This is a genomic window from Streptomyces sp. NPDC046308 (assembly GCF_055588065.1).
Genome location: NZ_JBVJFB010000006.1, coordinates 115,344 through 173,014 on the forward strand (window position 1 = coordinate 115,344; position 57,671 = coordinate 173,014).

The 57,671-nt window shown below is 72.3% G+C and carries 45 protein-coding genes, 1 tRNA gene and 1 pseudogene (1 of these 47 only partly in view); 15 read left to right on the forward strand and 32 right to left on the reverse strand.

What is annotated here, in order from left to right:
* The 10 genes from ACZ6JT_RS23995 to rsmI form a co-directional block, all read right to left on the reverse strand.
* A protein-coding gene (locus tag ACZ6JT_RS23995) for an outer membrane protein assembly factor BamB family protein (protein WP_469212711.1) crosses the window boundary here: on the reverse strand, positions 1 to 1,520 show its 5' portion. The gene continues 271 nt to the left of window position 1, outside the view; only the first 1,520 of its 1,791 coding nucleotides appear in the window; it begins with the start codon at positions 1,518 to 1,520; its stop codon lies off the left edge, out of view.
* Between the two features lie 43 nt (positions 1,521 to 1,563).
* On the reverse strand, positions 1,564 to 3,204 hold the full coding sequence (locus ACZ6JT_RS24000; RefSeq protein WP_469212713.1) for an outer membrane protein assembly factor BamB family protein: 1,641 nt from the start codon (positions 3,202 to 3,204) through the stop codon (positions 1,564 to 1,566).
* Positions 3,205 to 3,358: 154 nt separating this feature from the next.
* Positions 3,359 to 5,167, reverse strand: coding sequence for an ABC-F family ATP-binding cassette domain-containing protein (locus ACZ6JT_RS24005; RefSeq protein ID WP_469212715.1), 1,809 nt, complete (start codon positions 5,165 to 5,167; stop codon positions 3,359 to 3,361).
* A 53-nt stretch (positions 5,168 to 5,220) separates the two neighbouring features.
* Entirely contained in the window at positions 5,221 to 6,603 is a 1,383-nt protein-coding gene (locus ACZ6JT_RS24010) for an acyltransferase family protein (protein WP_469212717.1), read from the reverse strand.
* Between the two features lie 182 nt (positions 6,604 to 6,785).
* Positions 6,786 to 7,697: a 4-(cytidine 5'-diphospho)-2-C-methyl-D-erythritol kinase gene (locus tag ACZ6JT_RS24015; protein WP_469212719.1), complete on the reverse strand. Its 912-nt coding sequence runs from the start codon at positions 7,695 to 7,697 to the stop codon at positions 6,786 to 6,788.
* On the reverse strand, positions 7,694 to 8,614 hold the full coding sequence (rsmA, locus tag ACZ6JT_RS24020; RefSeq protein WP_365472537.1) for a 16S rRNA (adenine(1518)-N(6)/adenine(1519)-N(6))-dimethyltransferase RsmA: 921 nt from the start codon (positions 8,612 to 8,614) through the stop codon (positions 7,694 to 7,696). Before rsmA ends, ACZ6JT_RS24015 begins: the two co-directional genes overlap by 4 nt.
* On the reverse strand, positions 8,611 to 9,849 hold the full coding sequence (locus tag ACZ6JT_RS24025) for a ubiquitin-like domain-containing protein (protein ID WP_469213265.1): 1,239 nt from the start codon (positions 9,847 to 9,849) through the stop codon (positions 8,611 to 8,613). The genes rsmA and ACZ6JT_RS24025 overlap by 4 nt, the downstream gene beginning before the upstream one ends.
* A 562-nt stretch (positions 9,850 to 10,411) precedes the next feature.
* Positions 10,412 to 11,299, reverse strand: coding sequence for a TatD family hydrolase (locus ACZ6JT_RS24030; RefSeq protein WP_469212720.1), 888 nt, complete (start codon positions 11,297 to 11,299; stop codon positions 10,412 to 10,414).
* 10 nt (positions 11,300 to 11,309) lie between these two features.
* Positions 11,310 to 11,810 (reverse strand): hypothetical protein, encoded by a 501-nt coding sequence (locus tag ACZ6JT_RS24035; RefSeq protein ID WP_469212722.1) that lies wholly within the window; start codon positions 11,808 to 11,810, stop codon positions 11,310 to 11,312.
* A gap of 161 nt (positions 11,811 to 11,971) precedes the next feature.
* Entirely contained in the window at positions 11,972 to 12,889 is a 918-nt protein-coding gene (rsmI, locus tag ACZ6JT_RS24040; protein WP_469212724.1) for a 16S rRNA (cytidine(1402)-2'-O)-methyltransferase, read from the reverse strand.
* Between the two features lie 89 nt (positions 12,890 to 12,978).
* On the opposite strand from rsmI, the gene ACZ6JT_RS24045 reads away from it, so the two are divergent.
* From ACZ6JT_RS24045 to ACZ6JT_RS24055, 3 genes and pseudogenes are all read left to right on the forward strand, one after another.
* A complete protein-coding gene (locus tag ACZ6JT_RS24045; RefSeq protein WP_469212726.1) occupies positions 12,979 to 14,748 on the forward strand; it encodes a dolichyl-phosphate-mannose--protein mannosyltransferase in 1,770 nt (589 codons plus the stop codon).
* A gap of 627 nt (positions 14,749 to 15,375) precedes the next feature.
* Positions 15,376 to 16,377, forward strand: a complete 1,002-nt coding sequence (locus ACZ6JT_RS24050) for a pentapeptide repeat-containing protein (protein ID WP_469212727.1) — start codon at positions 15,376 to 15,378, stop codon at positions 16,375 to 16,377.
* A 146-nt stretch (positions 16,378 to 16,523) separates the two neighbouring features.
* Positions 16,524 to 16,693, forward strand: a pseudogene (locus ACZ6JT_RS24055) (site-specific integrase); the annotation flags it as partial.
* Between the two features lie 963 nt (positions 16,694 to 17,656).
* Here ACZ6JT_RS24055 and ACZ6JT_RS24060 read toward each other — a convergent pair.
* Positions 17,657 to 18,310 carry a histone deacetylase gene (locus ACZ6JT_RS24060; RefSeq protein ID WP_469212729.1) on the reverse strand — a complete coding sequence of 218 codons (654 nt, stop codon included), beginning with the start codon at positions 18,308 to 18,310 and terminating at the stop codon, positions 17,657 to 17,659.
* 158 nt (positions 18,311 to 18,468) lie between these two features.
* Here ACZ6JT_RS24060 and ACZ6JT_RS24065 point away from each other — a divergent pair, with 158 nt between their 5' ends.
* The gene (locus ACZ6JT_RS24065; RefSeq protein ID WP_469212731.1) at positions 18,469 to 20,094 is read left to right on the forward strand and encodes a penicillin-binding transpeptidase domain-containing protein; all 1,626 of its coding nucleotides are present in this window, start codon (positions 18,469 to 18,471) and stop codon (positions 20,092 to 20,094) included.
* Positions 20,095 to 20,332: 238 nt separating this feature from the next.
* Positions 20,333 to 20,827 carry a YbaK/EbsC family protein gene (locus ACZ6JT_RS24070; RefSeq protein WP_469212733.1) on the forward strand — a complete coding sequence of 165 codons (495 nt, stop codon included), beginning with the start codon at positions 20,333 to 20,335 and terminating at the stop codon, positions 20,825 to 20,827.
* On the opposite strand, the gene ACZ6JT_RS24075 is transcribed toward ACZ6JT_RS24070, so the two are convergent.
* From ACZ6JT_RS24075 to ACZ6JT_RS24090, 4 genes are read right to left on the reverse strand one after another with little or no spacing between them, the layout of a single operon-like run.
* A complete protein-coding gene (locus ACZ6JT_RS24075; RefSeq protein ID WP_469213267.1) occupies positions 20,816 to 21,973 on the reverse strand; it encodes a serine hydrolase domain-containing protein in 1,158 nt (385 codons plus the stop codon). The two genes, ACZ6JT_RS24070 and ACZ6JT_RS24075, sit on opposite strands and share 12 nt — an antisense overlap.
* 28 nt (positions 21,974 to 22,001) lie before the next feature.
* A complete protein-coding gene (locus ACZ6JT_RS24080; RefSeq protein WP_469212735.1) occupies positions 22,002 to 22,763 on the reverse strand; it encodes an energy-coupling factor ABC transporter ATP-binding protein in 762 nt (253 codons plus the stop codon).
* Positions 22,751 to 23,512 (reverse strand): cobalt ECF transporter T component CbiQ, encoded by a 762-nt coding sequence (gene cbiQ / locus ACZ6JT_RS24085; protein WP_469212736.1) that lies wholly within the window; start codon positions 23,510 to 23,512, stop codon positions 22,751 to 22,753. The genes ACZ6JT_RS24080 and cbiQ overlap by 13 nt, the downstream gene beginning before the upstream one ends.
* 1 nt (position 23,513) lies before the next feature.
* Positions 23,514 to 24,560 (reverse strand): energy-coupling factor ABC transporter permease, encoded by a 1,047-nt coding sequence (locus tag ACZ6JT_RS24090; RefSeq protein ID WP_469212738.1) that lies wholly within the window; start codon positions 24,558 to 24,560, stop codon positions 23,514 to 23,516.
* A gap of 177 nt (positions 24,561 to 24,737) precedes the next feature.
* Between ACZ6JT_RS24090 and ACZ6JT_RS24095 the strand changes: the two genes are divergently transcribed.
* On the forward strand, positions 24,738 to 25,187 hold the full coding sequence (locus ACZ6JT_RS24095) for an SsgA family sporulation/cell division regulator (protein ID WP_469212740.1): 450 nt from the start codon (positions 24,738 to 24,740) through the stop codon (positions 25,185 to 25,187).
* Positions 25,188 to 25,275: 88 nt separating this feature from the next.
* Here the strand turns inward: ACZ6JT_RS24095 and ACZ6JT_RS24100 are convergent, their stop codons facing one another.
* Positions 25,276 to 27,477: an MMPL family transporter gene (locus tag ACZ6JT_RS24100; protein ID WP_469212741.1), complete on the reverse strand. Its 2,202-nt coding sequence runs from the start codon at positions 27,475 to 27,477 to the stop codon at positions 25,276 to 25,278.
* A gap of 128 nt (positions 27,478 to 27,605) precedes the next feature.
* The gene (locus ACZ6JT_RS24105; RefSeq protein WP_376616443.1) at positions 27,606 to 28,196 is read right to left on the reverse strand and encodes a TetR/AcrR family transcriptional regulator; all 591 of its coding nucleotides are present in this window, start codon (positions 28,194 to 28,196) and stop codon (positions 27,606 to 27,608) included.
* 150 nt (positions 28,197 to 28,346) lie between these two features.
* Between ACZ6JT_RS24105 and ACZ6JT_RS24110 the strand changes: the two genes are divergently transcribed.
* A complete protein-coding gene (locus ACZ6JT_RS24110; RefSeq protein WP_469212743.1) occupies positions 28,347 to 31,610 on the forward strand; it encodes a S41 family peptidase in 3,264 nt (1,087 codons plus the stop codon).
* A gap of 112 nt (positions 31,611 to 31,722) precedes the next feature.
* Here the strand turns inward: ACZ6JT_RS24110 and ACZ6JT_RS24115 are convergent, their stop codons facing one another.
* From ACZ6JT_RS24115 to ACZ6JT_RS24130, 4 genes are all read right to left on the reverse strand, one after another.
* On the reverse strand, positions 31,723 to 31,899 hold the full coding sequence (locus tag ACZ6JT_RS24115; protein WP_469212744.1) for a hypothetical protein: 177 nt from the start codon (positions 31,897 to 31,899) through the stop codon (positions 31,723 to 31,725).
* 75 nt (positions 31,900 to 31,974) lie between these two features.
* Positions 31,975 to 32,859 (reverse strand): SDR family oxidoreductase, encoded by an 885-nt coding sequence (locus ACZ6JT_RS24120; protein ID WP_388476001.1) that lies wholly within the window; start codon positions 32,857 to 32,859, stop codon positions 31,975 to 31,977.
* A complete protein-coding gene (locus ACZ6JT_RS24125) occupies positions 32,856 to 33,782 on the reverse strand; it encodes an alpha/beta fold hydrolase (RefSeq protein WP_469212746.1) in 927 nt (308 codons plus the stop codon). The genes ACZ6JT_RS24120 and ACZ6JT_RS24125 overlap by 4 nt, the downstream gene beginning before the upstream one ends.
* Positions 33,779 to 35,341 (reverse strand): flavin-containing monooxygenase, encoded by a 1,563-nt coding sequence (locus ACZ6JT_RS24130; protein WP_469213268.1) that lies wholly within the window; start codon positions 35,339 to 35,341, stop codon positions 33,779 to 33,781. The genes ACZ6JT_RS24125 and ACZ6JT_RS24130 overlap by 4 nt, the downstream gene beginning before the upstream one ends.
* 144 nt (positions 35,342 to 35,485) lie before the next feature.
* On the opposite strand from ACZ6JT_RS24130, the gene ACZ6JT_RS24135 reads away from it, so the two are divergent.
* A complete protein-coding gene (locus ACZ6JT_RS24135) occupies positions 35,486 to 36,193 on the forward strand; it encodes a MerR family transcriptional regulator (RefSeq protein WP_469212748.1) in 708 nt (235 codons plus the stop codon).
* Here the strand turns inward: ACZ6JT_RS24135 and ACZ6JT_RS24140 are convergent.
* Positions 36,175 to 36,978 carry an exodeoxyribonuclease III gene (locus tag ACZ6JT_RS24140; RefSeq protein WP_469212750.1) on the reverse strand — a complete coding sequence of 268 codons (804 nt, stop codon included), beginning with the start codon at positions 36,976 to 36,978 and terminating at the stop codon, positions 36,175 to 36,177. The genes ACZ6JT_RS24135 and ACZ6JT_RS24140 overlap by 19 nt on opposite strands.
* 99 nt (positions 36,979 to 37,077) lie before the next feature.
* On the opposite strand from ACZ6JT_RS24140, the gene ACZ6JT_RS24145 reads away from it, so the two are divergent.
* Entirely contained in the window at positions 37,078 to 37,569 is a 492-nt protein-coding gene (locus tag ACZ6JT_RS24145; RefSeq protein WP_469212752.1) for a GNAT family N-acetyltransferase, read from the forward strand.
* Positions 37,570 to 37,646: 77 nt separating this feature from the next.
* Here ACZ6JT_RS24145 and ACZ6JT_RS24150 read toward each other — a convergent pair whose 3' ends face one another.
* The 9 genes from ACZ6JT_RS24150 to galU all read right to left on the reverse strand — a co-directional run bounded on the left by ACZ6JT_RS24150 (position 37,647) and on the right by galU (position 48,698).
* A complete protein-coding gene (locus tag ACZ6JT_RS24150; protein ID WP_469212754.1) occupies positions 37,647 to 38,987 on the reverse strand; it encodes a CoA transferase in 1,341 nt (446 codons plus the stop codon).
* A 131-nt stretch (positions 38,988 to 39,118) separates the two neighbouring features.
* On the reverse strand, positions 39,119 to 43,111 hold the full coding sequence (locus tag ACZ6JT_RS24155) for a hypothetical protein (RefSeq protein WP_469212756.1): 3,993 nt from the start codon (positions 43,109 to 43,111) through the stop codon (positions 39,119 to 39,121).
* A gap of 195 nt (positions 43,112 to 43,306) precedes the next feature.
* Positions 43,307 to 43,380: transfer RNA gene (locus ACZ6JT_RS24160), tRNA-Ala, on the reverse strand.
* Between the two features lie 78 nt (positions 43,381 to 43,458).
* Complete coding sequence (gene sepX, locus ACZ6JT_RS24165; RefSeq protein ID WP_469212758.1) at positions 43,459 to 44,493, reverse strand: divisome protein SepX/GlpR; 1,035 nt, start codon at positions 44,491 to 44,493, stop codon at positions 43,459 to 43,461.
* Between the two features lie 169 nt (positions 44,494 to 44,662).
* On the reverse strand, positions 44,663 to 45,289 hold the full coding sequence (locus tag ACZ6JT_RS24170; protein WP_385814015.1) for a GNAT family N-acetyltransferase: 627 nt from the start codon (positions 45,287 to 45,289) through the stop codon (positions 44,663 to 44,665).
* The gene (locus ACZ6JT_RS24175) at positions 45,286 to 45,882 is read right to left on the reverse strand and encodes a MogA/MoaB family molybdenum cofactor biosynthesis protein (protein WP_469212760.1); all 597 of its coding nucleotides are present in this window, start codon (positions 45,880 to 45,882) and stop codon (positions 45,286 to 45,288) included. Before ACZ6JT_RS24175 ends, ACZ6JT_RS24170 begins: the two co-directional genes overlap by 4 nt.
* Positions 45,879 to 46,358 (reverse strand): cyclic pyranopterin monophosphate synthase MoaC, encoded by a 480-nt coding sequence (gene moaC / locus ACZ6JT_RS24180; protein WP_030706954.1) that lies wholly within the window; start codon positions 46,356 to 46,358, stop codon positions 45,879 to 45,881. The genes ACZ6JT_RS24175 and moaC overlap by 4 nt, the downstream gene beginning before the upstream one ends.
* Before the next feature lie 74 nt (positions 46,359 to 46,432).
* Complete coding sequence (gene glp / locus ACZ6JT_RS24185; RefSeq protein ID WP_469212761.1) at positions 46,433 to 47,791, reverse strand: molybdotransferase-like divisome protein Glp; 1,359 nt, start codon at positions 47,789 to 47,791, stop codon at positions 46,433 to 46,435.
* A gap of 4 nt (positions 47,792 to 47,795) precedes the next feature.
* On the reverse strand, positions 47,796 to 48,698 hold the full coding sequence (galU, locus tag ACZ6JT_RS24190; protein ID WP_361759933.1) for a UTP--glucose-1-phosphate uridylyltransferase GalU: 903 nt from the start codon (positions 48,696 to 48,698) through the stop codon (positions 47,796 to 47,798).
* 94 nt (positions 48,699 to 48,792) lie between these two features.
* On the opposite strand from galU, the gene ACZ6JT_RS24195 reads away from it, so the two are divergent.
* Entirely contained in the window at positions 48,793 to 49,407 is a 615-nt protein-coding gene (locus ACZ6JT_RS24195) for a 5-formyltetrahydrofolate cyclo-ligase (RefSeq protein WP_469212764.1), read from the forward strand.
* Here ACZ6JT_RS24195 and ACZ6JT_RS24200 read toward each other — a convergent pair.
* The gene (locus ACZ6JT_RS24200; protein ID WP_469212767.1) at positions 49,402 to 52,263 is read right to left on the reverse strand and encodes a penicillin acylase family protein; all 2,862 of its coding nucleotides are present in this window, start codon (positions 52,261 to 52,263) and stop codon (positions 49,402 to 49,404) included. The two genes, ACZ6JT_RS24195 and ACZ6JT_RS24200, sit on opposite strands and share 6 nt — an antisense overlap.
* A 215-nt stretch (positions 52,264 to 52,478) precedes the next feature.
* Here ACZ6JT_RS24200 and ACZ6JT_RS24205 point away from each other — a divergent pair, with 215 nt between their 5' ends.
* From ACZ6JT_RS24205 to ACZ6JT_RS24225, 5 genes are all read left to right on the forward strand, one after another.
* Positions 52,479 to 54,005, forward strand: a complete 1,527-nt coding sequence (locus tag ACZ6JT_RS24205) for a potassium/proton antiporter (RefSeq protein ID WP_469213270.1) — start codon at positions 52,479 to 52,481, stop codon at positions 54,003 to 54,005.
* Positions 54,006 to 54,371: 366 nt separating this feature from the next.
* Positions 54,372 to 55,772, forward strand: coding sequence for an MFS transporter (locus ACZ6JT_RS24210; protein ID WP_469212769.1), 1,401 nt, complete (start codon positions 54,372 to 54,374; stop codon positions 55,770 to 55,772).
* Positions 55,773 to 55,839: 67 nt separating this feature from the next.
* Entirely contained in the window at positions 55,840 to 56,148 is a 309-nt protein-coding gene (locus tag ACZ6JT_RS24215; RefSeq protein WP_469212771.1) for an FmdB family zinc ribbon protein, read from the forward strand.
* An 86-nt stretch (positions 56,149 to 56,234) separates the two neighbouring features.
* Positions 56,235 to 57,068, forward strand: a complete 834-nt coding sequence (locus ACZ6JT_RS24220; RefSeq protein ID WP_030706946.1) for an S-methyl-5'-thioadenosine phosphorylase — start codon at positions 56,235 to 56,237, stop codon at positions 57,066 to 57,068.
* A gap of 93 nt (positions 57,069 to 57,161) precedes the next feature.
* Positions 57,162 to 57,653 carry a hypothetical protein gene (locus ACZ6JT_RS24225; protein WP_469212774.1) on the forward strand — a complete coding sequence of 164 codons (492 nt, stop codon included), beginning with the start codon at positions 57,162 to 57,164 and terminating at the stop codon, positions 57,651 to 57,653.
* Positions 57,654 to 57,671 lie beyond the last annotated feature (18 nt).

A 57,671-nucleotide genomic window follows, 5' to 3' on the forward strand; every position in this document is an offset into this window, starting at 1 on the left:
ATGCGCAGCGGGTACAGCTTGTACCGCTCGCCCGCGTCGGCGCGGTCGGTGGTCTGCTTGCCGGTCTCCAGGTCGAAGGAGAGCAGCTCGTTGGTCTTGCCGTAGGCGTCCTTGCCCTGGTGCTCGTAGGAGGGCAGGTAGAGCTTGCCGTTGCCGACGATCATCCCGGAGCACCGCTCGACCTCGGTGTGGCACTCGCCGCCGAAGGTGCCGGAGGAGAGCGAGATGTGCGTCTTCAGCTGGCCCGCGTTGTCGATGACGAAGAGGTCGCTGACGCCGCTGGCGTTCTTGGCGGTCTTGCCGACGTCGGCGGAGACGATCAGGGGCTTCGTGGAGACGATGCCGGCGGTCTCGATGCCCGCGGAGAGCTTGTACGAGTACTGCGGGGCGCCGGTGTTCGGGTCCAGGGCCTGCGCGTACAGGGTCTGGTTGGAGCTCTGGCCGCACCTGCGGATGACGGCGAGGGCCTCGCCGCCGCCGTAGCCGACGTCGCGGCAGCCTTCGCCGTCGACCTTGGGCAGCCACAGGGACTTGCCGTCGGCGAGGCTCCAGGCGGCGCCGCCCGAGGGACCGCCGGCGGCGACGGTCTGCCCGCTGACGGTGACCTCGTAGTAGGACACCGGCTTGTCACCGCTGGTGGCGCCCTTGGCCTGGCCGGTCCACAGGAGCTTGCCGGCGTTCAGGTCGACGACGCCGACCTCGGTGCACGGCGGGTACTTGACCTCCGGGGTGGGCTTCGCGGGCCGGAAGATCACCGCGGTCTTGTTGTCGGTGACGTGCCGGGACGCGCCGCAGAGCTCACCGGGGAGGGGAACCTCCCACTTCTTGCCGCCGTCGACGACGTTGTAACCGACGATCTTGTACACGTCGGACTTGATGTAGGTGGAGTCGGTCAGCCAGGACCCGGGGACCTGGACCATCTCGTCCGGCGTCGGGCTCGGCTGGTTGACCAGCACCTTCGACTTGACGTTGGAGGGCACCTTCTCGCTGCCGCCCGCGCCGGGCTGGGACTTGTCGTCCCCCGGCTTGTCGGGACCGCTGTCCGCGGTGTCCTTCCTGCCGTCACCGCCGCCGTCGCCGGAGGCGTACCAGAGGCCGCCGCCGACGATGAGGACGATGGCCAGCAGGGCCGCGCCGACGATCATCAGCTGGGTGCGCTTGTCGTTGCCGCCACCGGCCGGGCCCTGGGCGGCGGGCGCCGGAGCGCCGGGCGAGCCGAAGGACGACGGGGCGCCGGGGGCGCCGTAGGGAGGCGGGGTGCCGGGGGCGCCGAACGGCGGCGGGGTGCCGGGCTGCTGCGGGTAGCCGTAGCCGGGGCCGGTCTGCGGGTACCCGTACGCGGGGGGCGCGGCCGGCTGCTGCGCGGGCGCCGGCGGTCCGGCCGGCGGCGCGGGCGGTCCCGCCGGCGGGGCGGGGGGTCCGGCGGGCGGCGTGGGGGCGCCGAACCCGCCCGGCGGAGGGTCCTGCGGCGCGCCGAAGCCGCCGGACGGCGGCTGGCTGGGGGGCGGCGGGGTACTCATGGGTTGCTCTTGCCTCTCACTGGGCTGCTCGTTGGACGCGTTGTCACTTGCCGAAGACCATCAGGAGCTTCTCGTCCGTGCCCTTGGCCTGCAGCCGGGACGTCGAGATGAAGAACCGCCCGTCCACGTAGTCGAGCTTCGGGGTGCGGAAGGAGCTCTCGATCGGCGCGGCGGGGCCCGACGGGTGGCGCAGGAGCGCGGTGGGGGTGCCGCCGCCGGCCGGGATGGAGATGACCTCGCCGCCCTGTTCCTCCTCGGCCTTGCGGTAGGCGATCAGCTGCCCGTTGGCGGCCTTGAGCGGGGTGAGGGTGCGCTTGTCGCCCGCCGGGGTGCGCCACTTGACCTTGCCGGTGGCCAGGTCGAAGGCGACGATCTCGTTGGCCTTGCCGGCCCCCGCCGCGGTGGGCAGGTAGAGGGTGCCGGAGTCGACGACGGCCGAGGTGCAGGTCGTCAGGGCCCGGAAGAGGCCGGTGTCGCCGCAGCCGACGGCGAAGCTGCCCTCTCCTGCGAGGGTGGCGGTCTGCTTGCCGTCGGGTCCCAGGACCACGATGGAGCGCTGCTTGCTCTCCTCGTTGCCGATGTCGAGGACGAGCGGGTCCACCGAGTAGATGCTGGTGACCTTGTACTTCTTGGGGAGCCGGAAGGCCCAGGCCTTCTGGCCGGTGACGGGGTCGACCCCGTGGACCTCGGCGCTGGCGTCCGCGTCGCTGCAGGTGGCGAGGGCGATCATCCTGCCGTTGCCGGCTTCGTAGCCGTCGGGCTTGCAACCGGTGCCCATGGCGCTGCCGAAGAGCTTGTCACCGTTGCTGATCTTGAAGGCGCTGGCGGTGCCGCCGCGGCTGACGGCGACGGTGTCGCCGGTCATGGCCAGGGTGGGGCTGGTGAAGATGTCGAAGAGCCCTTCCTTGGGCACCTCCTTCGACCAGACCTCCTTGCCGGTCTTGAGGTCGACCACGCGCATCTGGGTGCAGGTGGAGTTCTCCCCGTCGCCGTCGCGGTACATGACGACCGTCTTGCCCTCGGCGGTGGTGTCCCGGGCGACGGAGCAGATCGCGGCAGGGAAGGCGAGCGTCCACTTCTCCTTGCCGTCGGTGACCGCATAGCCGGTGAGGGACTTCCAGACGCTCTTGACGACGGTGTCGCCGACGACCCACTGGGCCGCGGATTCGACGCCCATGCCGGGACCGTCGACCTTCGCGGTCTTGAACCAGAGGACCTTGTCCTCGCCCTGCTTGCGGCCGGAGTTGAGGTCCGGCCCCTGGCCGCCGGCGCCGGTGCCGTTGCCGTCGCCCTTGTCCACGGAAGGCGAGCCGGAGGGCTTGGCGTCCGTGGACTCCTGCGCGACGGGCGGCTTCGGATCCTCGTCGGACCCGGAGAAGCCGACGTAGCCGATGACGGCCACGGCGAGGACGGCCGCGGCGGCCGAGGCGGCGATCAGCACGGTCCGCTTCTTCTTCGGCGGCATGCCGGGGCCGCCCGGCGCACCGGGCATCCTGGGCGGCGGGTAGCCGTAACCGGGCTGCTGCTGCGGGACGGTGGGCGGCTGCTGCGCGTACGGGGCCTGCTGCGCGTACGGGTTCTCGCCCTGCGCCGGGTAGCCGTACCCGTGCTGCGGCGGGCCGGGCAGGTGACCGTAACCGGAGGGAGCCGGTGGCTGGTTCGGCGGCTGGGGCGGCTCGGTCATCAGCGCACGCTTTCGGCTTCGGCGGTCGGGGATGATGACCTTTCTATCACTGACGGCGTTCGAACACCGGGCCGGTCCGCCCCCTGTTCCCAAGGGAGGACCGGCCCGTGACGCCGTCGTTATCCCGCCGGTTGGGCCGGCGGGGGGAGGGGACCTAGGCCTCCTCGGCCAGCTCCAGCCAGCGCATCTCCAAATCGTCGCGGTCGGCGAGAAGTTCGCGCAGCTCCGCGTCGAGCTTGGCCACCTTGTCGTAGTCGGTGGAGTTCTCGGCGATCTGCGCGTGCAGGTTGCCCTCGCGGTCGGCGAGCTTGTTCAGCTGCCGCTCGATCTTCTGGAGCTCCTTCTTCGCGGCGCGGGAGTCCACCGAGGCGGCGGTCTTCGCCGCCGCGGCGGCGGTGGCCGGGGCGGCGGCCGGGGTGGCCGCCTCGATCATCCTCCGGCGGCGCTCCAGGTACTCGTCCAGGCCGCGCGGCAGCATCCGCAGGCTCGCGTCGCCGAGCAGCGCCATCACCGTGTCGGTGGTGCGCTCGATGAAGAACCTGTCGTGGGAGATCACGATCATCGAGCCGGGCCAGCCGTCGAGGAGGTCCTCCAGCTGGGTCAGGGTCTCGATGTCGAGGTCGTTGGTGGGCTCGTCGAGGAAGAGGACGTTGGGCTCGTCCATCAGAAGGCGCAGGATCTGCAGTCGGCGCCGCTCACCACCGGAGAGGTCGCCGACCGGCGTCCACTGCTTCTCCTTGGTGAAGCCGAACTGCTCGCACAGCTGGCCCGCCGTCATCTCGCGTCCCTTGCCGAGGTCGACGCGGTCGCGGACGCGCTGCACGGCTTCCAGGACCCGCAGGGACGGGTCGAGTTCGCCGACCTCCTGCGAGAGGTAGGCCAGCTTGACGGTCTTGCCGACGGTGATCTTCCCGGCGGCGGGCTGGACGTCGCCCTGGGTGCGGGCGGCTTCCGCGAGCGCGCGCAGCAGGGAGGTCTTGCCGGCGCCGTTGACGCCGACGAGGCCCACGCGGTCGCCGGGGCCCAGGTGCCAGGTGAGGTGCTTGAGCAGTTCCTTGGGGCCGGCGTGCACGCTGACGTCCTCGAGGTCGAAGACCGTCTTGCCGAGGCGGGCGTTGGCGAACCGCATCAGCTCGCTGGTGTCGCGCGGCGGCGGCACGTCGGCGATCAGCTCGTTGGCGGCCTCGATGCGGTAGCGGGGCTTGGAGGTCCGGGCGGGGGCGCCGCGGCGCAGCCAGGCCAGCTCCTTGCGCATCAGGTTCTGCCGCTTGGACTCCTCGGTGGCGGCGATGCGGTCGCGCTCGGCGCGGGCGAAGACGTAGTCGCTGTAGCCGCCCTCGTACTCGTGCACGTGACCGCGCTGCACGTCCCACATGCGGGTGCAGACCTGGTCGAGGAACCAGCGGTCGTGGGTGACGCAGACGAGCGCGGAGCGGCGCTCCTGGAGGTGCTGGGCGAGCCAGGAGATGCCCTCGACGTCGAGGTGGTTGGTGGGCTCGTCGAGGATCAGCAGGTCCTGGTCGGCGATGAGCAGCTTGGCGAGGGCGATGCGGCGGCGCTCGCCGCCGGAGAGCGGGCCGATGACGGTGTCGAGGCCCTGGCCGAAGCCGGGCAGGTCGAGGCCGCCGAAGAGTCCGGTGAGCACGTCGCGGATCTTGGCGTTGCCGGCCCACTCGTGGTCGGCCATGTCCCCGATGATCTCGTGCCGGATGGTGGCCTTGGGATCGAGGGAGTCGTGCTGGGTGAGGACGCCCATGCGCAGACCACCGGACTGGGTGACCCGGCCGGTGTCGGGCTCCTCCAGCTTGGCGAGCATGCGGATGAGGGTGGTCTTGCCGTCGCCGTTGCGGCCGACGACGCCGATCCGGTCCCCCTCGGACACGCCGAGGGAGATGCTGTCCAGCAGGGTACGTGTGCCGTACACCTTGCTGACTGCCTCGACATTGACCAGATTGACGGCCATCAGACGCGCTCCAGGTGGGGTACCCCCGGACGGACTCTGGGGGAGGGTGTGGATCAGCCCCCCAGCCTAACGGTCCGCGCCGGGGCTGACCGTTCCACGAGCAGGGCGCCCGCGAGGGCCATTCCGATGGCGACCGGAGCGGTGACCGGAAAGGCGATCAGGGTGGCGCTGTGGCCGTCGAGCAGACCGCCGAGTCCGGTCATGGAAAGGCCCAGGATGCCGAGCAGGCACAGGGTGATGCCGAGGGCGGCGACGAGGCCGCCGACGCCGCCCGCCGCGGCGGGGCGCGGCTCGGCCGGGGCGGCGGGGGCTGCGGGGGCGGCGGGGGCGGCGGGGGCCGCGGGGGCCGCCTCGAAGCGGCGGAACAGCGCGACGAAGCCGGCCGTCAGGGCGCTCGCGGCCAGGATCCGTACGGGGACCTGCGCCCACCAGGCGGCGCCGGCCGGGGCCGGCAGGTCCACGCCGAGGGCGAGCTGGGCCCCGTACACGCCGAGCATGGCGGTGAGGTGCCACAGGAAGGCGGTCATGGCGATGCCGTTGGCGGCGACCACCCCGCGCCAGACGCGGGGCCGCGCCAGCCAGGCGGCGGCGGGCCGGGCGAGCAGCTGGACGGCGCCCACGAGCCACATGGCGTGCGCGAGCAGGGCGAGGGTGGGCGGCGCCATGTTGGACACCTTCTCGCCGGGCATCCCCACCATGGACAGCGGGTACGGGCCGTACGCCACCAGGAGGACGGCCCCGGCGAGACCCGCGGCGGCGAGGACCGCGGGCCGGCGGATCCGGCCGTCGGCCCGCAGGAAGCCGAGCTGGTGGACGGCGAGCCAGACGAGGGCGAAGTTCAGGAACTCCACGTAGGGCACGCCGAACGCGAAGCGCAGTACGTCGACCAGCGCGGCCGACCCGGCCAGCGCGGCGAAGGCGGCCCAGCCGTGGCGCTCGTGCAGCTTCAGCAGGGGCGGGGTGAAGGCGACCATCGCCAGGTAGATGCCGATGAACCACAGCGGCTGGGTGACCATCCGCAGCGCGGCCCCGGTCAGCCGGCCGCCACCGTGCCCGGCGAGCTGCACGGCGAGCGCGGCGGCGGCCCACACCAGGACGAAGACGAGGGTCGGCCGCAACAGCCGCCGGAGCCGGGCCCGGAGGAAGGCGGCGTAGACGGAGGCCGCGGGGTCGCTGCGGCGGGCCAGGGAGCGGTAGGACAGGGCGTGCGAGAACCCGCCGACGAAGAAGAACACCGGCATGACCTGCAGCCCCCAGGTGAGCACCTGGAGACCGGGCACGAGGGCGAGCAGGTTCCCTATCCCGTCACCGCTGACGGCGGCCATCAGCCAGTGCCCGCCGATGACGGTGCCGAGCGAGGCGACGCGCAACAGGTCGACGTACCGGTCCCGGCCGGGCGGGGTGGCGAGGGCGAGGTCGCGTGCGCTGGCTGTCATGGGCCTACGGTCGCCCGCGGCACGGGGGCCGCGACAGGGCGCGGATACTCAACTCGCGCCTAGGTACCGGGGCTCCGCCCCGCGCCCCGCTCCTCAAACGCCGGAGGGGCTGGATCTTCCAGCCCCGCCGGCGTTTGAGGAGCGGCAGTCCGGGGGCCGGCCGCCGGCAACGGTCCGCAGGGTCAGGACGGCAGGACCGTGGCGCCCGGGGCCGGGCTGGACGCCACGCGAGTGGCACGGCAGGTGCCCGAGGCGTCCAGCGCGGCAGCGACCTTGGCGGCCGTCCCCTGGTCCGCGACCAGGAACGCCGTCGTCGGGCCCGAGCCCGAGACCAGCGCGGCCAGCGCACCACCCTCCACGCCCGCCGCCAGCGTCCGCGCCAGCTGCGGCCGCAGGGAAAGCGCCGCCGCCTGCAGGTCGTTGCTCAGCGCAGCGCCCAGCGCCTGCGCGTCCCCCGAGGCCAGCGCCGCCAGCAGCGCCGGCGAGGCCTCCGGCTCCGGGACCACCACGTCGGCCGTGAGGCGGTCGAACTCGCGGAACACCGCCGGGGTGGACAGCCCCCCGTCGGCCACCGCGAACACCCAGTGGAACGCCCCCGCGGCCACCGGGGTCAGCAGCTCACCGCGGCCCGTGCCGAGCGCGGCCCCGCCGACGAGGCTGAAGGGGACGTCACTGCCGAGCTCCGCGCAGACGTCGAGGAGTTCGGCGCGCGGGGTGTCCAGGCCCCACAGGGTGTCGCAGGCCAGCAGGGCCGCCGCACCGTCCGCGCTGCCGCCCGCCATGCCGCCCGCCACCGGGATGTTCTTCGCGATGTGGAGGTGGACGGCGGGCTCGATGCCGTGGCGGGCCGCGAGGATCTCGGCCGCCCGCGCCGCGAGGTTGGTGCGGTCCAGCGGGACCTGGTCGGCGTCGGGGCCCTCGCAGGTCACCGTCAGCGTGTCGGCCGGGGTGGCCGTGACCTCGTCGAACAGGGACACGGCGAGGAAGACGTTGGCCAGGTCGTGGAAGCCGTCGGGCCGGGCCGCGCCCACCGCCAGCTGCACGTTGACCTTCGCGGGGACCCGTACGGTCACACCCGTCGTGCGCGCGCTCACAGTGCGGGCCTCTCCATCGCGGGCTTGTGCTCGGCGATGGCGGCGAACTCCTCCACCGTCAGGGACTCGCCGCGCGCCTGCGGCGAGACGCCGGCGGCGACCAGCGCCGACTCGGCGCCCGCCGCCGAGCCGGCCCAGCCGGCCAGCGCGGCGCGCAGCGTCTTGCGGCGCTGCGCGAACGCGGCGTCGACGACCGCGAAGACCTCCGCCTTGGTGGCGGTGGTCTTGATCGGTTCGGTGCGCCGCACCAGCGAGACGAGACCGGAGTCGACGTTCGGCGCGGGCCAGAAGACCTTGCGGCCGATGGCGCCGGCGCGCTTGACGTGCGCGTACCAGTTGGCCTTGACGGAGGGGACCCCGTACACCTTGTTGCCCGGCTCGGCGGCCAGCCGGTCCGCGACCTCCGCCTGCACCATCACGAGGGTCCGCTCGATGGTGGGGAAGCGGTCGAGCATGGTCAGCAGGACGGGCACGGCCACGTTGTACGGCAGGTTCGCGACGAGCGCGGTCGGCGGCGGCCCGGGCAGCTCCGTGACGAGCATCGCGTCGGAGTGCACCAGCGCGAAGCGGTCCTTCTTCGCCGGCATGCGGGCTTCGATGGTGGCGGGCAGCGCGGCCGCCAGGATGTCGTCGATCTCGACGGCGACCACCCGGTCGGCGGCCTCCAGCAGCGCGAGCGTCAGCGAGCCCAGCCCCGGGCCGACCTCGACGACCACGTCGTCCGGGCGCACCTCGGCGGTCCGCACGATCCGGCGGACCGTGTTGGCGTCGATGACGAAGTTCTGCCCCTTCTGCTTCGTCGGGCGTACGCCGAGTGCGGCGGCCAGCTCCCGGATGTCGGCCGGCCCGAGGAGGGCGTCGGGCGTGCCGGGGGTACTGGAGGAGGGGTTCTCGGGCTGCTGCTCTGCGGTGCTCACCGGTAAAGCCTACGGCCGCAGTGGGGCCAGGGGCTCGCCCCCCGCTGCACGTAGAGCTTCTTGGCCCGGTAGGTCTGCTCCGTGCCCGAGGCGTCCTGGGGGCGGCCGCTGCCGCCGAGGCCCTGCCAGGTGCGGACGTCGAACTGGTAGAGGCCGCCGTACGTTCCCGAGGCGTCGGTGGCCGAGGGGCGGCCGCCGGACTCGCACTGGGCGAGGGCCGCCCAGTTGAGGCCGTCGGCGCCGGCGACGGAGCTGGGCAGCGGTTTGGTGCCGACCTTGACGAGCTGGGTGACGGGCTCGCGCACGACCTCGTCGGCGATGGCGCGGGGCGTCTGGCGGACCCCGTTGACCGTGCGCAGGGAGTAGGTGACCCGGCGGGCCCCGGGCCGGCCGGCACGTTCGACGACCTCGGTGCCGGCGAACAGGTCGGGGTCGTTCACCTTCTCGGTCTCGAACGGGATGCGCTCCTCGCGGACCTCCCGGGTGCCGGTGATGCGGAGCACGGTGACGGTCTGGCCGTCGCGCGGGAACGCGGTGGGGGGTACGGAGGTGGTGTCCTGGCCCTGGAGGGTGATGCCGGCCTGGTCGAGGGCTTCCCGGACGGTGGCGGCGTTGGTGCGGATGGTGCGTTCGCGGCCGTCGGCCATGAAGGTGACGCTGCGTTCGGTGCGGACGCTCAGGGCGAGGCCGGCGCGCGGGACGGGCGCGGTGCGGGGGGCAGAGAGGTAGGCGCCCTCGGCGCGGATGCCGAACTGGCGCAGTGCGCCTTCGACGGTGCGGGCGGTGGTCCACACCTGGCGCTGCTGTCCGTCGAGGGTCAGGCGCAGGGGGCGGCCGTAGCGGACGACGATCTCCTCGCCGTCCTCGAGGGGTTCGCCGGGGGCGGGGGCGACGAGGTCGTGGGGGCCGACGCCGAGGCCTTCGGCGGCGAGGAGTTCGTCGACGTCGTCGGCGAAGGTGTGCAGGCTCCTCGGAACTCCGTCCACGGTGAGCCGTACGGACTTGTCGGCGGCGACGAAGGCGGTCGTGCCGCCGGCGAGGAAGGCGACGACCAGCGCCTGCGGAACGATCCGCCGCCAGTTCCCGCCGGGTGCGGCGGGGGCGCCGCGGGCGGCGCGACGGCGGCCGGTGCCGGGCGGCGGGGCCGGGGCGTCGGCGGGCGCGCCGCGGCCGCGGCCGCGCCGGCCCGTCCCGGGGGCAGCCGGGGCGGCGGGGACGGCGGGGGCGGGTGCCACGGCGGCGCCGGCCGCGCTCGCGGCCCGGCGGCGGCCCGAGCCGGGGGCGGCCAGGGTGTCGGCCTCGGAGAGCCTGGCCCGTTCGGCGAGCTCGGCCAGCTCCTCCAGCGCGGCCAGCCCGGCCAGCCCGGCCAGTTCGGCGAGTTCGGCCGGTGTCCCGGCGCCGTGGGGACCGGGCCCGGTCGCCGTGTCCGCGGTCCGGCGGCGGCGCCCCGCCCGCCGGCTGCCGGGGCGGGGGCCGGGGACCCCGGGGTCGGGGTCGGGGTCGGGGTCCCGGAGCGTGTCCCCCGGATCGCCCGTACCGGCCGTCCAGGCCTGGGGCCCGGCCCCGTACGCCTCGGGGAGGGGACCGCCACGGCGGTGACTGCCCTGCGTATCGCTCACGACGCTCGCTCCACTGGTGATCCGGCACCCCGGTTCGGGCACGGCACCCTAGCGGAGGAGTCGTCACGCTCCAAAGTCGGACGGACACCCAGCGTGTCGGATCCGGGGCGGCCCGAGGTTCCGGAACGCCGGTGGATCACCGGTGGAAGGACGGGCCGACGGGCGGATGCGGGCGGATTCAGTAGGCGAAGGCGCGGGCCGTGTTCGCGGCCAGCGCGGTGGCCATCGCGTCCTCGTCGATGCCGCGGACCGCGGCCATCGCCCGTACCGTCAGCGGAATGAGGTACGGCGCGTTGGGCCGTCCGCGGTACGGCGCCGGGGTGAGGTAGGGCGCGTCGGTCTCGACGAGTACGAGCTCCAGCGGGGCCACGGCCAGCGCCTCGCGCAGCGGAGCGGCGTTCTTGAAGGTGACGGTCCCGGCGAAGGACATGTAGTACCCGGCGGCGGCGCACTCGCGGGCCATGTCGGCGTCCCCGGAGTAGCAGTGGAAGACGGTCCGCTCCGGGGCGCCCTCCTCGCGCAGGACGCGCAGCACGTCCGCGTGGGCTTCGCGGTCGTGGATGACGAGTGCCTTGTTCCGCCGTTTGGCGATCTCGATGTGGGCGCGGAAGGAGCGCTCCTGCGCGGCCATCCCCTCCGGGCCGGTGCGGAAGTAGTCGAGGCCGGTCTCGCCGACCGCCTTCACGTGGTCGAGGGCGGCGAGCGCCTCGATCTCGGCGAGCGCCTCGTCCAGCGCGGCCTCGCCGCCGCCGACCCGGGCGCCCTGGCGCGACCACCCGTCAGGATCGCCGAGGACGATCCGGGGGGCTTCGTTCGGGTGAAGGGCGACGGCCGCGTGGACGTTCTCGTACGCGGCGGCGGTCTCGGCGGCCCACCGGGAGCCCTTCACGTCGCAGCCCACCTGGACGACGGTGCTCACGCCGACCGAGGTGGCCTTCGCGAGGCCCTCCTCGACGGTGCCCGCCTGCATGTCGAGGTGGGTGTGCGAGTCGGCCACCGCCACCCGGAGGGGTTCGGGCAGCGGGGGCAGTGCGTCCTTGGAGGCGGAGGAAGGGCTAGGGCTCATACGGCCGATCTTATGACCGGCGGAAGAAGCCCATCAGGCGGGAGAGCGGGCCGCGGCGCTCGCGGGCCTGGTCGACGGCGACGGGTCCGGGCGAGTCGTGCGTGCCCTTGCGGGGCTTCGGGGTCCGGGGGACGTTCGCCCCGGCCGGCACCGGTCCGGCGATCCCGGGGGCGATGCGGTGGTGGTAGAGGTGGTCGATCATGCCGAGCACCGAGGAGACCTGGCCCGCGCGCATGATCCGTACGACGTGTCCGCCGCAGTTCATGCAGGTCGGGTTGGACAACGGGGAGGGCACCCGCTCACCGCCGACCGTGTACATGATGAACGGCTCGCCCCTGCCGTCGACGTGGTGCTCGATGGCGTACGCCTGCTCCCAGGCGTAGCCGCACCTCATGCAGGCGAAGGAGTAGGCCTCGTGCACGGTCTGCACGTCGGCGCGGGAGACGGCGGCGGGGACTGCGGGGGGTACCGCGGCGGGGACGGGTACCGGGGTGTCAGCGATCTCACTCATGCCAGCTCCTCTTGTTCCACTGGTGCCCTTGCCAGTGGACGCCTCTTCGGGCGGGAGCGCATCAGGCCCTGTCCAGTGTTGGACGGTCTTTGGGCGAGTCCATGCCCAAAGCGCCCGGTGCCCGGTCTGAGCTTTGCTTTTCAGGTTAGCCCTTTACCGACTTACGGCATCTTCTGTGCCGCATTCTTTGCCGCGACCACGGCGTCGAACACCTCGCGCTTGGGTACCCCGGCCTCGGCCGCGACCGCCGCGATGGCCTCCTTGCGCCGCTCCCCCGCCTCCTCGCGCACCCGCACCCGGCGCACCAGCTCCTCGGCGTCCACGTCACCGGGTCCGGCGGCCGGGGCGCCCTCGACGACGACGGTGATCTCCCCGCGCACCCCCTCGGCGGCCCAGGCCGCGAGCTCGCCGAGCCCGCCGCGCTTGACCTCCTCGTACGTCTTCGTCAGCTCGCGGCAGACCGCGGCCCGCCGCCCGGCGCCGAAGACCTCGGCCATCGCGGCGAGGGTGTCGTCGAGCCGGTGCGGGGCCTCGAAGTAGACGAGGGTGCGCCGCTCGGCCTCGACCTCGCGCAGCCGGCCGAGGCGCTCGCCCGCCTTGCGCGGCAGGAACCCCTCGAAGCAGAACCGGTCCACGGGCAGCCCGGACAGCGCGAGCGCGGTGAGCACCGCGGACGGCCCGGGGACGGCGGTGACCCTGATGTCCTTCTCCACGGCGGCGGCGACCAGCCGGTAGCCGGGGTCGGAGACCGAGGGCATGCCGGCGTCGGTCACGAGCAGGACGCGCGCGCCGCCGGCCAGGGCCTCGACCAGCTCGGGGGTGCGCGCCGACTCGTTGCCCTCGAAGTACGACAGGACGCGCCCGGTGGTGTGAACGCCGAGACCCTGCGTCAGCCGGCGCAGCCGCCGGGTGTCCTCGGCGGCGATCACGTCGGCCCGCTCCAGCTCGGCGGCGAGGCGCGGCGGGGCGTCGGCGAGGTCGCCGATGGGGGTGCCGGCGAGGACGAGCGTGCCCGTCGGGCCGTCCGCCGCGGCGGCATGGGGGGTGGGCTGGGTACCGCGGGGCTGGTCGTTTGTCACGCGCCCATCCTCTCAGTCCCGCGCCCCGCCGCCCCCCGTCAGGCCCCGGCCACTGGGGCGTACACACTTCTCTTCCCTACGATGTGCCGGTGACCAGTACCGCGACGTCGTCGCCCAGCCCCGCGGGGGCCCCTGCCGCCTCGCCGGCGGGGCGCGAAGAAGAGCCGCCCACCTGGCTGCGCCGGCTGCGCGGCTTCGGCTACGTGCCGTCCGCCACCGCGTCGCCGCGCCCGGACGTCCGCACCCGGCTGGTGCCCCCGTACGCCCGGCCGTCCCGGCAGCTGTGGTTGACCTTCGGTCTGCCGCCGGAGGTGTGGGGGACCTGGCAGCGCATCCTCGGGTGGGCGGGGCCCCTGCTGGTGGCGCTGGCCGCCGGGGTGCTGCGGTTCGTGCACCTGGGCAGCCCGAAGGCGGTGATATTCGACGAGACGTACTACGCCAAGGACGCCTGGGCCACGATCAAGCAGGGCTACGAGGCGAACTGGCCCAAGGACATCGACAAGTCGATCCTCGCCAACCCGGACGGGGTCGGGCTGCCGGTGGACCCGGGCTACGTGGTCCACCCGCCCGTGGGCAAATGGGTGATCGGGCTCGGCGAGTGGATGTTCGGCTTCACCCCCTTCGGCTGGCGGTTCATGACCGCCGTGCTCGGCACCCTGTCGGTGCTGATGCTGTGCCGGATCGGGCGGCGCCTCTTCCGTTCGACCTTCCTGGGCTGTCTGGCGGGCGCGCTGCTCGCGGTGGACGGACTGCACCTGGTGATGAGCCGCACCGCGCTGCTGGACCTGGTGCTGATGTTCTTCGTGCTCGCCGCGTTCGGGGCGCTGCTCATCGACCGCGACCGGGTCCGGCTCAGACTCGCGGACGCGCTGCCCGTCGATCCGGAGGGCCGGACCCGGCCCGACATGAAGATCGCCGAGACGCTGCGGCTGGGCTGGCGGCCGTACCGGATCCTGGCCGGGGTCTGCCTGGGCCTGGCCGCGGGCACGAAGTGGAACGGTTTCGTCGTCCTGGCCTTCTTCGGGGTCCTCACCGTGCTGTGGGACGCGGCCGCGCGCCGCACCGCGGGCGCGGGGGCCCCGTACGCGGCGATGATGCGGCGCGACGCGCTGCCCGCGTTCGTGTCCACGGTGCCGGTCGCGATCGTGACGTACGTGGCCTCGTGGTCGGGCTGGATCTTCAGCCCGGACAACGGCAAGGGCGGCTACCTGCGCGACTGGGCGGCCAAGAACGACCAGCACAGCGCGCTGTCGTTCCTGCCGGAGTGGCTGCGCAGCCTGTGGCACTACGAGACCGAGGTCTACCGGTTCCACGTCGGGCTGACCTCGGGGCACACCTACGAGTCGAACCCGTGGAGCTGGCTGGTCCTGGGCCGGCCCGTCTCCTACTTCTACGAGTCGCCCGCGCCCGGCACCGACGGCTGCCCGGCGACCGAGGCGGGCAAGTGCGCCCGCGAGGTGCTGGCGCTGGGCACCCCGCTGCTGTGGTGGGCGGGCTGCTTCGCGCTGCTGTACGTGCTGTGGCGCTGGTTCTTCCGCCGTGACTGGCGGGCGGGTGCGATCGCGTGCGCGGTGGCCGCGGGTCTGCTGCCCTGGTTCAACTACCAGGAGCGGACGATCTTCTACTTCTACGCGGTGGTCTTCGTCCCGTACCTGTGCCTGGCGGTGGCGATGATGATCGGCGCCCTCCTGGGCCCGGCGGGCTCGTCCGAGCGCAGACGGGCCCTGGGCGCGATCGGGGCGGGGGTGCTGGTCCTGCTGATCGTGTGGAACTTCATCTACTTCTGGCCGATCTACACGGGCCAGACCCTCCCGATGGACTCCTGGCGCGGCCGCATGTGGCTGGACACCTGGGTCTAGCAGCCAAAACGACGGGCCCGGCACCTCCTGGTGCCGGGCCCGTCGTGGTCGTTGCCGGTGGTCGCCGGCCGTCCTGGGCCGCCCCTCGACGGCCCACAGACGGCCCAGATTCCAGCCGCATGCCGTCCCCCGCTGCTTGCGGCTCTAGTGGGCACCTCGGAGGCGGCACAGAACTTCGTCCAGCTCGCCCAGCCCTGGGCGTAGGCGCCGCGGGTGGACTCGCGGCGGCCGTCGGCGACCGTGCGCACGGCCTGGCGGTCGATGTGGTCGAGCGCGGCCCGAGTCGCGGTGTCGTAGTCCTCCGGCCGGGCCGGCGCGGCCAGGATGACGACCGCATCGAGCGTCTTCTTTATCCGAGATCCATGGCCGACCTGTTGCTCCCGCCACGGAGATCTCCACGCTGGGATTCCGCTCGGGAGCTCCGCCGTCCGAACGGTGACCGTGTACGTCCCTCGGCCGACTGAGCGCGCGGGGCTGCTGTCTACCGGTTCGAATTGCCCTATGACCAGGGCACCCCGAACGACGGCCGGCAGTCGGCTGCGGCGGATTGGCCAGCGGGCCGGCCAGCAGCAGCCTGCCCCAGACCCCGGTAACGGCTCCGCGTCCCGCAAGCGTCTGTGGAGGCGGGTGGAGAAGACGGTCGCCGTCCTGGCGTCTATCGGCGCACTCATTCTCGTCGGCTTCACCTGGAAATCGATTACGCAGGTCAACAGCGCACAAGACATCGACCGAGAAGGGCACATCACCGACCGGTACATGGCTGCTGTCGAGCTTCTCGGCAACAGGGACTCCGAGGAAGTGCGTCTGGGTGGGCTCTACGGTCTGCAGCGGGTCATGCAGGACTCTTCCCGTGACCAGCCCACCGTGATCAACGTCGTTTCGACCTTCATCCGTGCTCACAGCCCGAAACCGCCAGAGGCCAAACTGAGGGCTTTGCCCAGTGACATCACCGCTGCGCTCGCCGTCCTCAGGACCAGGGACGGCCGCCACGACGGAGATGTGCACATCGACCTGCACGACACGGACCTCCAGTCCGCCAATCTGCGCGAGGCGGTCTTGACCCGTGCGGACCTGCGCAATGCCTTCATGTTCGTCGCGGACCTGAGCGACGCGGACCTGGGCCGCGCTCGATTGGACGGCGCGGTCCTGAGCAACGCGAAACTGTTCCACGCTCGACTGGGCAGTGCGGACCTGAGCGACGCGAAACTGAGCGGTGCTCGACTGGGCGGCGCGGACCTGACCGACGCGAAACTGGGCCGCGCGGACCTGGCCAGCGCGAACCTGGGTGACGCGAACTTGCGCAGCGCGGACTTGCGCAGCGCGGACCTGAGCGCCGCGTACCTGGGTGGCGTGAACCTAAGCGGCGCGGACCTGTCCCGCGCGAAACTGGGCGGCGCGGACCTGCGCGACGCGAACCTGCGCCGCGCGGACCTTACCGAGGCGACGCTGGTCTGCGCGGATCTCCGTGCTGCAGTCCTGCAGGGCGCAGACATTGGAAAAGACCAGCTGATGTCTGCTCGGGTCAACACAGACACTTCTCTGCCCGCATCTCTGGCAGGTGACCCCGAGCTGAAGAAGAAGGCCGCATCACAGACCTGGCCAGACGACTGCAAATGGGGTGCTCGATGACCGACGTCGAAAGCTCCGTTCGGAGCCCCGCCCGGTGAATGACCGGCGGACCGCGGTCCGGCGATCAGCCACAGGATGAGGACGGCGTCGAGATCCTGGCTCTACCGGTTGACCACGGAGATACCGCGGCCGCCGGTCACCTCGGGAACATCCGGGCCCTGAGTCAGTACCTCGGTCATGCCGACCCGGGCTTCACGCTGCGACGTACACGCACCTGATGCCCAGCAGTGAAGGCCGACTCGCGCAGCGGTCGATTCCATCCTTCACACTACGGGCGACGGCGAAGTCGCCCAATGAGTCAACCCTTCCAACGTAGCCTATTCAGGAGCCAATGAGACGCAGCAGAAGTATCACGGCGACAAACACAAGAGATACCCACATCAAGGCCCGAAGGCTACGAATGAACTGTGCAGAGGACCTTCCAGTCGCCTCCTCAAATCGAACATCAATCAGCTGATGCTGACAGGAAACGAAGGGGGGCTCCATCCGCGAGAACATGATAGGCGACTTCGTTACCCATACCCAGCCTACCTGTCCCGATGCGCACGTCGATTCCGTCAATGCCACCGGAGGAGGGGCCGAAACGGACGGCCTAATCTCAGTATCTAGAAGCTGAAGAATCGGGGTCCCAAGCGAGAATTTAATAGGTTCACCGCGATCAAAATTTACGCTACTCACATCGCGACTACCTGCGTTCATGAGAACAATGCGCACCACACGCGGATCACCCAAAGGGGCTCCATTGAAGCGCACCTCTAGGAACGATCCCACCCCTGACGTGCTTGCAAGAGGCGCGTGTCTTGAACCCTTGAGAATATCCGCCGCTTTGGGTTACTCGCGCGCAGGGTAGCCCACATCGCACCAGCTCCGACACACAGCGCCACGATCACCGCGGCAGCAGCCCAGAACGTGCCAGACACGTAGAACGGACCCGCCAGAACCATGACTCTGATCTAACCAGCCGGAGGGGGTGCCGCCAGGGCTTTTCCGAACCTGCCATGCCCCTACCGTGCTCCGTGACGGCCCCCACGGCCCAGCGGGGTCAATCACCACCAAGAGCCAAAGAACCAGCTGGTCAGGGGGCGCCGCGTCCTGCCACCGCAATTTCATCTACTTCTGGCCGATCTACACGGGCCAGACCCTGCCCATGGACTCCTGGCGCGGCCGCATGTGGCTGGACACCTGGGTCTAGCAGCCAAAACGACGGGCCCGGCACCTCCTGGTGCCGGGCCCGTCGTGGTCGTTGCCGGTGGTCGCCGGCCGTCCTGGGCCGCGCGTGTCAGGGCAGGAGGGACGCGATCCGGGCCGCGCTCCAGTGGCCGGCCGCGCCGGGGCGGCGGGCGAGGTAGTCGGCGACGGAGGGGGCGTCCCAGGCCCCGGACTCCAGCAGGCCGGCCGCCAGGTGCGTGACGTACGCGGCGGCGGGGCTGACCCACTCCACCTCGTGCATCGCCCAGGGCGCGGTGAAGGTCAGCACCGGGATGCCGTCCAGGGCGCCGGAGCAGATCAGCGTCTCGTACCGGCCGGGTCCCAGCTCGTCGCGTCCGGTGCGCAGGACGCGGGTGAGGTCGACGTCGGCGTCGGCGCCGGGCTCCCGGTACATCTCCTGGGCGGCGATGTCGGAGAACTGCTGGGCGGTGACGAGGTGGGCCCGTCCGCGGGTGCGGCCCGGCGCCGTCGGGTCGTAGAACCCGCGGCCGCCCGTCCACACGGGGGACTCGGTGGCGAAGTAGAGGCTTCCGGGCAGTTCCACGGCCACCGAGCGGGCCGGTGGGCGGGGGTCGCGGCATCCGGGCTGGCTGCGGGCGCCGCCCGCCGGGGTGCCTCCGGCGAGGTAGCGGGAGAGCCGGCCGCGGTGCGTGTTCGAGCCGTAGGAGGTGTACCAGATCCGCTCGGGGGGCGGTCCGCCGATGCGGAGCGCCTCCACTGCCATGGGCCTCGTCGTGGTCATCAGTTCGTACAACGGTCTTCGCAGTCGCGATGTTCCGGTCCGGTAACAACGCCCGGAACGATTCGCTCCGCAGCGTAAGGTCCACACCAAGGGTTCTTTGAACATGTTCAGAGAGCCGTCGCTCCTGGGGAGGGGACGCAGTGAACGGGGCAGCAAAGGGTGCCGTCATCGGCGGGGTGTTCCTCGCGATGCTCGGCGGCGCCGGGTACGGGGTGTACGCCCTGGTCGGGGACAGCGGCGAGGCGAAGAACGGCGACACCGCCGTCCGGGCCGAGAAGGGCAGCGGGCCCATCGGCGCGAAGGAGACCACCGCGACCGCAAAGGCGTTCCTGGCCGCGTGGGCCGCCGGGGACGAGCGGGTGGCCGCCGAGCTGACGAACAACGCCGCGGCCGCGCAGAGCGCCGTCGGCGACTTCAGGACCAAGGCGTACGTCGCCAAGGCCGTGATCACCCCCGGCCCGGCGAACGGCACCACCGTGCCCTTCAAGGTCGAGGCCGAGATCACGTACGAGGGCGTCACCAAGCCGCTGGCCTACGACTCCCAGCTGACGGTGGTGCGCGGGGTGACCAGCGGGAAGCCGCTGGTCGACTGGCAGCCGTCGGTGATCCACCCGCAGCTCCAGAAGGACGAGAGGCTGCGCGCGGGCGCGGCGGCGAACCCGCCGGTCAAGGCCGTCGACCGCAACGGCGAGGAGCTGACCGCGGAGAAGTACCCCTCGCTGCGGCAGGTCCTCGACGAGCTGCGCCAGAACTACGGCGGCAAGACGGGCGGCCGGCCGGGGGCGGAGGTGTGGATCGAGCCGGCCCTCAAGGAGTCCCCCAAGCGGACCCTGCTGACGCTGGTCGAGGGCGAGCCGAGCACCCTCAAGACGTACCTGGACGCGAAGGTGCAGGCGGCGGCCGAGCAGGCGGTCGCCAAGTACCCGGAGGCGTCGGTGGTCGCCGTCCAGCCGAGCAACGGGCACATCCTCGCCGTCGCCAACCACCGCACGGACGGGTTCAACGCGGCGATGCGGGGAGCCAGGGCTCCCGGCTCCACGATGAAGATCGTGACGGCGGCCATGCTGCTCGACCGCGGACTCGTCGCGGCCGACAAGCCGGCGCAGTGCACGAAGGAGGTGCGCTGGGGCGGGCGCACCTTCCACAACCTGGCCAACTTCGAGCTGCCGGGCGCGAACTTCGCGACGAGCTTCGCCAAGTCCTGCAACACCGCCTTCATCAAGCCTGTCGCGCAGGTGAACGACGACGCCGCGCTCTCGAAGGAGGCCAACCAGGTCTTCGGCATCGGCCTGGACTGGAGGACGGGCATCCAGTCCGTCGACGGCACGGTGCCGACGGCGACGGGCGCGGAGGAGGCCGCCGGGTACATCGGGCAGGGCAAGATCACCATGAACCCGCTGAACATCGCGTCCGTCACCGCGACCGCGCGCACCGGCGTGTTCCGCCAGCCGCTGCTGGTCTCGCCGGAGCTCGACGGCCGGAAGATCGCGACGGCGGAGCGGCGGATGAAGCCCTCGGTGCAGCAGCAACTGGTCTCGATGATGCGGCAGACGGCGACGGCCGGCACCGCCGAGAAGGTCATGCGGTCGGTCGGCGGCGACAAGGGCGCGAAGACGGGCTCGGCGGAGGTCGACGGCGCCGGGAACCCGGACAGCTGGTTCACGGGCTACAGCGGCGACGTGGCCGCTGCCGCGATGGTCGAGGGCGGCGGCCACGGCGGCGACGCGGCCGGGCCGATCGTCGCGCAGGTCCTGAACGCGGACTGACCTGCCGCGCCCGGCAAGCCTCGGGCACCCCGGCCGACGGACGGAGTCCGGCGCAGCGGCCCGAAGCCCACGAGGCGCCCCCGGCGCCGAGCAGCGCGAGAGCCGCGTCAAAAAGGGGCCGCGGCCGGGCCCATCGTCGCGCAGGTCCTGAACGCGGACTGACCTGCCGCGCCGGGTGGGGTGTCCGCAGGGTGAAAGTGGGATGACGCCTCCGCGCGGCGGGGGCTAGCGTCCGGGCATGACCACCACCGCGCACCCCCGTTTCGCCGAGGCACTGGCCGCCCTGGGCATCGACGCCGAGGTACGGGCCTTCCCGGAGGCCACCCGGACCGCCGCCGAGGCCGCGGCCGCGATCGGCTGCGAGCTCGGCCAGATCGTCAAGTCGCTGATCTTCGCGGCGGACGGCGTCCCCGTCCTGGTCCTGATGGACGGGGCCTCGCGCGTGGACGTCGCGGCGGTCGGCCGCGAGCTGGGCGCGGCCCGGGTGGCCCGGGCGGACGCGGCCGTGGTCCGGGAGACGACCGGCTACGCCATCGGCGGGGTGCCGCCCTTCGGGCACCGCACGCGCACCCGGGTGCTGGCCGACCGCTCGCTGCTGGCCCACGACACGGTCTGGGCCGCGGCCGGTACCCCGCACACGGTGTTCCCGATGGCTCCCGGTGAGCTCGTCCGGCACGCCGGGGCCACCGTGGCCGACGTGCGCGAGCGGCCGTCGGAGCCGTCAGAGGGCTGAGCGCAGGGCCCGGACCAGGGCCTGGGCGCGAGGGTCCGCGGTGACCGACTTGGCCAGGGCGTTGGTGACGTAGCCGAAGCCGATGCCGGCGTCCGGGTCCGCGAAGGCCAGGGAGCCGCCGCGGCCGGGGTGCCCGAAGGAGGCCGGGGAGAGCAGCGGCGAGGCGGGGCCGTGCAGCATGTAGCCGGGGCCGAAGCGGGTGTTCACGACGAGCACCCGGTCCGGGCCCGAGGAGAGCTCGCGGCCGGCCAGCGCGGTGGTGGCCGGGGTGAAGATCCGCGCGCCGTCCTCGACCACGCCGATCGTGGCCCCGTAGAAGCGGGCCAGGGCGCGGGCCGTGCCGATGCCGTTCGTGGCGGGCAGTTCGGCGGCCCGGTAGGCGGGGTCGTTCTCGTCGGGCAGCGGATCGATGGCGCGGAAGGCGCGGCGGGTGAGGGAGTCGGGGTCGGCGTAGGCCTCGGAAACGTTCCTGCGCGGCCGGGTCCTGAGCATGCCCGCGCTCTCCGGCGGGTCCACCGGGGCCACGCGGCCCACCCGGTGCGCCTCGGTCTCCGGCAGTCCGATCCAGAAGTCGACGCCCAGCGGCTCGGTCATCTCCTCCGCCAGTACGGAGCCCAGCGTGCGACCGGTCACCCGCAGCACCAGCTCGGACAGCAGCCAGCTGTAGGTCTGCGCGTGGTAGCCGTGCTCGGTGCCCGGCTCCCAGAACGGCCGCTGCGCGGTGACGGCGTGCGCCCCGGACACCCCGTCCGCGGCCTCGGCGGCGCTCAGCCCGCGGTCGATCACCGGGACGCCGGCCCGGTGCGCGAGCAGGTCGCGGACCAGGATCCGCTCCTTGCCGCCCGTCTTGAACTCCGGCCAGTACGAGCCCACCGGCGCGTCCAGGTCGAGCAGCCCGCGCTGGTGCAGCAGCAGCGGCACGGCGGCGGCGACGCCCTTGGTCGCGGAGCGGACTATCTGCGCGGTGTCCCCGGTCCAGGGTTCGGTGCCTTCGGCGTCCTTGGTGCCGCCCCACAGGTCGACGACCTTGCGGCCGTCGCGGTAGACGGCGACGGCCGCGCCCCGGTCCCCGAGCACCTCGAAGTTGCGTACGAAAGCGTCCCGGACGGGCTCGAAGCCCTCCGCCACCACACCCTGGATCTCCACGAGCACTTCAACAACCGACGACCGGGGCTTATGCCACCGATACCGAACGGGGGTCGAAGCCGAAGGGGAGCTCCAGCCGGTGGGCCCGCATCAGCTTCTCGTCGCACAGCAGGTCCTGCGTGCGGCCGTCCGCCGCGATGACCCCGTCGCTGAGGATCACCGAGCGCGGGCACAGTTCCAGCGCGTACGGCAGGTCGTGGGTGACCATCAGGACGGTCACGTCGAGGGAGCGCAGGATGTCCGCCAGCTCGCGGCGTGAGGCCGGGTCCAGATTGGACGAGGGCTCGTCGAGGACCAGGATCTCGGGGCGCATGGCCAGCACGGTCGCCACCGCGACGCGGCGGCGCTGCCCGAAGGACAGGTGGTGCGGGGGCCGGTCGGCGAAGTCCGCCATCCCGACCTGGTCCAGGGCGGCCCGGACCCGCTCCTCCAGCTCGGCGCCCCGCATTCCGGCCGCGGCCGGCCCGAAGGCCACGTCCTCCCGGACCGTCGGCATGAACAGCTGGTCGTCGGGGTCCTGGAAGACGATCCCGACCCGGCGCCGGATCTCGGCGAGGTTGCGCTTCTCCACGGGCAGCCCTGCGACGGCCACCGCGCCGACCCCGCCGCCCAGGATGCCGTTGAGGTGCAGCACCAGCGTGGTCTTGCCGGCGCCGTTGGGTCCGAGCAGGGCGACCCGCTCGCCGCGCCCGACGGTCAGGTCCACCCCGAAGAGGGCCTGGTGTCCGTCGGGGTAGGCGTAGGCGAGGCCGGAGACTTCCAGCGAGGGGGAGAGGTTCACAGCGTCCATCCCATCAGACAGACGGCGAGGGCCGTCACCGGGAGCACGGCCGCGTACGCCCACTGGGCGCGCGAGGCCGTGACCTCGTCGATCACCGGCATCGAGCCGGCGTAGCCGCGGCTGACCATCGCGAGGTAGACCCGCTCGCCGCGCTCGTAGGAGCGGATGAACAGTGCGCCGGCGGTCTTGGCCAGCACCCCCCAGTGCCGGATCCCGCGGGCCTCGAACCCGCGGGAGCGGCGGGCGATCGACATCCGGCGCAGCTCGTCGGTGACCACGTCGCCGTAGCGGATCATGAAGGAGGCGATCTGGACGAGCAGCGGGGGCAGCTTCAGCCGCTGGAGGCCCAGCAGCAGGGCCCGCAGCTCGGTCGTGGAGGCCAGCAGGACGGAGGCGGCCACTCCGAGCGTGCCCTTGGCGAGGACGTTCCAGGCGCCCCACAGGCCGGAGACGCTCAGCGACGCGCCGAGCACCTCCACCCGCTCGCCCTCGGCGACGAAGGGCATGAGCACGGCGAAGGCGACGAACGGGATCTCGATCAGCAGCCTGCGCAGCAGGAAGCCGGCCGGGATCCGGGCCACGGCCGCGGCCGCGGCGATGAGGACGGCGTACAGGCCGAAGGCCCACACCGCCTCCCGCGGTGTGGACACGACGACCACGACGAAGGCGAAGGTCGCGGCGAGCTTGCAGTGCGGGGGCAGGTCGTGGACCGGCGTGTGCCCGTGCCGGTAGAGCTTGTGGGCGTGGCCGGCTCCCATGTCAGCCCGCCGAGACGGAGGTGGCGGTCAGCTCCCCGGTGCGGCGGCGGCGCACGGCCCAGAAGATCCCGGTGCCGGCGACGACGGTCACGCCGACGCCGATGACTCCGGCGAGGCCACCGGAAAGGCGGGCGTCGTCGACGTTCTTGACGCCGTAGTCGGCGAGCGGCGAGTCGGCGGCGGCGTGGTCCTCGACCTTCGCGTCGATGCCCTTGTCGGCGGCGACCTTCTCCAGGCCGTCGGGGCTGGCGGAGGCGTAGTAGGAGACGAACCCGGCGAGGACGAGCGCGGTGACCAGGCCGGTCGCCCACACCTTCCGGGTGGAGCGGGCGGCCACCGGGGCGGCGGCGGCCGCGGGGGCGTCGACGAGCTCGCCGCCGACGCGCAGCTTCAGCGGCGCGGTCAGCCCGCGGGCCCCGTGGACCAGGTCGGGCCGTACGGCGATCACGGCGCCCACGGTCGCGGCGGTGATGACGGCCTCGCCGATGCCGATGAGCACGTGCACGCCGACCATGGCGGTGAACACCTTGCCGATGGCCACGTCGGTGGTCCCGCCGATCGCGTAGACGGCGGTGAAGGCGGCGGCCGCGGCGGGCACCGAGAGCAGGGCTCCCGCGAAGGCGGCCGCGGTGACGGAGCGGCGGGTGGGCGGCAGGATCCCGAGCAGCCCGCGGAAGATCGCGTAGGCGACGACGACGGTGACGACGCCCATGACGGTGATGTTCACGCCCAGGGCGGTCAGCCCGCCGTCGGCGAAGAGGATGCCCTGCATGAGCAGGACGACGGACACGCACAGCACACCGGTGTAGGGGCCGACGAGTATCGCGGCGAGGGCCCCGCCCAGCAGGTGGCCGCTGGTGCCGGCGGCCACCGGGAAGTTCAGCATCTGCACGGCGAAGATGAAGGCGGCGACGAGGCCGGCCAGCGGGGCGGTCCGCTCGTCGAGCTCGCGGCGGGCGCCGCGGAGGCTGAGGGCGACCGCGGCTGCGGCCGCCACTCCGGCGGCCACCGAGACGGGTGCGTTGATGAATCCGTCGGGCACATGCATGGAGTGGCTCCGCTTCCGTACGCCTTGACGCAGTGTTTAACCGTTCAAGAATAGGGCCCAATTGCAAACCGTTGGCAAGAGCGGAGCCCTCACAAATGCATCCGTGCGGTTTCGTGGGAATGTGCGAGGCTGGAGGACGAACGGACGCAAATGTTCCGATTTCGAGGAGCCTGGTCGATGTCAGCCACCGCCGAGAATCCACCAGCCACCGTCACCGCGACCGCCACGGCGACCGTGACCGCGACCGCCCCCACGTCCTCGATCACGCCCCCGGTCGAGGAGCGGGTGATCGCCCGGGTGATCACGGACGATCCCCTCTACCGGACCATCCCGGTCGCCCTGCGCTTCGCCGCCTCCGAGCCGCTGGCCGTACGGATCGTCTTCCCGGCCGACCTGTCCCCCGAGGGCACCGACAACGAGTGGGTCTTCCCCCTCGCCCTGCTGGAGGCCGGCCTCCAGGCTCCGACCGGGACCGGGGACGTACGCGTCTGGCCCTGCGGCCGCGTCCAGGCGGTCGTCGAGTTCCACTCCCCCGAGGGTGTCGCCGTGATCCAGTTCGACATCGCCGCGCTGCGCCGCTTCCTGCGCCGTACGTACGCCCCGGCCGCCGCCACCCGTAGGGCGTAGGGAGTCACGGAAAACGGACCCGGCCCCGCACCACCCGGTGAGCGGGCGGTGCGGAGCCGGGTCGTTCTGTCGGCCGTACGGTGCGGGGTCAGGCGTTGACCAGCTCGCGGTCCTTGTCCGGGCCCTCGGGCGACTGCGGGGTCTTCGAGAGGTGCTTGCGCAGGCTCTCGCCCTCCACGTCCACGTTCGGCAGCAGCCGGTCCAGCCACTTCGGCAGCCACCAGGCCTTGTGACCGAGCAGTGCGAGCACCGCCGGCACGATGGCCATGCGGACCACGAAGGCGTCGAAGAAGACGGCGACGGCCAGACCGAAGCCGATCATCTTGACCATCTGCTCGCTGGCTCCGATGAAGCCCGCGAACACCGCGATCATGATGACGGCGGCGGCCACGACGACCCGCGCGCTGTACTGGAAGCCGGTCACCACGGCCTGGCCCGGGCGCTCGCCGTGGACGTACGCCTCACGCATGCGGGTGACGAGGAAGACCTCGTAGTCCATGGCCAGGCCGAAGACGACGCCCACCATGAAGATCGGCATCATCGACATGATCGGGCCGGTCTGTTCCACGCCGAAGACCGAGCCGAGCCAGCCCCACTGGAAGACCGCGACGACCGCGCCGAGGGCGGCGACGACGGAGAGCAGGAAGCCGAGGGCCGCCTTGAGCGGGACCAGGATCGAGCGGAAGACGAGCATCAGCAGCAGGAAGGCGAGGCCGACGACGAGCGCCAGGTAGGGCAGCAGCGCGTCGTTCATCTTCTGCGAGAAGTCGATGTTCATCGCGGTGGCGCCGGTGACCATGACGTCGTCCCCGCTGCCGTCGCGGATCTCGTGGACCAGCTCCTCGGTCTTCACGGAGGACGGGCGGTCCTTCGGGATGACGGTGATGACGGCGGCGTCGCCGGCCTCGTTCGCGGTCGGCGGGACGACCGCGACCACGCCGTCCAGGCCCTTGATCCGTTCGACGGTGGAGTCGGCGAGGGCCTTGTCCCCGTCGACGACGACCATCAGCGGGCCGTTGAAGCCCGGGCCGAAGCCCTCGGACAGCAGGTCGTACGCCTGGCGCTGGGTGGTCGAGACCGGCTGGGCGCCGTCGTCCGGCAGGCCCATCTCCAGCTTGCTCGCCGGGATGGCGATGACGCCGAGGCCGATCACACCGGCCAGCAGCACCATGACCGGGCGGCGCAGGACGAAGCGGGCCCAGCGGGTGCCGCCGTTCGCCTTCTGCTCGGCGCCCGCCGGCTTGCCCTTGCCGAACAGGCGGCTCTTCTTGCCCGCGGGCAGCACCTTCCGGCCCGCGAAGGCGAGGATGGCCGGGACGAGGGTCAGCGCGACGAACACGGCGATGACCACGGTGCCCGCGGCCGCGAAGCCCATCTTGGTCAGCATCGGGATGTTGACGACGGCCAGGCCCACCAGGGCGATGACCACGGTCAGACCGGCGAAGACGACGGCGGAGCCGGCGGTTCCGACGGCGCGGCCCGCGGCCTCGTCCCGCTCGCGGCCCTCGGCGAGCTCCACGCGGTAGCGGGAGACGATGAAGAGGGCGTAGTCGATGCCGACCGCGAGGCCGATCATCATCGCGAGGGTGGAGGTGGTGGAGCCGAGGTCCAGCACGTTGGCGAGCGCGGTGATGGAGGAGACGCCGATGCCCACGCCGATCAGGGCGGTCAGCAGCGGCAGCCCGGCCGCGATCAGCGAGCCGAAGGTGATCACAAGGACGATCGCGGCGACGAGGATGCCGATGATCTCGCCGGAGCCGGTCTCGGGGGCCGCCATCAGCGCGTCACCGCCGATCTGGACGTTCAGCCCGGCGGCCTTGGCGCTCTCGCCGGACTCCTTGAGCGCGTCGCGGGTGGCCTCCTTCAGCTCCATGCCGCTGACCTTGTACTTGACGCTGGCGTAGGCGGTGGAGCCGTCCTGGCTCACGGCCTGCGCCTCGTACGGGTCGGCGACGGAGGAGATCTCGGCCGCGCCCGGGCCGGTCTTCAGATCGGAGACGATCTTCTGGACCTCGGCCTTGGGGCCGGGGTCGGTGACCTTCGCGCCCTCGGGGGCCTTGATGACGATGCGGGCGGTGGCGCCGTCGGCGGCCATGCCCGGGAACTTCTCGTCCAGCAGGTCGAAGGCCTTCTGGGCCTCCGTGCCGGGTATCGAGAACGAGCCGGAGGTGGGGGCGCCGGCCGAGGCCGCGCCGAAGCCGGCGGCGAACAGCAGCGCCACCCAGAGGAGGGCGACGAGGCCGCGGCGCCGGAAGGCGCCCCTGCCGAGCCGGTAGAGGAAGGTAGCCACGTCGGTGGTTCTCCCGTTCAGGTCGTGGGATGGATCCGGATGGATCAGGGCGTAGAGAGCCGGCCCGACGACGAGAGCGGCGTGTCAGGAGCAGCGGGAAGCGGTGGAGCCGAAGGGGACGGGGTGGATCAGACGCCGAGGGCGGGGAAGACCACGGCATCGATGAACTCACCGAGGAAAGCCCGGTCCACGGGACGGTCCTCGATCAGCGGGAGCGCGATGAACGCCCCGATGAGCATGTGCGGTACGAAGTCCAGGGCCGGACAGTCCGGGCGGATCTCACCCCGGTCCACCGCGCGCTGGAGCATCACCTGGAGACCGTTGATCTCCGGGTCGACCAGCAGGTCCCGCAGGGCCTTGTGGAGCTCCGGGCTCTCGTGGACGGCATGGGCCAGGCCCCGCATCAGCGCGGTGTCCTTGGCCATCTGCGCGTCGTCCGAGTGCTCCACCATGAGCGCGAAGTCCCCGCGCAGGCTGCCCGTGTCGATCTCCCGCAGCGAGACGGGCTGCGTGCATCGCAGGGCCTTGGCGACCAGCTCCGGCTTGCTCCCCCACTGGCGGTAGAGGGTGGCCTTGCTGGACTTCGTACGGGCGGCGACCGCGTCCATGGTGAGCGCCTCGTAGCCGACGTCACGCAGGAGGTCGAGGACCGCCTCGTGCAGTTCGGCCTGCCGTTCGGGGGTGATCCGGCTGCGCCGGGCCGCCATCGCCTCGGTCATCTCCGCGCCTCCTCCGAACGAAACGATTCCGTACGCTTACTACGATACCCCCGCCCCAAGCGAAACGAAACCGTTCCGTTTCGCTCAATGAAGTGGCATGGATCACCTGTACGAGTTGCCAGGGCCCCTTGCCGCGGAAAGCATTGGGGGGTGAGTCACGACGTCGCGTACCTCCGGTTCCCGCACCTGCACGACGACCTCCTGTGCTTCGCCACCGAGGACGACCTGTGGATCGCCCCGCTGGTCCCCGAGGGGCAGACCCCCGGCCGGGCCTGGCGGATCACCGTCGACCGGACCCGGGTCAGCCACCCGCGGTTCTCCCCCGACGGCAGGCACATCGCCTTCACCACCTGGCGCACCCTCGACCCCGAGATCCACCTCGCCCCCGTCGACGGCGGCCCCGCCCGCCAGTTGAGCCACTGGGGCGCCACCGACACCCGGGTCTGCGGCTGGGACCCCGACGGCAACATCCTGGCGGTCTCCTCCCGGGGGCAGCCGTTCTCGTACTACTCCTGGGCGTACAAGCTGCCCACCGACGGCAGCCCGGGCGGCCGCCTGCCCTGGGGGCCCGTCTCCGACATCCAGGTCGCCGACATCGAGGGCGAGCACCGCACCCTGCTGCTCACCGGCAAGCCCCCGCACGAGCCCGCCGCCTGGAAGCGCTACCGCGGCGGGGCCACCGGCCGGCTGTGGCTGCACGGCCGGCAGCTGCTGGAGGACGTCGAGGGGCACCTGGACGCGGCGATGTTCGTGGGCGGCCGGATCGCCTTCCTCTCCGACCACGAGGGCATCGGCAACCTCTACTCCGTCCTGCCCGACGGCACCGACCTGCGCCGCCACACCGACCACGAGGAGTTCTACGCCCGGCACGCCTCCAGCGACGGCTCCCGGATCGTCTACCAGTGCGCCGGCGAGCTCTGGCTCGTCGAGTCCCTGGCGCCCGACGCCGTCCCGCGCAGGCTCCAGGTCCGCCTCGGCGGCCCCCGCGCGGGCCGGCGCCCCTACCAGGCCTCGGCCGCCAGCAACGTCGACTCGCTCTCCGTGGACACCACCGGCCGGGCCAGCGCGGTCGTGGTGCGCGGCAGCCTGTACTGGCTGACCCACCGCGACGGGCCCGCCCGGACCATCGCCGACACCCCGGGCGTGCGCGTGCGGCTGCCGGAGATGCTGGGCAGCGGCGGACAGGTCGCCTACGTCACCGACGCCGAGGGCGAGGACGCGATCGAGATCGCCTACCTGCCCCGGGCCTCAGGGGAACGCGAGCCGCGCCGGCTGGCCTCGGGCGAGCTGGGGCGCGTCACCGAGCTGCTCTCGGACCCGGACGGGGAGCGGCTCGCCATCGCCTCCAACGACGGTCGGCTGCTGCTGGTCAACGCGAGCGAGGACTCCAACGGGGAGGTCACCGAGCTGATCCGGTCCATCAACGGGCCCGTCACCGATCTGGCCTTCTCCCCCGACGGAGCCTGGCTGACCTGGTCGCACCCGGGCATCGGCCGTTCGCTGCGGCAGATCAAGATGGCCCGCATCTCCGGACCGGGCGCGCGCGTCATCGTCGACGTCACCAACGGCCGCTTCGAGGACGAGAACCCGGTCTTCACCCGGGACGGCCGATACCTGGCCTTCCTGTCGTGGCGCGGTTTCGACCCGGTCTACGACGTGCACACCGGCGACCTGTCGTTCCCGCTGGGCTGTCGCCCGTACCTGGTGCCGCTGTCCTCCGCGACCCCCTCCCCCTTCGCGCTCTCCGCCGAGGGCCGGCCCGCGGCGGGGGGACTGGACCCGGTCGAAGGGGAACCGGGCGACGGCGACGGCTCGGTCATCGTGGAGGTGGAGGGGCTGGAGAGCCGGGTCACCCCCTTCCCGGTGTCCGCGTCCAAGTACTCGGCCCTGTACCCGGTGCACGGCGGCGGCCTGGTGTGGCTGCGCTGGCCGATCTCGGGCGCGCTCGGCGAGACCTTCGCCAACCCGAACGACATCAGCGGCAAGCCGACGCTGGAGCACTTCGACCTGACCAAGGCCCGCAAGAGCGAACTGGCCTCGGGACTCGACTGGTTCGCGGTCAGCGGCGACGGCACCCGACTGGTGATCAACGACGACGGGGACCTGCGCGCGGTCCCGGCGACCGAGTCGGGCGACAGCGACTCGACCGTCTACCTGGACCTGCGGCGCATCCTGCACGAGGTGGACCCGGCGGCCGAGTGGCGCCAGGCCTTCGAGGAGGCCGGACGGATCATCCGCGCCTACTTCTGGGAGCCGAAGATGTGCGGCATCGACTGGGACGGGGTGCTGAGCCAGTACCGCCCCCTGGTCGAACGGGTCGCCTCCCCCGACGAGTTCGCCGACCTGCTGCGCGAGGTCCTCGGCGAGCTCGGCACCTCGCACGCCTACGTCTCCCCCGCGCGCCGCAACGAGGGTCCCCCGCACTACCAGCGGGCGATCGGCCTGCTCGGCGCCAACCTGTACCCCAAGGACGGGGCCTGGGTGATCGCCCGGATCCTGCCCGGCGAGTCCTCGGACTCCAAGGCCCGCTCCCCGCTGGCCGGCACCGGCATCCGCGAGGGCGCCGTGCTCACCCATGTGGACGGACGGCCCGTGGACCCGGTCGCCGGTCCCTATCCGCTGCTGGCGGCGGCGGGCGGGACCACGGTCGAGCTGACCTTCCAGCCGGCGGAGGGCGAGGGCCGCGCCCGGCGGGTCGCCATCGTGCCGCTGATCGACGAACGGCCGCTGCGCTACCAGGACTGGGTGTCCAAGCGGCGCGAGGTGGTCCGGGAGATCAGCGGCGGCCGGTGCGGCTACCTCCACATCCCGGACATGGGCGGCTCGGGCTGGGCGCAGTTCAACCGCGACCTGCGGATGGAGATGTCCCGGCCCGCGCTGATCGTGGACGTACGCGGCAACGCGGGCGGCCACATCAGCGAGCTGGTGGTGGAGAAGCTGACCCGCTCCATCATCGGCTGGGACCTGACGCGCGACGCCCAGCCGGTCAGTTACGCCTCCAACGCGCCCCGCGGTCCGATCGTGGCACTCGCCGACGAGGCGACCTCCTCCGACGGGGACATGATCACCGCGGCCTTCAAACTGCTGGGGCTGGGCCCGGTGGTGGGCCAGCGCACCTGGGGCGGGGTGGTCGGCATGACCGGCCGGCACACCCTCGGCGACGGCACGGTGATCACGGTGCCGATGAACGCCGCGTGGTTCCCGGAGTACGGGTGGTCGGTGGAGAACCACGGCGTGGAGCCGGACCTCGCGATCCTGCGCACGCCGCTCGACTGGGCGGAGGGGCGGCACGCCCAGCTGGACGACGCCGTGCACCTGGCGCTGGAACTGCTGGAGCAGGACCCGGCCGCGGTGCCGCCCGGCTACACGGACGTGCCGGACCGGCGCCGTCCGAAGCTGCCGCCCCGGGAGTAGGGGGTCCGCCGGCAACGGGCCCGGGAGCCACGGGCCTCGGGGAGGCATGCGGAAGGGGCGCGATCCACGTCATCGGGGATCGCGCCCCTTCGCAGGTCCTACGGCAGTCCGGTCAGGCGTCGAACTCGTCGCGCACCCGGTCCGCCTGCTCCTGCTGCGGCCTGCGCTTCGACTTCTCCCGGAGCTCGGCGGTGCGCTGGGTCGCCTCGTCCTTCGCACCCTTGGCGCCGTTCTGCGCGCGGTCCCTGAGCTCGTCGGCCTTGTCCTGGAACTGGTCCTTGATTCCCATGCTGTTCACTCCATGAGGGGTGTCGGTGGTGGGCCTCGACCAGACTTGCACGGGCGGACAAAGCTCGCATTTCGATCAGTGACGCTGTGTGCGCTCCTTCTCGTCCGCAGCCCCGCCGGCCCCCACAAGTCCCTTGGAAACACCGGACAGCCGCGGTTCGAAGTGCTTCATCTCGCGCTGTCCGACCGTGGCGATGAGGCCGGGCAGGTACCCGCGCACCCCCTGCATCCCCCGCAGCCACCACTGCGCGTACACGTGCGGGGAGCGCCGCTCGATGCCCGCGACGATCCGGTCGACGGCCGGGCCGAGCGGGTACGTGCGGTTCGACGGCCAGGGCAGCCGCTGCCGCAGCTCCCGCATGACCTCGTCCTGGTCGGCCCCGCGCACCATGTCGGTGTCGGTCCAGGAGAGGTAGCCGACACCGACCTTGACGCCCTTGTGGCCGACCTCGGCGCGCAGGCAGTGCGCGAAGGCCTCGACGCCCGACTTGGAGGCGCAGTAGGCGGTCATCATCGGCGCAGGGGTGATCGCGGCGAGGGAGGCGATCTGCAGGAAGTAGCCGCGGCTCTCGGTCAGTACGGGCAGGAAGGCGCGGGCGGTCACGGCGCCGCCGATGAGGTTGACCTCGATGACCCGGCGCCAGGCGTCGGGGTCCGAGTCGGCGAAGGGTCCGCCGGCGGCCACGCCCGCGTTGGCGACGACGATGTCGACCTTGCCGAAGCGCTGCTTGACCTCCTGCGCGACGCGGGCCATGGCCTCGTGGTCGGTGACGTCGGCGTACCAGTGGTCGCTGTCGGTGTGCAGGCGCTCGGAGACCTCCTTGAGTGCCTCCGGCTCCAGGCCGACGAGGGCGATCCGCGCCCCGCGGGCGGAGAGCTTGCGGGCGAGCAGCTCGCCGACCCCGCGGGCGGCGCCGGTGACGACGGCGACCTGGCCTTCCAGACTCCTGCGAGCACTCACGGCGTCTTCTCCTTCTCGGTGGTGTGGAGGTACAGCTCGGTCAACTCCCGCACGGCCCGGGTGACGGCCTCGGGCGCCTCGACCGGGGTCATGTGCCCCATGCCGGTGAGCTCGGTGAGGCCCACGCAGTTCGGCAGCGCGGCGGCGAGCCCGCGGGCGTGCACGATCGGGGTGAGCCGGTCGGCGGTGCCGCCGATGACGGCGGTGGGCACGACGAGCCGGGCCACCTGGGCGTCGAGGTCCAGCCCGGCCAGCACCTTGGACCAGGCGTGGCGCACCCCGGTGGGGCAGGCGTGGACGATACGGGCGCACGCCTCGACCTTGTCGGGCGCGGAGCCGGGGCCCATCGTGGCGTACTTGAGGATCCTCATGGCGAGGGGCGTGACCGGCCCGAGGGGGGCGCGGGACCCCAGGACCGCGCCGGTGACAAGGGTCCGGGCGCGCCCGGCGCGCACCGGCAGCACCTGCGCCTCGGCGACCAGCCGGGAACTTCCCGTGCTGCACAGCAGCGCGGCCGCGGCGTGCTCGGCGAACTCCGGGCGCCCGGCGGCCGCCATGATCGTCATGCCGCCCATGGAGTGCCCGGCGACGACCGCCCGCTCACCGGGGGCCAGGGTGGCGCCGAGCACCGCGACGAAGTCGTCGGCGAGGGCGGTGGTGCTGTGCAGCCGGGCGGCGGGGCTGCGCCCGTGGCCGCGCTGGTCATAGGCGATGACCCGGTGGGTGGCGGCCAGGTCCCGTATCTGCGCGGCCCAGAACGCGGTGGAGCAGGTCCAGCCGTGCGCCAGCACCACGGCCGGCGCTCCCTCGTCCCCGTGCACCTCGACGTGCAGGCGGGCCCCGTCGGCGGAGTCCGCGACGAGCTCCCGCCGCGCGGCGGGCGGCGAGCAGTGCCCGGAGCCGGCGCGCGTCAGCCGGCTCACGCGGCCTCCTCCGCTGCGGCCCCGCCGGCGGATCCGGCGGCCGCGGCCGCCACGGCCGGGACCGGCTCGCGCTCCCGTACCCGTACGACCTCGTACTCCGCCATGTCGACGGTCCGCGTCTCCCGGCGGAACTCGCCGGTCGTGCCCGGCCAGACGGTCGTGTTGCGGCCCTGCGCGTCGAGGTACCAGCTGGTGCAGCCGCCGGTGTTCCACACGGTCCGCTCCATGCGGGTCTGCACCTGCCGGTTCCACCAGTTCACGGCGGAGGGGCGCGCGGCCAGCGCGACCTTGCCGCCCAGCACGCCGAGCTGACGCAGGTAGTCCGCCATGTAGTTGAGCTGCGACTCGATCATCAGGATCATCGAGCTGTTCCCGAGCCCGGTGTTCGGGCCGATGATCGTCATCCAGTTGGGGAAACCGGCCGCGGTCGCCCCGCGCAGCGCCTGCATCCCGTCCTTCCAGGCGTCCGCGAGGGTCTGTCCGTCCGCGCCGACCACCCGGTCGGCGATCGGCATGTCCGTGACGTGGAAGCCGGTGCCGAAGATGATCGCGTCGACCTCGGTCTCGGTCCCGTCGGCGGCGACCAGCACCGAGCCGCGGATCTCCTTCAGGCCGGAGGCGACCAGGTCCACGTCGGGCCGGGCCAGGGCCGGGTAGTACTCGCTGGAGAGCAGGATCCGCTTGCAGCCGATCCGGTAGGACGGCGTCAGCTTGGCGCGCAGCGCCGGGTCCTTGATCGAGCGGGCCATGTTGGCCTTGGCCAGGGACTCGATCAGCCCGAGCTGGTTCGGCCGCTTGGTGAAGGCGCTGACCTGGAGCTCCCGGAGCCCCCACAGCAGCCCGCGGCGCGCCGCCCGGGTGAAGGGCAACTGGCGGTGGAGCCAGCGCTCGACGGCGGTGATGGCCCGGTCGGTGCGGGGCATGACCCACGGCGGGGTCCGCTGGAAGAGGGTGAGGCGCTCCACCTCGGGGGCGATGGCGGGCACGATCTGGATGGCGGAGGCACCGGTGCCGATCATGGCGACGCGCTTGCCGCGCAGGTCGTAGTCGTGGTCCCAGCGGGCGGAGTGGAAGACCTTGCCGGGGAACTCGGCGAGGCCGGGGACCTCCGGCGTCTTCGGGTCGGAGAGCGGACCGGTCGCCGAGACGACGACGTCGGCGGTGAGCTGCCCGGAGGAGGTCTCGATCTCCCAGTGCAGCTCGTCGGCGTCCCACCGCATCAACCGGACCTCGGAGTCGAGCCGGATGTGCGGGCGCAGCCCGAAGGTGTCGGCGACGTGTTCCAGGTAGGAGCGGATGGCCGGCTGGCCGGAGAAGGTCCGCGGCCAGTCGGGGTTGGGCGCGAAGGAGAACGAATAGAGATGGGAGGGGACGTCGCACGCGCACCCCGGATAGCTGTTGTCCCGCCAGGTCCCGCCCACGGAATCGGCCCGTTCCAGGACGACGAAGTCCGTGATCCCCTCGCGCCGCAGGCGTACGGCCGCGCCGAGCCCGCCGAAGCCCGACCCGATCACCGCCACCCGTACGTGCTCGCGCCCGCGCTCGTCCTTGCCGCCCATGCCCGCCGCCTTCCGCATCATCCGCAGATACCATCGGAACACTGCCAGCAATCACTGGCACAATCGGGAGGGTAGAGCAGCCCCGTACTCATGGGTAGGGGTCGGGCCGGGAAAGTTACTGCCGGTACGCCATAAGGTGCGCCTGTGGCGAAGGATGAGACGGAAGCGAAGACGGAAGCCCGGAAGGTGCGCGAGTACCGAACGGAGGAGCTGGCCGAGGCGGCCGGCATCCCGGTCCGCACCCTGCGCTTCTACCGCGAGCGCAAACTGCTCCCACCGCCGCGCCGCGAGGGCCGGATCGCCTGGTACGACGAGCACCACCTGGCCCGCCTGCGCACCATCGCCGCCCTGCTGGAGCGCGGCCACACGCTCGGCGGCATCGCCGAGCTGACCGCCGCCTTCGAGAGCGGACGCGACGTCGGCCAGCTCGGCGAGCTGCTCGGCATCGGCTGGTCGGAGGAGACCCCGGTGCGGCTCACCCCGGAGGCACTGGCCGACTACTTCGAGGGCGAGGTCACCCCGGAGAACCTGGCGGCCTCCCTGGACCTCGGCTACCTCGCCGTGGACGGCGACGCGATCGTCCACGTCAGCCGGCGGCTGCTGGACGTCTCCTCGGCGCTGGTCCGCGAGGGCGTCCCGCTGGCGGCGGTCCTGGAGACCGGGCGCCGTGTCCGCGAGCACGCGGACGCGATGGCGCTCCTGTTCACCGAGCTGATATCGACCCACATCTCGCCGTCACCGGACGCCCTCACGCGGCTGCGCCCGCTGGCGAAGAGCGTGGTCGAGGCCGAGCTGACGATGGCGATGGACCGCCTGCTGGCCTCCGCCGCCGGTCAGGAACCCAGTGCGTAGACGACCGTCACGGGAGCGTGGTCCGACCAGCGCTCGGGATGCGTCTCGGCCCGCTCCACGAAGGCCTTGACGGCCTTGGCGGCCAGCCCGGGCGTCGCCACCTGGAGGTCGATCCGCCAGCCGGCGTCGTTGTCGAAGGCGCGGCCCCGGTAGGACCACCAGGAGTACGGGCCCTCGGTGTCCGGGTGCAGCTCGCGCACCACGTCCACGTACCCCGCCTCGGCGTACACCTTGCCGAGCCACTCCCGCTCCTCGGGCAGGAAGCCGGCGTTCTTCCGGTTCGTCTTCCAGTTCTTGAGGTCGGCTTCCCGGTGGCAGATGTTCCAGTCGCCGCACACCACGACCTCGCGCCCGTCGGCGGCGGCCCGCACCTTCAGCGCGGTGAGGTACGTCAGGAACTCGTCCATGAACCGGTACTTCTCGTCCTGCCTCTCCGTCCCGGCCTCGCCCGAGGGCAGGTAGAGGCTGGCCACGGTCACACCGGGGAGATCGACCTCGACGTACCGCCCGCTCGCGTCGAACTCGTCACTGCCGAATCCGATCCGCACCCGCTCGGGCGCCCGCCGCGTGTAGAGCGCGACCCCGGCCCGCCCCTTGGCTGCGGCCGGAGCGAACACGGTGTGCCAGCCCGCGGGAGTGCGGACCTCCTCCGGAATCTGCGCTTCCTCGGCCCGCACCTCCTGGAGGCAGACCACGTCCGCGTCGGAGCCCTCGAGCCACGCCCCGAAGCCCTTCTTGGCGGCGGCGCGGATCCCATTCACATTCACGGACGTCACAGTGATCAAAACAAGCTCCCCACATCGCACAAAACGGGGGCAGCCTACCCGCCGGCCCCGCTGCCGGGCGTTCCGTCTCACGACGGAAGGGTTCCGTACGATGTTCGAATGCCTCACCGGATCCAGCTCCGCACCGTGCCGTACGACCACCCGGACGCGGTCAAACTCAACGACCAGGTCCAGCTCGAGTACCGGCAGCGGTACGACGGCGAGGGCGACGCGACGTTCCTGGACCCGGCGATGTTCGACCCGCCGCGCGGCCTGTACCTCCTGGCGTACGACGCCGCGGGCACCCCGGTGGCGAGCGGCGGCTGGCGCGTCCAGGACGAGAACGACGAGGGCTACTCGGACGGCGACGCCGAACTCAAGCGCATGTACGTCGTCCCGGAAGCCCGCGGCCTGGGCCTGGCCCGCCGCATCCTGGCCGCCCTGGAGGCCGACGCCCGCGCGGCGGGCCGCCTCCGCATGGTCCTCGAAACGGGCGACCAGCAGCCGGAGGCGATAGCCCTGTACCTCTCCGCGGGTTACACGATGTCCCGCAAGTTCGGCTTCTACCGCTTCCACGACTCCAGCCGCTGCATGACGAAGCCGCTTCAGTAAGCTTTTTTCAGCCCCGCCGGCGTTTGAGGCGCGGGGGTCTGGGGGCGGCGCCCCCAGCAGCCGAGCCGCAGGCGGCCCTACCGCGGGAGCCAGACGGCCCGGTCCGTCCCCCACCGCGACGGCCCCGCCGCCCACTCCCCGAAGGGACTGGCGGCGTGCCGCAGCACCCCGTACCCCGACGGAGTCTCCCGCAGCCACGGCCCGGCCTCGTACCCGCCGCCGGCCCCCGGCACCGGCGCCAGGTCCCGCACCAGCCACGACGCCGTCCCCGCCAGGGAGAACCGCAGCCACTGCCCGCCCCCGCCCGCCAACGCCCGGAGCACGCCCGCCGCCACCAGGTACCCGGTCCCGTGGTCCAGCGCCTGCGCGGGCAGCACCCCGGGCACACCCCCGGCCCCCGCACAGCGCGCGGCGATCCCGTACCCGGCCTGCACCAGCGAGTCGAAACCCCGGCGCGCCGCCCACGGCCCCGTCCACCCCCACGCGCACAGCTCGGCGACCACCAGCCCGGGCCGCCGCTCCAGCAGGTCCGCCGCCCCGAGCCCGAGGCGTTCCAACGCCCCCGGCCGGTACCCGCTCACGACCACGTCGGCTTCGGCCAGCAGCCCTTCGAAGACCGCCCGGTCCCCGGGTGCCGCGAGGTCCAGCCGCGCCGACCGCTTCCCGAAGCCGGTGTCCGCGTACGCGTCGTCCGCCTCCGGCAGCCCCGGCGAGTCGATCCGCAGTACGTCCGCACCCAGCAGCCCGAGCGTCCGCGTCGCGACGGGCCCGGCGATGACCCGCGTCAGGTCCAGCACCCGCACCCCCGTGGCCGGTCGACCCGACGGGGCCGCGCCGAGCGTCCGCCCCCGCGCGCCGGCCGGCCGTACGCACTCCACCAGCGGCTGCGGCGGCCCGTACTCCCGGGTCACGGCGACGGCGAGTGCGCCCGCCGCGTACGCGCGTTCCTGCGTTTCGACGGCCGTCCGTGCCGCCACCGCGGCGCGCAGCGCCTCCGGTGTGGCGGACGGCAGTCCCAGCGCACGCACCAAAGCGGCCCGGTGGTGCGGGTAGTTGGCGTGCGTACGGACCCATCCGTCGGCGGCCTGCCAGAAGCCCGACAGCGGGGCGAAGGTCACCGGCGCCCGGCCTTCCACGCGCAGGTGCCGTTCACTGGCGAAGGCCGTCGCGACCGCGCCCTCGTCCACCACCAGGGGAGGCGCGTCCCCCGGCGCGGCCGCGCCCCGCACCGCGGCGAGCTCGCCCGCCGCCAGTGCGCAGACGCTCACCGTGGCCCGCGCCAACTCCCGCACCGGCAGAGGGCCTCCTCCGAGGTCGCCGGCTCCGGTGAAGCGGACCCGGTGGGCGAGTTCCGGCGCTCCTGCGAGGGCCGCCCAGGCGCCCGCCGTCCCACGGTCCCGTTCGTCACTGATCCCCATGAACCCATCATTTCCCACCGTCCCGGCCTCAGGCGGGATCATCACGCATGGCGCGGACCGGGAACGGACCGAAGGCGAAGGGCCCGCCCGGTCGTGTGACCGGACGGGCCCTCGCGGTGTGCGCGGGTCCGTCAGGAGGTGAACCAGCCGTTCAGGTCGGCGATCACATCGGCGGAACCGGTGTTGTTGTAGAAGGTCACCCGGCCGTCCACGACGGGGACGACCACCAGGTTGGAGACCGTCTGTCCGGCCGTGAAGTTGAGGTTCGACACGTTGGGACGCGGGACTCCGTGCGGCTGGACGATCAGGTGGCCGTCCTGCGTGGGCGCCGTGACGGTGACGTTCAGGACCACCGCGGTCACCCCGGTCAGCGGTACGCCCTCGACGCCGGCGATCTGCAGGCTGACGACGCCGCCCTGGCCGACGGATCCGGCGCGGGCGCCGAGACCGTAGCGGGTGTCCAGCAGCCGCACCGGCGAACCGGCCGAGAACGTCGACCCGGTGGCCGAGTAGTACCCGGTGACGTCCGCGATCAGGTCGACGGAGCCCGAGTTGTTGCGCAGGTCGACCTTGCCGTTGACGACCGGGACCGTCACCAGGTTCGGGACGACCTGCCCGGCGGTGAAGTTGAGGTTCGACACCCCGGGGGCCGCCTGCCCGTTCGGGTAGACGGTGACGTGGCCGGCCTCGGTCGGGCCGACGGCGGTCACGTTCATGACGACCGCGGTCACCCCGCTCGCGGGGACCCCCTTCACACCGGCCACCTGGAGGGTCACGACCCCGCCGGGACCGACGCGCGCCTTGTTGGCCCCGGTGCCGTCACGCGTGTCCAGGAACCGGGTGGGCGTGATCGGCGTCAGCGCGGAACCGGTGGCCGCCTTGTCGGTGTAGTAGCCGGTGACGTCCGCGATCAGGTCGACCGAACCGGCGTTGTTGCGCAGGTCCACCTTGCCGTTGACGACCGGGACGGTCACCAGGTTGGGCACGATCTGCCCGGCCGAGAAGTTGAGGTTCGACACGGCGGGCTTCGGCTGCCCGTTCGGGTAGACCATCACGTGACCCGCCTCGGTCGGGTTGACGGCGGTCACGTTCATGACGACCGCGGTCACCCCGCTCGCGGGGACTCCCTTCACACCGGCCACCTGGAGCGTCACGACCCCGCCGGGACCGACGCGCGCCTTGTTGGCCCCGGTGCCGTCACGCGTGTCCAGGAACCGCGAGGGAGCGATCGGCACGAACCGGCTCTTCGAGAGCGCGGCCGCGGCCGTCACCGTGTACGCCTTGGGCAGGTAGCCCGGGGAGGGCACGCCGGGGGTGGACACGTAGCCGTCGCGCGCGATGTCGTACGTGCCCGGCGCCAGCCCGTTGGTGTCGACCAGCACGTCGAGCGCGGTGCCGTCGGCGTTCACGGAGAGCACCTTCATGACGGGCCTCGGATCGCCGCCCGTGTCACTGCGCACCAGGTGGAGCTTGGTGTCCAGGGTGAGTCCCGTACCGTGCACGACGGCGTGGGTCCGGGTGCCGGCGGCGCCCGTCGCCGGGCTGATGGACGAGGGCACGGCCCCCGGCTGCGGGAGGGTGCACTCGGAGTCGCACAGTCCCTGCATGCTGTACTCCACGGGCGTGGCGCTGCGGCCGGCGCTCATCAGGAGTACGGCCTGGCCGGCCTCGGCGTTGCCGAGGGTCAGGCACCGGGCGCCGAACACCCCCGAGAACTGGGTGCACTGGAACTCGACGCCCGTACTCGTCCACTGGGTCGCACCGTGCAGGTTCAGGGACGGGTGCTCGCTGTTGGTCGTGCTGCTGTTGCCGGCGATCCTGAAGGCCTGGTTGGGCTTCACGTCGACCACGGCGCAGTAGCCCGTCGAGGACTCGGAGAGCACTCCGCTCCGCGCCGGGAAACCCTTGACCGAGAGGGGGTTGGCCGTGCACTCCGGCGCCCACCCGTCGGCCGAGCCGACCTTCCAGGTGTCCACGTCGGTGTGGATCGGCTTGTCCTGGTAGCCGGCGGCGAGCACGATCACGACGTACGACGTCGACCCCGTGACCCGGCAGGACAGGCCCCACTGGCGGCAGGCGATCTTCCCGCTGGAGTCGACGGCCGTCAGCAGCGTCGACGGTGCGTACCGCGGGTCCGTGAGGGTCCGCGAGCTCAGCCAGAACTTGTCCGTGGCGGCGCCGGTCACCCGCACGCAGCGGGCGTCCAGGGCCGAGGTCAGGTCGAAGGGGGTCGACTGGCCGGCGACCTTCGTCGAGGCGGGCGCGGTGCACTTCGCGGTCGACGAGATGTCACGCCGGACCACCTTGTAGGTGTCCGTTCCCCAGCCGGTGAAGACGACCATGGCGGTGTACGGCACCCCCGCGCCGAGGGCGCAGGTGGTGGTCGAGCCGCCGACGGTCGAGCACACCGTGGTGCCCGAAGGGTCGACGACCTGGATGGAACCGTTCACCCGGTTCTGGCCGTTGGTGTAGTCGATCAACTCGGCGGTGGCGTGCTTGTCGGCCGGCAGGCTCAGGCACTGCTGCCGCGCTCCCTCACCGCCGAGCGGGACCTCGGCACCCCAGGACCCGTCGAAGCCGGTCTGCGGCCACGCGGCGCAGCCCGCGGCCTCGCCGGTCCGGTGGATGACCAGCCCGAACGCCTGGGACTGCGTGCCGCTCAGGACCGCACGGAAGGGTGCGGTCCCGGTCAGCTTGCAGACGTAGTACGCGTAGCCGTCCTCTTCGCACTGCTTGGTACCGGCGGCGTCGTAGACCGTGACGGCCGCGCTGGTGCCCTCGGCGGGCGGCCGGTTGAGCAGGTAGACACCGTTGCCGGTCGCCGTGGGCAGGGTCAGGCAGAGCTGCTGCCCGGGCCCGCCGAAGGTGCCGGTGGCGGGGCCTGCCACCAGGCCGTTGTCGTGCGTCGCGGTGCAGCCGCGGGTCTCCTTGGCGGAGTGGAAGGCCATCCCGAACGCGCCGACGTCGGTGCTCCGGGGGTCGACGGCCCAGGTGTGGTCACCGACGGTCAGGTCGCAGGCGCCCTGCCCGCAGGCGGTGATCGCGGCGCCCTGGGCGTCGAACAGCGCGCCGTACGGAACGCCTGCGGAGGCGACCGGGGCGAACGTGTGGTGCGCGGCCTGCGCCACCCGCAGGGTGCGGCAGCGGGCCGTGGAGCTCAGGTCCGGGGCTGCCCCGAACGCCTGCGGTTCCACCACCGCGCAGCCCTCGGGCCTGGAGAGCCGGGCCACGGTGAGGTCGTAGTCCTCGGCGGTGCCGGAGCCCTGGAGCACCGACATCCGGTACGGCGCGGTACCGGTGAGCTTGCAGTCGAGGGTCTCGCCGCGGTGGCTGTCGGTGCTGCAGACCATCTTGCCGGTGGCGTCGTAGACGTCCTGACCCACCCGGTACGTGGACGCGTAGCTGCGCAGCACGTCGTTCGCGGTCAGGTCCAGCGTGTAGCAGTCGCCCGCCGAACCGGCGGCCGTGGAGCCGTGGAAGACGGTCGGGGCGCCGAGTTTGCGGTCGGCGGCGCCGACCGCCTTGCAGGCGGTGGAGGACAGCAGCGGGACGTACGACACGGAGATGGCGTTCTCCGCACCGTAGGAGTCCGTGACCTCCAGCCGGTACGTGCCGGCCGTGCCCGTGGGGCAGCGCTGCGCGCCGCCGGCGCTGCCGGAGCCGAGGACGTTCTCACAGGCGACCGTGGTGCCGTCCGGGGCCACCAGCTTGTAGTTGGCCCAGCGTTGGGCGACGACCTGGTAGAGGACGACGTCCTTCTGCTGCGGCAGCGCGAGCGTGAAGGAGGCGGTCTTGTACGGGTCGACCGTGCAGGTGACGGTCGTGTGCGGCGCGAGGGCCGGCGGGCAGGCCTCGGCGGCGGCGCTCTTGCCGAGCGCCCGCACGGCGGCCTCGTGGTCGGCCTTCGGGTCCGCCTTCGGCGGGGCCTTGGGCCCGGCCGGCGCGGCGGGCTCCGCCTGCGCCGAGGCGGTGGCCCCGGGCGGCGCGGCCGCGGCGAACGCGGCTCCGGTCTGGCCGGTGAAGGCGGTCAGGACGGCGAGCAGCAACGCCCCGGGAACGACGCCCGCGCGGGCCCCTCTCCCCCGTCTGTCCCGCGGTCTTCTGCCGATCGGCAGCAAGCTCATGAACCCCCCAGTCAACACAGGCCCGACCCCGGTGCCATCACGGGAGTTGCGGGCAGCCGGAGTTTATCGACCAGTGGCTGAAGAAACGCAGGGGGTTTACCCGCCGGTACGGTCCCCGCGGGAGGGCACCGGGAAGCGCCGGGAAAGCAGAAGATCCCGCCCGATCTTGCGATCGGGCGGGATCTTCATCGTCTGTGGACCTGTGGGGATTTGAACCCCAGACCCCCTCGATGCGAACGAGGTGCGCTACCAGACTGCGCCACAGGCCCTTGCGACGTGTGAAACATTAGCATCCCCGCGCGGCTGCTCCAAAACGCGTTTCCCGGAGCGTCCGCGCAGGTCACCGATCACTCGTTGGCGGCGCGCGGGCGGTCGTCGCTCTCGTACTGGTCGAACAGCGGGGTGCGGCCGCCGGCCTGGCCGCGGGGGCGCGGGGTGGTCTGCGGCTTCGCCTCCGGCTGGGGCGCCGCGGGCTGGGCGCGCAGGCGGGGTTCCGTCGGCTCGGCCGTGCTGGAGCGGGTCGCGCTCCAGGCGTCCGGGGCCGCCGACCCGGTGGCGCGGGGGGCGACCGGGGCCGTCACGTACGTCGGCAGCGGGACCGGGACCGGCTCCCAGCTGTCACCGCGGGCGGGGCCGCGTTCGCGTTCGCGCTGCTGGTCCACCCACTCGGCGTGGTCGGTCTGCTCGACGAGCGCGCGCCGCCCGGCCTCCTGCGGGGAGACCGGCGGCGCGGGGTCCGGTTCGGCGCCCGCGGGGGCGGCCTCCCCGGCGTCGCGGCGCCTCGGCCGGTTCTCGCGCAGCTGCCGCGCGGCCGCCTCGGCGCGCCGCCGGTCCATCGTGAACTCGTAGCGCCGGCGCTCCTGGACCCGCAGGTGCACGATGTACGCGCTCAGCAGGAGGGCGGGCACGGCGGGGGCCCACAGGAAGCGCAGGCCGCCCACCGCCGCGACGACCGCGCCGAGGGTGAAGACCAGGAAGAGGAGCGCGGTGGTGCGCCGGCGGCGTGCGAGGACCTGGAGGCGCTGTTCGCGCCGGGCCCGCTCCGCGCGCTGCTCCCGCTCGGCGGCGGCCGGTCTCGGCTCCGCCCTGGTCGGGGGCACGCCGACGGCCCGGGCGTCGGCGTCGACGGAATTCACCTTTTCCGTCGCGGCGTCCGGGTCCGCGTGGGGCTGGGGCCCCGCCTCCTCGTCACCGCGCTCACGCAGCCCCTTGGCGTAACGGCGCTCCATTCCCGCCCGGCCGGAAAGCAGCCGAATGGCAGTGGAGAAGCGTTCCGTCGGACGGGCCTCGTTCAGCTCGTCCTGCCTCCGGAGCCACATGGGCACCAAGTAGGCGGCCCAGGCCCCGACAATGACTGCGTAGATGAGGCCGCTGCTGCTCACACCTCACACCGTAGAGGGGCGCGGGCGGCAGGATCGGCCAATTGGGCCGGTGTGTCGCGCGATCTCGCTGATATCACGGACTTTTTTTGTGATTCTTCGGATCAGGTTATGGGCGAATCGGTCCCCGACCCCTTGCCGCGCCCATTAATTCGAACGGTTATTCGGTTATCTATTTCGGCGGTGTCCTGTGCCGGGCCCGGTGCCAGCGGCGCAGCAGCCCCTCCGGCACCTCCTCCGCGGTGACCGCGTAGACGAGGTGGTCGCGCCAGGCCCCGTCGATGTGCAGGTACCGCGGACGCAGTCCCTCCTCGCGCAGGCCCAGCTTCTCCACGACCCGTCGGCTCGGCCCGTTCTCGGGGCGGATGCACACCTCGATCCGGTGCAGGCCGACCTTCCCGAAGCAGTGGTCCACCGCCAGCGCGACCGCCGTGGGCATCACACCGCGGCCGGCGACCTCGCGGTCCACCCAGTAGCCGACGTGCGCCGCGCACATCGAGCCCCAGGTGATCCCGGCGACCGTCAGCTGGCCCACGAGGCGGCCCTGGTACTCGATGACGAAGGGCAGCATCCGGCCCGCGTTCGCCTCCGCCCGCAGGTGGCGGACCATCTGGCGGTACGTGGGCCGCTGGACCACCGGGCCCCACGGCGCGGGCGGCGGAATCGTCGCCTCCCACGGCCGGAGCCAGTCCCGGTTGCGCCGGTTGACCTCGCGCCAGGCCTTCTGGTCCCGCAGTCTTATCGGCCGGAGGGTCACGTCGCCGTCCGTCAGGACGACCGGCCAGGAGGGGCCGTTCAGCTCTCGCTCCCGGAGGGTCCCGCCGGTCTGGGGTGGTCGCCGCCCCGGATCTGGTCCACGGCGTGCGGAAGGATGTGGGAGAGGACGGCGAGGCCGTCGCGCACCCCGCCCGTCGAACCGGGGAGGTTGACGATGAGGGTGTGCCCAGCGACTCCGGCGAGGCCCCGGGACAGGGCCGCGGTCGGTACGTGCGCCAGGCCTGCGGCGCGGATGGCCTGCGGGATCCCGGGGATCTCGTAGTCCAGTACGCGCGCGGTGGCGTCCGGGGTGCGGTCCGTCGGCGAGATCCCGGTCCCGCCGGTGGTCAGGATGACGTCGTAGCCGCCGGCCACGCCCTCGCGCAGCGCCCGCTCGACGGGGTCGCCGTCCGGGACGACGCGCGGGCCGTCCACCGTGAAACCGAGCTCCTCCAGCGCCTGCGCCAGCAGCGGGCCGCCCTTGTCGGCGTACACGCCCTGCGAGGCCCGGTTGGAGGCCGTGACGACGAGCGCCCGGCCGGTGGCGGCGGGGGCGGCGGCCGCGGCCGCGGGTTCCTGGGGCTGCGGGACGTGGCCCACGTGGCTGTGCACCTCACCGCCGCGCGGGGCGTTCACGAGCGCGCCCAGTCGCCGGACTTGCCGCCGGTCTTCTCCTCCACCCGGACGTCCGTGATGACCGCGCCCTTGTCGACCGCCTTCACCATGTCGATCACGGTGAGGCCGGCGACGGCGACGGCGGTCAGCGCCTCCATCTCGACGCCCGTACGGTCGGTCGTCTTCACGGTGGCGAGGATCTCGACGGCGTCGTCGGCGACCTTCAGGTCGACCTTCACGCCGGAGACCGCCAGCGGGTGGCAGAGCGGGATCAGGTCGGGGGTCTTCTTCGCCCCCATGATCCCGGCGATCCGCGCGGTGGCGAGGGCATCGCCCTTGGGGACGCCCTCGCCGCGCAGCAGCTCGATCACCCGGGGGGAGACCAGAACCCGTCCACTGGCCCGGGCCGTCCGGGTGGTGACGTCCTTCTCGGAGACGTCGACCATCCGGGCCGCGCCGGCCTCGTCGATGTGGGTCAGCCTGCTCTGCGTACTCATACTCTGCGCGTCGCTTCCGTCCGGGCCCCCGAGGGGCCTGTGTGGTGCAACACGCTACCCGCACCGGCCGCACTTCAGCCGAGCAGGACCACTTCCAGCTCGGTCCCGGGCTCCACCGAGGTGACGTCCTCCGGTACGACCATCAGCGAGTCGGCGTGCGCCAGCGCGGCGATCAGGTGGGAGCCCGATCCGCCGACCGGGCTGACCGTTCCGCTCTGCGCGTCGTACTTGCCGCGCAGGAACTGGCGGCGGCCGGCCGGGGAGCCGAGCGCCTTGTCCGCGGTCAGCACCGCCCGCACGCTCGGCCGCCGGACCTCGGACTCCGGCAGGCCCATCAGGGTGCGGATCGCGGGGCGCACGAACAGCTCGAAAGAGACGTACGAGGACACCGGGTTGCCGGGCAGGGCCAGCAGCGGGGTGTGGTCCGGGCCGATCGTGCCGAAGCCCTGCGGCTTGCCGGGCTGCATGGCGAGCTTGCGGAAGTCGATCCCGGCGCCGTCCACGTCCCCGGAGGCCTCGTCGCCCGAGCCGACGGAGGACAGCGCCTCCTTGACCACGTCGTACGCGCCGACGCTGACCCCGCCCGTGGTGACCAGCAGGTCGGCCCGGATCAGCTGGTCCTCGATGGTGGCGCGCAGGGTGTCGGCGTCGTCCGCGACGGCGCCCACGCGGTACGCGATGGCTCCGGCGTCCCGGGCGGCCGCGGCGAGCGCGAAGCTGTTGGAGTCGTAGATCGTGCCCGAGGTGAGTGCCTCGCCGGGCTGGACCAGCTCGCTGCCGGTGGACAGGACCACCACGCGCGGCCGCGGCCGGACCCGTACGGTGCCGCGGCCGATGGCGGCCAGCAGGGCGATCTGCGGCGGCCCGAGGACGGTCCCGGCGGCCAGCGCCAGGTCGCCGGCCTGTACGTCACTGCCGCGCGCGCGGACGTGCGCCCGTGCCTCGGCGGCGCGGTGCACCCGCACCTCGCCGCCCGCCTGCTCGGGGGCCGCGCTGGCCGGGGTCATCCCGGCGGCCGCGCCGCCGCCCGTGCCGCCGTCGGTCCACTCCACCGGTACGACGGCTTCCGCACCGGGCGGCAGCGGGGCGCCGGTCATGATCCGGGCGGCCTCGCCGGGGCCCACGGTGGGCAGCTCACCGCTGCCCGCCGCGACGTCCCCGACGACCGTCAGCACCGCGGGGAACTCCTCGCTCACGCCCTGGACGTCGGCCGTACGGACGGCGTACCCGTCCATGGAGCTGTTGTCGAAGGGCGGGAGGGCGACGGGCACGGTGACGTCTTCGACCAGGACACAACCCTGGGCGTCCAGCAGCTGGAGCTCGATGGGCTCCAGCGGCCGGACGGCCGCGAGGACGTCCGCGAGGTGCTCGTCCACGGACCACAGACGGTGGCCGCCCGCCGGTCGTGGATGCTGCGGTGCGGAACTGCTCAAGGTGCTACATCTCCTCCGTGACGTAACGGTGAAGCCAGGTGCGGAACTCGGGGCCGAGGTCCTCCCGCTCGCACGCGAGGCGGACGATGGCCCGCAGGTAGTCGCCGCGGTCCCCGGTGTCGTAGCGACGGCCCCGGAAGACCACGCCGTGCACCGGGCCGCCGACGCTCTCGTCGGCGGCAAGCTTCTGCAGGGCGTCGGTGAGCTGGATCTCCCCGCCGCGGCCCGGCTCGGTCTCCCGCAGTATGTCGAAGATCGCGGGGTTGAGGACGTAGCGTCCGATCACCGCGAAATTGCTGGGCGCGTCCTCGGGCTCCGGCTTCTCGACGAGGCCGGTGATGCGGACCACGTCCTGCTCGTCGGTGGCCTCGACGGCGGCGCAGCCGTAGAGGTGCACGCTGGCCGGGTCGACCTCCATGAGCGCGATGACGGTGCCGCCGGTGCGGGCGTAGATGTCGGCCATCTGACGCAGCAGCGGGTCGCGCGGGTCGATGAGGTCGTCACCGAGCAGGACGGCGAAGGGCTCGCGGCCGACGTGCGGCTCGGCGCAGAGCACGGCGTGGCCGAGGCCCCGCGGGTCGCCCTGGCGGACGTAGTGCATGGTCGCGAGGTCGCTGGATTCCTGGACCTTCTTCAGGCGGTCGTCGTCACCCTTGGCGATGAGGGCCGACTCCAGCTCGTAGTTCCGGTCGAAGTGGTCTTCCAGGGCACGCTTGTTACGCCCAGTGATCATGAGGACGTCGTCGAGCCCGGCCCCGACGGCCTCCTCCACCACGTACTGGATGGCCGGCTTGTCCACGACCGGGAGCATTTCCTTCGGGGTCGCCTTGGTCGCCGGAAGGAAGCGGGTGCCGAGGCCAGCGGCCGGAATCACGGCCTTCTTGATCACGGGGTGCAACATAGTCATGCCCCGAACGATAGTGGGTCCTGCCGAACGCCCGACGAGATCGCAGCAGGTAGATCCATGTATGACCCGATTCGCAAGGATATTTGATTTCCTCGTGACCGAGAACCCCTCCACCGCGTCCGCCAAGGCCCTGCTGCGCCGCGAACTCCTCGCCGCCCGCCGCGCCTTGTCCCCCGAAACCTGCCGCACGGCGGCCGCCGCACTCGCCGTCCGGGCCCTCGAACTGCCCGAACTGGCCGACGCGCACACGGTGGCGGCGTACGTCTCCGTCGGCACCGAACCCGGCACCCGCGCACTCCTCGACGCCCTGCGCGCGGCCGGCAAGCGCGTGCTGCTGCCCCTGCTGCTGCCCGACAACGACCTCGACTGGGCGGCGTACGAAGGCCCGCAGAGCCTCGCCGAGGCCGCCCACCCCGGGAAGATGCGCCTGCTGGAGCCCACCGGGCCGGCGCTCGGACCCGACGCGGTGACCGGGGCCGACGCCGTGCTGCTGCCCGGCCTCGCCGTCGACGGGCGCGGCATGCGGCTCGGCCGCGGCGGGGGCTCGTACGACCGGGTGCTGGAGCGGCTGGAGCGCGCCGGGGCCCACCCCGCGCTGGTGGTGCTCCTCTACGACGACGAGGTGGTCGCGCGGGTCCCGGAGGAACCGCACGACCACCCCGTACGAGCGGTGGCGACCCCGTCGGGGGTGCGCCGCTTCAGCTCATGAACCGGCCGGCTTGAGGGTCAGGGTGTCGACCGTGGCCTTCTCGACGGCGTCCTTGCCGAAGGGCCACTCCAGCAGCTCCCCCTTCGCCCAGAGCGTCGTCTGGTCCGTGTAGTGGGAGTTGTACGCGTGCCCCGAGGCGCCCGTCAGGTTGATCCAGCGGGACTTGTCGAGGTCGTTGAGGTTCACGACCATCCGCATCGACGGCACCCACGTGACCCCGTACCCGCCGGAGGCGTTCCAGCCGGTGGCGTTGACGGTGGCCTCGCCGCCGCCCAGGTTCCACGGGCCGCGGTTGAGGAGCCACTGCATGAAGCCGGGGCCCTCGGTGCCGATCGTCTGGTTCTTCAGGTTCAGCTGGTGCAGCCGGCCCCAGCTCCAGGTGGACTGGTCCTTGCCGAGCTTGGCGGTGAGCTCCCAGCGGGCGTCCTTCATGGCCCGGGCGAAGAGCTCGTCGCGGGTGGTGGTCGCGGGCTGGGTCAGGGTCCTCGGCGAGCTCCACCACTGCGACTTCTCGTCCTTGACCAGGCGGCGGACCACCTCGAACCAGCGGTCGCCGCCGTCCGGCTGCGCCGAGTCGGGGCCCCGGGTGCCGCATTCGCGGACGGTCTTGGCGAGGTCGTCGGCCGGGCCGGTGCCGTTGCCGAGGACGTTCATGCAGCTGCCCTCGATCCGCAGCTCCTTGGGCATCTTGTCGCCGAAGGACAGCTTCAGGATGTTGCGCCAGACCGCGTTGAAGTAGGCCGCGGCCGCCGAGTCGGGCTCCTGGGTGTAGTTCCAGCCGTCCAGCAGCTTCTGCGCGGCGCGCACGCCCGGGTCGGAGACCTGGATCTTCGCCAGCATCGGGGTCAGCAGCGCGGCGATCTCGCTGCTGTTGTCCATCTGCATGGTGCGCATGTCGTCGGTCGAGATCTTCCCGCCGTCCTTGATCTTCGCCTCGATGAGGTCGTTGATCCGCTGGCTGCGGGCGCCGTAGCCCCAGTCGGTGGTCAGCAGGTACGGGTACTTGCCCGCGCCGGTCCCGCTCTCCACGACGGCCTGGTTGGCGGTGACGATGTAGCCGCGCGACGGGTTGGAGTCGAAGGGCATCTCGCTCTGCGGGATGTAGCCGGTGTTGCCGTCCTTGCCGCCCTTCCAGGCGTACTTGGAGTCCCAGCCGGGGGCGGGCATCCGGCCGTCGCCCTGGTTGCGCATCGGGATGCGGCCCGGGGCCTGGTAGCCGATGTTGCCGGTGAGGCCCTTGTTGTCGGCGTAGATCAGGTTCTGCGAGGGCACCTCGAAGTCGGCGGCCGCCTTGCGGAAGTCGTCGAAGTTCTTGGCCCGGTCGAGCTTGAAGACCGCGTCCATGCTCTTGCCCGGGTCCAGCGCCGTCCAGCGCAGGGCGACGGCGTAACCGTCGCCGCGGTCGGGGGCGGAGCTGGCGACGGGGGCCCGGGTGCCGACCGTGGCGAGCTCCTCGCTGCGGTCGGAGACGAGCGGGCCGTTGTTGGTGGTGCGGACGGTGATCTTCTTGCTGTCGCCGCCCGCGACCTTGATGACCTCTTCACGGGTGGCGAAGGGGAGCACCCTGCCGTCGTAGACGTAGCCCTCGGGCTTGACCTGCTCCAGGTAGAGGTCGGTGACGTCGGCGCCGAGGTTGGTCATGCCCCAGGCGATGTCGGCGTTGTGGCCGATGACCACGCCCGGCATGCCGGAGAAGGTGTAGCCGGCCACGTCGTACTGGCACTGGGCCGAGACGGCGCGGCAGTGCAGGCCCATCTGGTACCAGACCGAGGGCAGCTGCGGGGACAGGTGCGGGTCGTTCGCGAGCAGCGGCTTGCCGGTGGTCGTGTACTTGCCCGAGACGACCCAGGAGTTCGAGCCGATGCCGCTGCCGTTGGGGCCGAGGATCGCGGGGACCTTGTCCAGGGTGGCGGCGAGCGCGGTCAGCTGGTCGCGCAGGCCCACGGTCGCACCCTGGGCGGTGACGTTGTCGGCGAGGCCGGTTCCCGCGGCCGGCCCGGTGCCGGTCCCCGCGGAGGCCTGGGAACCCAGGGCGGTGCCGCTGCCCGAGCCGGTGCCGTTGGCGCCGGAGCCGGAGCCCGTGGAGCCGGATCCCTGGGGCGCGTACTTGCCGCCCTCGACCTTGCCGCCCTCGACGATCGGCTTGTTGCGGTCGAAGGGGTAGGGCGGGTAGAGCTCGTCGATCTGCGCCTGCGAGAGCTTGCTCGCCATCAGCGCGCGGTCGATCTCGTCCTGCATGTTGCCGCGCAGGTCCCACGCCATCGCCTTGAGCCAGGCCACCGAGTCCACCGGCGACCACTGCTCGGGCTGGTAGTCGTCGCTCAGCTTGAGCGCCGCGTGCTCGACGGAGAGGTCCTTGCCGGACTTCCCCTTGAGGTAGGCGTTGACCCCGTCGGAGTAGGCCTGGAGGTACTTCTTCGTCTCCGGCGAGAGCTTCTTGTCGAACTCTTCCTGGGCGACCTGGCGCCAGCCCAGCGTACGCAGGAAGGCGTCGGTCTCGACCTGGCCGGAGCCGAACATCTCCGAGAGCCGCCCGGAGGTCATGTGGCGGCGTACGTCCATCTCCCAGAACCGGTCCTGCGCGTGCACGAAGCCCTGCGCGCGGAAGAGGTCGTCGTCGTTGTCCGCGTAGAGCTGCGGAATGCCGTTGGCGTCGCGCTTGACGTCGACGGTCCCGGTCAGGCCGGGCACCTTGAGGGAGCCGGTGGTCTGGGGGAAGGAGGCGCGCACGCTGTCCACGCCCCAGTACGCCCCGTAGCCGAGGCCCGCGAAGAGCGCCAGGACCAGTACGAGCACGATCAGACGGGCGCGTCGTCCCTTCTTCTTGGCGGGAGGAGCGGTTTCGTTGGCGGGCATCGCTGTCCTTAGAGGGGCAGGGTGGTCCTGGGAGTGCTGGGAGCAACCATAGGCGCAGGACCGCCTTCGTTGATCCTCCAGGGGTGGAGGTCCGAACGACAGGGGCGAACGGGCGTTTCACAATGTGGTTATCGCGTAAAGGGCGCGTCAAAGATTAGGTAAGGTAACGAACTACTTGCCGAACTTGTCGCCGGGAGGATCGATCCGCCGGGCGCATTGAGGAGGGCCGCCCGCTGACTGTCCACACGCTCAATGAGCTTCTGCTGGTCTGCTCGCTCGTACTGCTCGTCGCCGTCGCGGCGGTGCGCGTGTCCTCACGCAGCGGCCTCCCCAGCCTGCTCATCTACCTCGGCATAGGCGTCGCGATAGGCCAGGACGGCATAGGCAACGTCGTATTCGACAATGCCGAGCTGACCCAGGTCATCGGCTACGCCGCACTCGTGGTGATCCTCGCCGAGGGCGGTCTGGGCACGAAGTGGAAAGAGATCAAGCCGGCCCTGCCGGCGGCGATCATGCTGTCTCTGGTGGGCGTGGCGATCAGCGTGGGCGTGACGGCCGCAGGAGCGCATTACCTGGTCGGACTCGAATGGCGGCAAGCCCTGCTGATCGGCGCGGTCGTCTCCTCGACCGACGCGGCGGCCGTCTTCTCGGTCCTGCGGAAGGTCCCGCTGCCCTCGCGGATCACGGGCGTCCTGGAGGCCGAGTCCGGTTTCAACGACGCACCCGTCGTCATCCTGGTGGTGGCCTTCTCCACCGTCGGCCCCGTGGACGACTGGTACGTCCTGCTCGGCAAGATCGCGCTGGAGCTGGCGATCGGCGTCGCGATCGGCCTGACCGTGGGCTTCCTGGGCGCGTACGGCCTGCGGCACGTGGCACTGCCCGCCTCCGGCCTCTACCCGATCGCCGTCATGGCCATCGCCATCACGGCGTACGCGGCCGGCGCGATCGCGCACGGCTCCGGCTTCCTCGCGGTGTACCTGGCCGCGATGGTGCTCGGGAACGCGAAGCTCCCGCACTGGCCGGCCACCCGGGGCTTCGCGGACGGGCTCGGCTGGATCGCCCAGATCGGCATGTTCGTGCTGCTGGGCCTGCTGGTCACCCCGCACGAGCTGATCCACGACTTCTGGCCCGCCGTGGTCATCGGGCTGGTGCTCACGATGGTGGCGCGGCCCCTGGAGGTCTTCATCAGCCTGCTGCCCTTCCGGATCCCCTGGCAGGAGCAGGCCCTGATGTCGTGGGCGGGCCTGCGCGGCGCCGTGCCCATCATCCTGGCGACCATCCCGATGGTGTCCGGGATCGAGGGCAGCGACCGCGTCTTCAACATCGTCTTCGTCCTGGTCGTCGTCTACACCCTGGTACAGGGGCCGACCCTGCCCTGGCTGGCGCGCAAGCTGAACCTCGGCAAGGGCGAGCAGACCGCCTCCGACCTCGGCATCGAGTCGGCGCCGCTGGAGAAGCTGCGCGGACACCTGCTCTCCTTCGAGATCCCGCCCGCCTCGCGGATGCACGGCGTGGAGGTGAGCGAGCTGCGGCTGCCGCCCGGGGCCTCGGTCACGCTGGTGGTCCGGGACGCGAAGAGCTTCGTACCGCTGCCGTCGACCGTGCTGCGGCGGGGCGACGAGCTGCTGGTCGTGGCGACGGATCCGGTGCGCGACGCGGCCGAGGCCAGGCTGCGCGCGGTGGCCCGCGGCGGCAAGCTGGCGGGTTGGCTGGGCACGGGGAACGGGAACGGATCGCGTTAGAGCGACGTTCTAATTCGCTCTTTACGGTGCGATCTGCCCGGTTTCATCTCTATTTCCACGCCTCTCACGGGCGAAGCTTCCGTTAAACGCAGGTGAAGACACAGGTTGTCAGCGCAATCACAGGGCGTGGTAGAGGGATCGCCTGTACGATGAAGGCACAACAGATCGAACCAACTCTGCCTGACGCAGAGCTGGCGCGACCGCAAAGCGGCCGTGGCTCCCTCCCGCAGTGGGCGCCCAGGTATCACTCGGTTCTGCGCAAGAGGACAGCTCTCGGGGCTCCCACATGTACGGGTGCGGCCGCTCACAAGGCGAAGCACCGTCCGCAGACGGGGACGCTCTACCAGGCAGCGGAAAGGCAAGGCCGTGACATCCGCGGTCACGACCGAAAACTCCGCCCGCCCCGGCTACGGACAGCTCCTGCGCACGCCCGGTGCCCTCGGCTTCGTACTCCCCGGCTTCGCAGCACGACTCCCCTTCGGCATGCTGACCATCAGCATCCTGCTGCTGGTCCAGCACACCACCGGCTCCTACGGCGCAGCCGGCATCGTCGCCGCCGTCACCGGCGTCTCGATGGCGCTCTCCGCCCCCCTGATGGGCATCTTCACCGACCGCTTCGGCCAGAGCGCCGTCCTGCTCCCCGTGGTCCTCACGCACGCCGCCGCCGTCAGCGGCCTGGCCGCGCTCGCCCTCCTGGGCGCTCCGGTCTGGGCACTGGCCCTCGCCGCCGTCCCCACCGGCGCCTCGGTGCCGCAGGTCGGCCCGATGGTCCGGGCCCGCTGGGCCGCCAGGCTGGAGGGCTCGCCGCTGCTGCCCACGGCCGCCGCCTTCGAGTCGGTCACCGACGAGTTCACCTTCGTCGTCGGCCCGGTCCTGGCGACCGCCCTGTGCACCGGCGTCCACCCGGCGGCCGGCCTGGTCACCGAGGCCACGCTGACGCTGCTCGGCGGCCTGCTCTTCGCGGCCCGTCGCGCCACCCAGCCCAAGCCGCACGCGCCGTCGGCCACCGGTGAGAAGCGCGCGTTCGCGCTGTCCTACCCGGGCCTGCGCGTCCTGATCTTCGCCTTCCTCGGGATCGGCGCCGTCTTCGGCGGCATGCAGGTCTCGCTCGCCGCCTTCTCCAACGAGATCGGCAACCCCGGCGCCAACGGCCTGCTCTACGGCGTCTTCGCCGCCGGCAACATGATCGCCGGCATCGCCATGGGCGCCATCGCCTGGAAGATCGGCCCGCGTCGCCGGCTGATCCTGGGCTACATCGGCCTCACCGCCGCCGCGTCCGTCCTGTGGGCCGCCCACTCGGTGATCCTGCTGGGCGCCCTCGGCCTGGTCGTGGGCCTGTTCATCGCCCCGGCGCTGATCACCGGCTACACGATGGTCGAGCAGCTGGTCCCCGCCAACGCCCGGACCGAGGCCTTCACCTGGCTGACCGGGTCGATCGCCTTCGGCCAGGCCATCGCGGTCACGCTGGCCGGCCGTCTGACGGACGCGCACGGCTCCTCGTACGGCTTCCTGGTGCCCATGGGCGCCACCGCGCTCGCGTTGGCCACCCTGCTGGCGCTGCGCGCGAAGCTGGCCCCGAAGGCGCCGAGCCGGATCGTGAACTCGTCCGGGCCGGCGGCCGCGACCGCTGCTCCGGCCGCCGCCCAGGCCGCTGCTCCGAGCGCTGCTCAGGCCGCCGCCGGGGGTCCGAGCGCCTCCGCGCCGGCCGCCCGTGACCGGGTGAACGAGCGTGGGATGGGTCACCGCGTGCCGGTGACGGTGGACTGATCCGCCGGAATACGTCACCATGGAGTGTCGTTAGCACTCATTGAGTCAGAGTGCCAGGAGGAAATTCGTGCCGACGTACCAGTACCAGTGCACCGAGTGCGGTGAGGGCCTTGAGGCCGTGCAGAAGTTCACCGATGACGCGCTGACCGTGTGCCCGAGCTGCGACGGACGCCTGAAGAAGGTGTTCTCCGCGGTCGGCATCGTCTTCAAGGGCTCCGGTTTCTACCGGAACGACAGCCGTGGCGCCTCGTCGAGCAGCACCCCTGCCTCGAAGCCGGCCACGAGCTCGTCGTCGTCCACGACGTCGACGGCCGCCGCGCCCGCCGCCGCGTCCTCCTCGTCGTCCTCGAGCAGCAGCTCCACGTCGGCCGCCTGATCGCCCGACTGATCGCTTCACCCTGAGGCCCCGCCCGCCCTGACCGGGCAGCGGGGCCTTCGGCATGCCCGGTTAGGGTGGGCCGCATGGTGAACGCAGAGATCGGTGTCATCGGTGGTTCGGGCTTCTACTCCTTCCTGGAGGACGTCACCGAGGTCCAGGTGGAGACCCCGTACGGGCCCCCGAGCGACTCGCTGTACGTGGGTGAGCTGGCCGGCCGCCAGGTGGCCTTCCTCCCCCGGCACGGGCGCAGCCACACCGTCCCGCCACACAAGATCAACTACCGGGCCAACCTGTGGGCCCTGCGCTCCGTCGGCGTCCGCCAGGTGCTGGGCCCGTGCGCGGTCGGCGGCCTGCGGGCCGAGTACGGGCCGGGCACGCTGCTCGTCCCCGACCAGCTGGTCGACCGTACGAAGTCCCGTGCGCAGACCTTCTTCGACGGGGAGCCGCTGCCCGACGGGTCCGTTCCCAACGTCGTGCACACCACCTTCGCCGACCCGTACTGCCCGGTGGGCCGGTCCGTGGCGATCGCGGCGGCCCGCGGCCGGGACTGGGAGCCGGTGGACGGCGGAACCATGGTCGTCATAGAGGGGCCGCGCTTCTCCACGCGGGCGGAGTCGCGCTGGCACGCCGCCGCGGGCTGGTCGGTCGTCGGGATGACCGGGCACCCGGAGGCGGTCCTCGCGCGCGAGCTGGGACTCTGCTACACGTCGATGGCCCTGGTCACGGACCTGGACGCGGGCGCCGAGACGGGCGAGGGCGTCTCCCACACCGAGGTCCTGAAGGTCTTCGGCGAGAACGTGGGCCGGCTGCGCGAGGTCCTCTTCGACGCGGTGGCGGCCCTGCCGGAGACGGAGTCCCGCGCCTGCCTGTGCACGCACGCGCACGACGGCTGGGACCTGGGCATCGAACTGCCGTGACCGCCCGCCGCCATCGCCTGCCGCGGGCTCCGCGGCGGCGTTGTCGGTGGCGTTGTCGGTGGCGTTGTCGGCGGCGCGCCCTAGTCTGCCCGCATGGGGAATGGGGGCGGGACGGCCGTGGCGCGCGCCGCGGTGGCGGAGCTGCGGGAGTTCGCGGCCGTGGCCGGGTGCGCGGTCGACGGTGACGAGGAGCTGGGCGGCGGCTGGTCGGCCGTGCACTATCCCGACCAGCCGGACGGCGCCGCGGCGGCGCTGGCGCGGCGGACCGGGGCGCCGGTGCTCACGGTGGCCTACCTCGACAGCGACGTCGGCTTCGTCGAGGCCGCCACCTTCGCCGGGGGCCGCTGGAAGGCGCTGCTGAACCGGCGCACGGCCGAGGGCTACGGGATACCCCTCGACCGCTTCCCCGTGGAGGCGGCTCTGGCGGGCGCGCTCGACTGGGCGGCCGCGGCCGGGCTGGCCGCCGACCCGGACGGGATCCGGGCCGCTCTGACCGGGTCCGAGGTCTTCGCGGAGGACCTCACCCACCGGCTCCTCGGCGGGCTCGGGCTGGACTGCACCGCGCTCGGCGAGGAGAGCGCGTAGCGCCTGCGGGCGGGTGGG

Excerpts from the sequence above, each read along its gene's own strand:
- ACZ6JT_RS24035 (WP_469212722.1), bottom strand. The coding sequence starts at position 11,810 with ATGAGTGAGATCGCTGACACCCCGGTACCCGTCCCCGCCGCGGTACCC.
- galU (WP_361759933.1), bottom strand. The coding sequence starts at position 48,698 with ATGACTATGTTGCACCCCGTGATCAAGAAGGCCGTGATTCCGGCCGCT.
- ACZ6JT_RS24030 (WP_469212720.1), bottom strand. The coding sequence starts at position 11,299 with ATGAGCCCTAGCCCTTCCTCCGCCTCCAAGGACGCACTGCCCCCGCTG.
- ACZ6JT_RS24010 (WP_469212717.1), bottom strand. The coding sequence starts at position 6,603 with ATGACAGCCAGCGCACGCGACCTCGCCCTCGCCACCCCGCCCGGCCGG.
- ACZ6JT_RS24090 (WP_469212738.1), bottom strand. The coding sequence starts at position 24,560 with ATGCATGTGCCCGACGGATTCATCAACGCACCCGTCTCGGTGGCCGCC.
- ACZ6JT_RS24060 (WP_469212729.1), bottom strand. The coding sequence starts at position 18,310 with ATGGCAGTGGAGGCGCTCCGCATCGGCGGACCGCCCCCCGAGCGGATC.
- ACZ6JT_RS24080 (WP_469212735.1), bottom strand. The coding sequence starts at position 22,763 with ATGGACGCTGTGAACCTCTCCCCCTCGCTGGAAGTCTCCGGCCTCGCC.
- ACZ6JT_RS24220 (WP_030706946.1), top strand. The coding sequence starts at position 56,235 with ATGGTGAACGCAGAGATCGGTGTCATCGGTGGTTCGGGCTTCTACTCC.
- ACZ6JT_RS24200 (WP_469212767.1), bottom strand. The coding sequence starts at position 52,263 with ATGCCCGCCAACGAAACCGCTCCTCCCGCCAAGAAGAAGGGACGACGC.
- ACZ6JT_RS24130 (WP_469213268.1), bottom strand. The coding sequence starts at position 35,341 with ATGGGCGGCAAGGACGAGCGCGGGCGCGAGCACGTACGGGTGGCGGTG.
- cbiQ (WP_469212736.1), bottom strand. The coding sequence starts at position 23,512 with ATGGGAGCCGGCCACGCCCACAAGCTCTACCGGCACGGGCACACGCCG.
- moaC (WP_030706954.1), bottom strand. The coding sequence starts at position 46,358 with ATGAGTACGCAGAGCAGGCTGACCCACATCGACGAGGCCGGCGCGGCC.
- ACZ6JT_RS24000 (WP_469212713.1), bottom strand. The coding sequence starts at position 3,204 with ATGACCGAGCCGCCCCAGCCGCCGAACCAGCCACCGGCTCCCTCCGGT.
- ACZ6JT_RS24115 (WP_469212744.1), bottom strand. The coding sequence starts at position 31,899 with ATGGGAATCAAGGACCAGTTCCAGGACAAGGCCGACGAGCTCAGGGAC.
- ACZ6JT_RS24150 (WP_469212754.1), bottom strand. The coding sequence starts at position 38,987 with ATGGGGATCAGTGACGAACGGGACCGTGGGACGGCGGGCGCCTGGGCG.
- ACZ6JT_RS24105 (WP_376616443.1), bottom strand. The coding sequence starts at position 28,196 with ATGACCGAGGCGATGGCGGCCCGGCGCAGCCGGATCACCCCCGAACGG.
- ACZ6JT_RS24145 (WP_469212752.1), top strand. The coding sequence starts at position 37,078 with ATGCCTCACCGGATCCAGCTCCGCACCGTGCCGTACGACCACCCGGAC.
- ACZ6JT_RS24225 (WP_469212774.1), top strand. The coding sequence starts at position 57,162 with ATGGGGAATGGGGGCGGGACGGCCGTGGCGCGCGCCGCGGTGGCGGAG.
- ACZ6JT_RS24155 (WP_469212756.1), bottom strand. The coding sequence starts at position 43,111 with ATGAGCTTGCTGCCGATCGGCAGAAGACCGCGGGACAGACGGGGGAGA.
- ACZ6JT_RS24005 (WP_469212715.1), bottom strand. The coding sequence starts at position 5,167 with ATGGCCGTCAATCTGGTCAATGTCGAGGCAGTCAGCAAGGTGTACGGC.
- ACZ6JT_RS24070 (WP_469212733.1), top strand. The coding sequence starts at position 20,333 with ATGACCACCACCGCGCACCCCCGTTTCGCCGAGGCACTGGCCGCCCTG.
- ACZ6JT_RS24095 (WP_469212740.1), top strand. The coding sequence starts at position 24,738 with ATGTCAGCCACCGCCGAGAATCCACCAGCCACCGTCACCGCGACCGCC.